Source organism: Pseudomonas iridis, assembly GCF_017980685.1.
GTDB classification, from domain to species: domain Bacteria; phylum Pseudomonadota; class Gammaproteobacteria; order Pseudomonadales; family Pseudomonadaceae; genus Aquipseudomonas; species Aquipseudomonas iridis.
The window spans coordinates 55,700-113,370 of record NZ_JACXXO010000018.1; the positions used below are offsets into that span (position 1 = coordinate 55,700).

The following is a 57,671-nucleotide window of genomic DNA, read 5'->3' on the forward strand; positions in this document are numbered from 1 at the left end:
ACAGATCGACCGCGAAATCGTCAGCGCCTCGCAACAAGCCACCGAGCAGGTCAAGTTGTTCGCCCGGGGCTCGATGGAACATTGGCGCACTCGCGTCTATCAGCAAACTGAAGAAAATTTCATCCCGTGGTTCAGCAGCTACTGGACCCAGGAATGGCTGTCGATGAAGGTCAGTTGGTACACGATCAGCGCCGGTGGCGAGCAGGATGCTTCGGCCAAGCGCCTGGCGACGTATCTGCTTGATCAGTATCAGAAAAGGGTACTTGCGCCGGTCGCGGTGGAGGTTGATCCGGATGCGATCCTGGGCCAGGCCACGGCGTTCTATGCAGAGCTGATGGCTCGGCAGATGCCGCTCATCGCCCAGCGTCACCGCGTGCCCGTTGCCCAGCTCAACGGCCGTTTGCAGAAAATCCCGGCCATTGCCCTCGGACCACCGCCGGCGCGGGATGCCTCGCTGTACAAAGTCATCAGCACCGAACCGTTGAACACCCTGCCGGCGTACGCGGCGCTGATCGACAAGATTCACACCGACGGCGGCGCCAAAGGCATCGCGTCGACCGACGCCGGCATGGCACCTGTCGCCAAGCGGGCGAGCCAGCGAATGGAGGCGGAAATGGCCCCGCGTGGTGCTGCCAGTGCAGTCGCGGCAGCGGCGGGCAAACTGGCCGGGGCGATGATTTCCGTCGGCGTGATGGGCATCCGCGCGATTCTCCAGGCCAACGACCGGCCCGACAGTGAGGCGCTGATACGCCGCAGCCTGGGCAACACTTTCGATAAGGCCTGGCTGAAACTGGTGCAGAACCCGACCACTGGCGTGATGGCCGGCACGCTGCACATGGCCGGGCAGGTCGAGCGCAATCTCGGTGGGCTTGATGAGCCGTCGGTCGGGTTTGGGGCGAATCGTGTCGAATGGCGTCCGCCGGAATCGACTACCCAGCAGATCGAACCCAGCGTACCAGGAGAATGATCATGGCTTACATCGACATTTTTGTAGCGCCGGTCCCGACCGCCAATCGCGAGCAGTACAAAAAGCACGCTGAAATCGCAGCAGTGATCTTCAAGGAATACGGCGCCCTGAGCGTGGCCGAATGCTGGGGTGATGATGTGCCGGACGGCAAGCTCACCTCGTTCCCGATGGCGGTAAAACTCAAGGACGATGAAACCGTCGCGTCCGGCTGGCTGATCTGGCCCGACAAGGCCACTCGCGATACCGGCATGGCGAAAATGATGGAAGACCCGCGCATGCAACCGGACGTCAACCCGATGCCGTTTGATGGACAGCGGATGATCTTCGGCGGCTTCCAGTACCTGATCGAACCTGAATAAATCCACTGTAGGAGTGAGCCTGCTCGCGATTGCAATGTGTCAGTGATCACAAATGTCACCTGACCCACCGCTATCGCTGGCAAGCCAGCTCCCACAGGTTTTTCGGGTGTTCACGAAAATACAGAATCCATCAAAATCTCTGTGGGAGCTGGCTTGCCAGCGATGGCGTCGGCACATCCAACAGCTACAGTGACAGATATGCCGCCATCGCGAGCAGGCTCACTCCTACAGGGGATGTATTTACTCTGCAGAGGGGGTGATTCGGCAGCCTTTTCGGTTGCGGATCTGCTCGTCCGTGGGTCGTTCGTGGACGAATTCAAAACGTGGCTCACCTTCGCTGTAATGCACCAGCCAGCCCCATTCCAGCTCGGCTTCATCCTGCCCGGGATGTGGTGGTCGTGCCCACCACGGTTCTTTGCTGAGGACCTCGCGCATGGCGGCCTCCGGTTGATGGCAATCCTTGAACTATAGACCGGTGTCGCGAGTCGTCAGATCAGGCTGTGTAGAATCAAGCCGATCACGAAAAACGAAGGAGCCCGGCCATGACCGATGACGCGTACAGGGATGTACCCTCCAAACGCCTGTTTTTTGCGCTGGACTGCCCGCCGGCACAGCGCAAGGCAATAGCCCAGTGGCGCGCGGAGTTGGGCCTGAGAACCGGCAAACCAGTGCCGGCGGACAACTTTCATCTGACGCTGCTGTTTCTCGGCGCAGTGCCGCTGGCGCAGCTCGGCGGAGTCTGTGAGGCGGCAGGCAAAGTGGGCACGCCGGGGGAGACGTTGCAGATTTCACTGGATCGCCTGCAGGTCTGGCACCGTGCCGGGGTGTTGGCATTGGCGCCGGATCAGGCTCCGCAAGCGTTGCTGCGATTAGCCTATGGGCTTGAACAGGCGATGCTGCCATTCGGTTTTGAAGAGACGGCCCATGAGTTTCGTCCGCACCTGACACTGGCCCGTGACTACCGGGCGCCGGAGCCGGAATCGGCCACGCCGCCAGAGTTTTTCCTGCGTGCCGAGCGCTTTGCGTTGTTTGAATCGCACAAGGGCCGCTACCGGATGCTGCAGGATTGGCCACTGACCTGAGCGACAAAAAAAGGCGCCCGAGGGCGCCTGAAATTCACCTGAGCCGAGGGAGCCAGGTGAGGCCGTTCATATGCAAGGTGCAGCGGTGGTAAGGCGCTGCGCGAACGGAAAAGCAATAATTCTCAAACCACACAATTCCACTGTAGGAGCTGCCGAAGGCTGCGATCTTTTGCTTTTAAAGATCAAAAGATCGCAGCCTTCGGCAGCTCCTACACTGGGTAGTGGTTACTTGCCGAGTTTCACCCGCGTCCAGCCGCGAGTCATGATCCGCTGGGTCGCAATCGGCTGATCCGGCACCGCATACAGCGTCGCCATCACCGCTTGCGAGGGGTACGAGCCGGGGTCGTTGCGGATCGCTTCGTCGACCAATGGCGTCGCCGCCGAGTTGGCGTTGCTGTAGCCGTTGCTGTTGGTGATCTCGGCGATGATGTCCGGACGCATCAAAAAGTCCATGAACAGATACGCGTTGTCGACGTTCGCCGCATCACGCGGGATGGCGACCATGTCGTAGAAACTGCCGGCGCCTTCCTTGGGAATGCTGTAGTCGATCTTCACCTTATTGCCCGATTCCGCCGCGCGGGCCTTGGCCTGCAGGACGTCACCGGAGTAACCGACCGCCACGCAGATGTTGCCGTTGGCCAGGTCCGAGATGTACTTCGAGGAATGGAAATACGCCACGTTGGGGCGGATTTTCATGAACAGCGCTTCGGCTTCCATGATGTGCGCCTTGTCCTTGTCGTTCACCGGGTAACCCAGGTAGTGCAGGGCGGCCGGGATCATTTCGGTCGGCGAGTCGAGGAAACTGATGCCGCAGGCCTTCAGCTTTTCAGCATTTTCTGGCTTGAACAGCAAGTCCCAGGAGTTGGTCGGAGCGTTGGCGCCGAGTACTTCCTTGACCTTGGCCGGGTTGAAACCGATGCCGATCGAGCCCCACATGTACGGGAACGCGTGAGCGTTGTCCGGATCACTGGCGGCGGCATTTTTCAGCAGCACCGGGTTGAGATTCTTCCAGTTCGGCAGCTTCGATTTGTCCAGCGGCTGATAGACGCCAGCCTTGATCTGCTTGGCCAGGAAACTGTTGGACGGCACGACGATGTCGTAGCCGGATTTGCCCGCCAGCAAGCGCGCTTCAAGGGTCTCGTTGCTGTCGAAGACGTCGTAGGTCACGCGGATGCCGGTCTCGTCTTCGAACTTTTTGACGGTGTCTGGCGCGATGTAATCGGACCAGTTGTAAACACGCAGCACTTTGTCGTTGGCCTGGGCGCCCATGACGATTGCGCCCATTAAGGACAGTGTCAGCAGAGTCCTGCCAAACATTTTCATCGGTACAACTCCATTCTTTTTATTCAAAAAACACAACACAAAAACCGAACAACTAACTCGACTCTTGTAGGAGCTGCGGCACGCTGCGATCTTTTGATCTTGCTTTTGATCTTAAAAGCGCAAAGTCAAAAGATCGCAGCGTGCCGCAGCTCCTACAGGATTATGCGGTGGCGGCGCGTGGCGGTTGCTGCCACGACTCGTTCGCCGTCTGATCCATCGCTTCCTGAATCGCACGCTTGCGGTTGGCCTCAGCCTTGCGGCCGAAGTACCAGACCAGGAAAGTCACCAGCGACACCGCCAGCAGAATCAGACTCGCCACTGCGTTGATCTCCGGCTTCACGCCCAGACGCACCGCCGAGAACACTTCCATCGGCAAGGTGGTGGAGCCGGGGCCGGAGACGAAGCTTGCCAACACCAGGTCATCCAGCGACAAGGCGAACGACATCATCCCGCCCGCCGCCAGCGACGGCGCGATCATCGGAATGGTGATCAGGAAAAACACCTTGAACGGTTTTGCTCCCAGATCCATCGCCGCTTCTTCAATCGACAGGTCCAGTTCACGCAGGCGGGCGGAGACTACCACCGCCACATAGGCTGCACAGAACGTGGTGTGGGCGATCCAGATCGTGACAATGCCACGCTCCTGCGGCCAGCCGATCAGTTGCGCCATCGCCACGAACAGTAGCAACAACGACAGGCCGGTGATCACTTCAGGCATCACCAACGGTGCGGTGACCAGGCCGCCAAACAGCGTGCGGCCCTTGAAACGCGTCACCCGAGTCAGCACGAACGCAGCCAGAGTACCGAGTGCCACAGCAGCAATCGCGGTGTAGCAGGCGATTTCCAGCGAGCGCACCACCGACCCCATTAGCTGCGTGTTGTCGAGCAAACCGGTGTACCACTTGATCGACCAGCCGCCCCACACCGTCACCAGTTTCGAGGCGTTGAACGAGTAGATCACCAGGATCAGCATCGGCAGATAGATAAACGTCAGGCCGAAGATCAACATGAACTTTGCAAAACCGAAGCGTTTCATCCCCGTGCCTCCATCTCTTTGGCCTGGCTGCGGTTGAACAGCAGAATCGGCACAATCAGGATCAACAGCATCACCACCGCCAGAGCAGACGCCACCGGCCAGTCGCGGTTATTGAAAAATTCTTGCCACAGCACGCGACCGATCATCAGCGTCTCCGGGCCACCCAACAGTTCGGGAATCACGAACTCGCCCACCACCGGAATGAACACCAGCATGCAGCCTGCGATGATGCCGTTCTTGGCCAGCGGTACGGTGATTTTCCAGAAGTTGTTGAAGTTGCTCGAACCCAGGTCCGACGCGGCTTCCAGCAGACTGCCGTCGTGCTTCACCAGGTTGGCGTACAGCGGCAACACCATGAACGGCAGGTAGGCGTAAACCACGCCGATATACACCGCGGTGTTGGTGTTGAGGATTTCGATCGAGTGATCGGTCAGGCCAGTCCACATCAGGAAACTGTTGAGCAAACCGTTGTTGCTGAGAATGCCCATCCACGCGTAAACGCGGATCAGGATCGCGGTCCAGGTCGGCATCATGATCAACAGCAGCAGGACGTTTTGCGTTTCCTTGCCGGTCTTGGTGATCGCGTAGGCCATCGGGAAGCCGATCACCAGGCACATCAGCGTGCTCAGCGCCGCGACCTTCAACGACCCGAGGTAGGCCGACAGATACAGCTCGTCTTCGCCGAGCAGGGTGTAGTTGCCGATGTTCAGCAGCAGCTGGAATTTCTGTTCGGCGTAGGTGTAAATCTCCGAGTACGGCGGGATCGACAGCGCAGCTTCCGAGAAGCTGATCTTCATCACCAGGAAAAACGGCAGCATGAAGAACAGGAACAGCCAGATGAACGGAATACCGATCACCAGTTTTCGGCCACTGGGCACCAGGCGCAGGAATTGCTGATTGAAAGTTCTCATGAGCGCAGTACCACGCCGCTGTCGTCTTCCCACCAGACGTAAACCTTGTCGTCCCAGGTCGGTCGCGCGCCACGGCGTTCAGCGTTGGCCATGAACGACTGGACGATTTTGCCGCCCGGCAATTGCACGTAGAACACCGAGTGACCGCCAAGGTAGGCGATGTCATGCACCTTGCCTTCGGACCAGTTGTAGCGGAACTCGGGCTGGGTCGTGCTGACGAGCATTTTTTCCGGCCGGATGGCGTAGGTGACCGACTTGTCCTGCACCGAGGTGCTGACGCCGTGACCGACGTAGATCTTCTGCTGCAAGTCCGGGCTGTGGATGATTGCGTGGCCTTCGAGGTCTTCAACCACCGTGCCGTCGAAGGCGTTCACGTTGCCGATGAACTCGCAGACCATACGGCTGACGGGTGCTTCATAGATGTCGATCGGGCTGCCGATCTGCGCGATCCAGCCCAGGTGCATGATCGCGATCCGCTCGGCCATGGTCATGGCTTCTTCCTGGTCGTGAGTCACCATCACGCAGGTCACGCCGACGCGCTCGATGATCTCAACCAGCTCCAGCTGCATTTGCGAACGCAGCTTTTTATCCAGCGCACCCATCGGTTCGTCGAGCAGCAACAGCTTTGGCCGTTTCGCCAGCGAGCGGGCCAGGGCGACACGTTGGCGCTGACCACCGGACAACTGATGCGGTTTGCGTTTGGCGTATTGGGTCATGTGCACCAGGCGCAGCATTTCTTCAACGCGGGCGTCGATTTCACTGGCTGGCAAACGGTCTTGCTTGAGGCCGAAGGCAATGTTCTGCGCGACGGTCATGTGCGGGAACAGCGCGTAGGACTGGAACATCATGTTGATCGGCCGCTCGTACGGCGGCATGTCGGTGATGTCCACACCGTCGAGCAGAATCCGCCCTTCAGTCGGGCGCTCGAAGCCGGCAAGCATGCGCAGCAGGGTCGATTTCCCCGAGCCGGAGCCGCCGAGCAGGGCAAAGATTTCGCCCTGATGGATCTCCAGGGATACATCGTCCACTGCGATGGTTTCGTCGAACTTCTTGGTGACACGATCGATTTTCACCAACACCTTTTTCGGTTGCTGATGACCTTCAAGTGCCTTCCTGTAAGTGCTGGAGGCGTTTGCCATGTGAAACTCCCAACAGGTTTCAGTGCCTGGCCAATGTGGCCTGGCTTAAGTGGATTGCAAGCCTGTAAGCACATTCCCGTTCGGATCACCGCAAAACCCTGTGGGAGCTGGCTTGCCAGCGATGAGGCCGTCACCTTCAACATAAAGGGTGACTGACCCATCGCCATCGCTGGCAAGCCAGCTCCCACAGGGTTTTGCATTGATCCAACGGGTACTGCTCATACCGATCCGGCTTGTTCGGCGCCGCCGTCCTGGCTGCCTGGGTCGTACTTGTTGTTATTACGGGTGTTGTTTTTCACGAATGACGGGTGCGCGCAGGCACGCCCGACTTGCGTGGGGGCAGTAAATCGTTACGTATTCTTTGGTTGTGTCAGCGCTGGTTACGCCGCGCCGCCCGTTGCCGGCAAGCCTCACCGAAGGCCTGAAAAATCTTCAGGTAGTTCGGGTTGTCCAGCACCTGCCACTCCGGGTGCCATTGCACGCCGAGGGCAAAGGTCGGGCTGTGCTCCACCGAGATCGCCTCGATCAGACCATCCGGCGCCACCGCTTCGGCACGCAGGCCGGGCGCGAGGCGGTTGATGCCCTGACTGTGAATGGAGTTGACCTGGAACTCGCCGGGCAACTCCAGCGCTTCGAACACGCCGCCGCCAAGCACCGTGACCGCATGAGCCGGTGCGTATTGCACGGCCACATCCGGGCTGTCCGCTTCGCGGTGATCGAGCATGCCCGGCAGCTCATGCACCTTCTGATGCAGGCTGCCGCCAAATGCCACGTTCATCTCCTGGAAACCGCGGCAAATGCCCAGCACCGGAACGCCCGCCGCAATGGCTGCACGCAATAAAGGAAGGGTCGTGGCATCCCGCGCCGGATCGTGATCCGTACCGGGTTCGCTGGCCGGGCCTTGATAGTGGAAAGGTTCCACGTTGGAAGGCGAGCCGGTCAGCAACAGACCGTCGAGTTGACCGAGCAGGTCCTCGATTTCAGTCAGGTTGCCAAGGGAAGGAATGACCACCGGCAGCCCCTGGGCGCCAACGCTGACAGCACGTACGTACTTGTCGCCGCTGATGTGATAGGGGTGCAGGCCAATCTGTTTGACGCACGCAGTAACGCCTATCAATGGCTTGAATGCCATTTTTATTCACCTCGAAGTTTGACACTTGAACGAGCTTTTCCGGAGCTTAGAGTCGTTGATTTTAATTAACAACTCCCGTGTAAAAAATTCTAAACGCCGTTCATCAAATCTTCATGATTGGCAGGCGTCTGGCGCCTGTTTTGGCACGCAGGTGTCAAGAAAAGCCCTAAAAATAAAGGCTGAGCGGCACGGTGTTCGCTATTGACTTCACTTTGCCGTTCGGGTTGACTGGCTCGGCGAAACAGCAGTGAACATAATAATTAACAGCTAAATAGGTGCATCATGTCGGTCCCTCTGCGTACCGTTCAACTCAACGAAGCAAACGCATTCCTTAAGAAATATCCTGAGGTTTTGTACGTCGACCTTCTGATTGCGGATATGAACGGTGTGGTGCGCGGCAAGCGCATCGAACGCACCAGTCTTCATAAGGTTTACGAGAAAGGCATCAACCTGCCGGCCTCGCTCTTTGCCCTCGACATCAACGGCTCCACGGTGGAAAGCACCGGCCTGGGCCTGGACATCGGCGACGCCGACCGCATCTGCTATCCGATCCCGGGCACCCTCAGCATCGAGCCGTGGCAGAAGCGCCCAACCGCACAACTGTTAATGACCATGCACGAGCTCGAAGGCCAGCCGTTCTTCGCTGACCCGCGTGAAGTGCTGGCCAACGTGGTGCGCAAATTCGACGACCTCGGCCTGACCATTTGCGCAGCGTTCGAACTCGAGTTCTACCTGATCGACCAGGACAACGTGAACGGCCGTCCGCAGTCGCCACGCTCGCCGGTTTCCGGCAAGCGCCCGGTGTCGACTCAGGTCTACCTGATCGACGACCTCGACGAATACGTCGACTGCCTGCAAGACATCCTCGAAGGCGCGAAAGAGCAGGGCATTCCTGCTGACGCCATCGTCAAGGAAAGCGCCCCGGCGCAGTTCGAAGTCAACCTGCATCACGTCTCCGATCCGATCAAGGCCTGCGACTACGCCGTCCTGCTCAAGCGTCTGGTGAAAAACATCGCCTACGACCACGAGATGGACACCACCTTCATGGCCAAACCGTATCCGGGCCAGGCGGGTAACGGTCTGCACGTACACATTTCGATCCTGGACAAAGAAGGCAACAACATCTTCGCCAGCGAGGATCCCGAGCAGAACGCCGCGCTGCGACATGCGATCGGCGGTGTGCTGGAGACCCTGCCTGCGCAAATGGCCTTCCTCTGCCCGAACGTCAACTCGTACCGTCGTTTCGGCGCACAGTTTTATGTGCCGAACTCGCCGAGCTGGGGCATCGATAACCGCACCGTTGCAGTACGTGTGCCGACCGGTTCTGCTGACGCCGTACGCATCGAGCATCGTGTCGCCGGTGCCGATGCCAACCCGTACCTGCTGATGGCCTCGGTGCTGGCCGGTATCCACCACGGCCTGACCAATCAGATCGAACCGGGTGCGCCCGTCGAGGGCAACAGCTACGAGCAGAACGAACAGAGCCTGCCGAACAACCTGCGCGACGCATTGCGTGAGCTGGACGACAGCGAAGTCATGGCCCGCTACATCGACCCGCTGTACATCGACGTGTTTGTCGCGTGCAAGGAGAGCGAGCTGGCCGAGTTCGAAAACTCGATTTCTGACCTTGAGTACAACTGGTATCTGCATACGGTCTGAAAAACCCCTCACCCTAACCCTCTCCCAAAGGGAGAGGGGACTGATTCGGGGATGCTCGGGCAATTCGCCGACCTGATCGATTTTTGCCGAATCCATATTCGACTCGATCGTTCAAGTCGGTGCATCTCCCAAGACACTTCGGTCGGTCCCCTCTACCTCCGGGAGAGGGCTAGGGTGAGGGCAGCCATCTCAAACCGAACACGCCAGCCAGACCACCCCCAAATCCCCCTCGTCGAGCCATAACAATGACCACAACCCGCAACGACTGGGAACAACGCTTCCAGTCCCTGACCATTGAATCCCGCGCGTTCATCAACGGTGAATACCGCCCGGCGATCAGCGGCGACACCTTTGAATGCCTGAGCCCCGTTGACGGCCGTTTTCTGGCCTCCGTCGCCAGCACCGATGAAGCCGACGCCAACCTCGCCGTGGAAGTCGCGCGCCAGTCTTTCGAATCCGGCGTGTGGGCTAACAAGGCCCCGGCCGAGCGCAAGCGCATCCTGATCCGCTTCGCCGATCTGATCCTGCAAAACCAGGAAGAACTGGCGCTGCTGGAAACCCTCGACATGGGCAAACCGATCAGCGACTCGATGAGCATCGACATCCCGGCGACCGCCAACGCGATCCGCTGGAGCGCCGAAGCCGTCGACAAGATCTACGACGAAGTCGCGGCCACACCGCACGACCAACTCGGCCTGATCACTCGCGAGCCTTGCGGCGTGGTGGCGGCCATCGTGCCCTGGAACTTCCCGCTGATCATGGCCAGCTGGAAATTCGCCCCGGCCCTGGCGGCGGGTAACTCGTTCATCCTCAAGCCTTCGGAAAAGTCGCCGCTGACCGCGATCCGCATCGCTCAGCTCGCACTGGATGCCGGCATTCCGAAAGGCGTGTTCAACGTCTTGCCAGGCTTCGGCCACACCGTCGGCAAGGCTCTGGCGTTGCACATGGACGTCGACGTGCTGGCCTTCACCGGCTCCACAGCGATTGCCAAGCAACTGATGATTTACGCCGGCCAGAGCAACATGAAACGCGTCTGGCTCGAAGCCGGCGGCAAAAGCCCGAACGTGGTGTTTGCCGACGCGCCGGACTTGCGCGCCGCGGCACAAGCAGCGGCCGGCGCCATCGCCTTCAACCAGGGCGAAGTGTGCACCGCCGGTTCGCGTCTGCTGGTCGAGCGTTCGATCCGTGAGCAATTCATTCCGCTGCTAGTGGAAGCACTGCAAGCGTGGAAACCCGGTCACGCCCTCGACCCGGCGACCACCGTCGGCGCCGTGGTCGATCAGCGCCAACTCGACAACGTGCTGCGTTACATCAGCATCGGTCGCGAGCAGGGCGCCGAGCTGATTGCCGGCGGCCAACGCACCCTTGAAGAAACCGGTGGCCTTTACGTGCAGCCTGCGATCTTCGACGGCGTGACCAACGCCATGACCATCGCTCAGGAAGAAATCTTCGGCCCGGTGCTGTCGCTGATCACCTTCGATACCGTTGAAGAAGCGCTGCAGATCGCCAACGACAGCATCTTCGGCCTCGCCGCCGGGGTCTGGACCAGCAACCTGAGCAAGGCGCACACCTTTGCTCGTGGCCTGCGTGCCGGCAGCGTCTGGGTCAACCAGTACGACGGCGGCGACATGACCGCGCCGTTCGGTGGCTTCAAACAGTCGGGCAATGGTCGCGATAAATCGCTGCATGCATTCGACAAGTACACCGAGCTGAAAGCGACCTGGATCAAGCTCTAATTCTTTTACAGCGGCGGTTGCTGGCGTGAGCCGGCGACCCTCGGAGAACCGTATGAAACAACAACACGTAAACAGCTACTACGCCGCCACTCGCAACGAAGTCATCGACTTTCCGACCCTCGAAGAAGCTGTGGATTGCGACGTCTGCATCATCGGCGCCGGTTATACGGGCCTGTCCTCGGCACTGTTCCTCGCCGAAGCTGGCTATAAAGTCACGGTGCTGGAAGCGGCGAAAGTCGGTTACGGCGCGAGCGGGCGTAACGGCGGGCAACTGGTTAACTCCTACAGCCGCGACGTCGACGTGATCGAAGAACGTTACGGCGACAAGACCGCCGAAATCCTGGGCAGCATGATCTTCGAAGGCGCCGACATCATTCGTTCGCGCATCAAGCAATACGACATCAAATGCGACTACCGTCCGGGCGGTATCTTCGCGGCGATGAACAAGAAACAACTGAATGGTCTGGCCGAGCAGAAGAAAAACTGGGAACGCTACGGCAACCGTAATCTGAAGATGCTCGACGCTGCGGACATTCGTCGCGAAGTCGGCTCCGACGCCTATGTCGGGGGTCTGCTGGACTTGCAGGGCGGCCACGTGCACCCACTTAACCTGGCCCTCGGGGAAGCTGCTGCCATCGTGACTTTGGGCGGCAAGATCTACGAGCAATCGGCCGCGGTGGAAATCACCTACGGCGAGCCAAATGTCGTGCGCACCGCCAAAGGTCTGGTCCGCGCCAAGTACCTGTTGATCGCTGGCAACGCCTACCTGCCGCAAGGCCTCGACAACCGCGTCACCGCGAAAAGCATGCCCTGCGGCTCGCAAATCGTTGTCACCGAACCGTTGACCGAGAAACAGGCACGCAGCCTGATCACCAACAACTACTGCGTCGAAGACTGCAACTATCTGTTGGATTACTACCGCCTCACTGCCGACAACCGTTTGCTGTACGGCGGCGGCGTGGTCTACGGCGCGCGTGAACCGGACGACATCGAACAACTGATCCGCCCGAAGATTCTCAAGACCTTCCCGCAGCTCAAAGACGTGAAAATCGACTACCGCTGGACCGGCAACTTCCTGCTGACCATGTCACGCATGCCGCAATTCGGCCGTATCGAGAAAAACGCCTACTACATGCAGGGCTACAGCGGCCACGGCGTCACTTGCTCGCACCTGGCCGGCAAACTGATCTCGGAAATGATCCGCGGCGATGCCGAACGCTTCAATGCGTTCGCGTCCTTGCCACACATGCCAATGCTCGGCGGCCGCACCTTCTCCGCCCCGCTGACGGCCCTGGGCGCCGTCTACTACTCGCTGCGCGATCGTTTCGGCATCTAAGCTAGCAATGTTCAAAATGTGGGAGCTGGCCTGCCAGCGATGACGGCCTGACAACCTCCACAAAGCCAACTGACACAAAAGAGATCCAACTGTGGGAGCGAGCCTGCTCGCGAAGAGGCCATATCAGCCAACATCGCCGTCGTCTGACACACCGCTTTCGCGAGCAGGCTCGCTCCCACAGTCACTGTATTACCAAGGCAAGAAAGACTTTTCCCCCACCACCCATCGAACCTGCTGAGCAACACCACCAAACGTGATTTAATAGCCGCCTTTCACGGTTCCGGGACACGGGAGCAACGTGACCCGCGCCCCGGCGCGTCACCCGCCACCCACCCCCATCGCCCTTAAGTCGTTCTTACATAAGGCAGTCATGGATACGGGTTCTCGACTCAAACTAGTACGCGAAAGCTACAAACTCTCCCAGCGCGAGCTGGCCCGGCGTAGCGGCGTGACCAATGCCACCATCTCCCTGATCGAACAGAATCGCGTCAGTCCCTCCGTCAGCTCATTGAAAAAGCTGCTCGAAGGCATCCCGATGTCCCTGGCCGACTTCTTCACCTTCGACCAGCCGCCACGCGAACATCAATACGTCTTCCGCGCCAACGAACAGCCCGACCTCGGCCGCCACGGCTTGCGCCTGCTGCTGATCGGCGCCTCCGTGCCAAGCCGGCAGATGCGCTTGCTGCGCGAGCAATACGCGCCAGGCGCGAGCTCCGGGGAAGAGCCGATTGTTCACTCGGAAGGTGAGGAGTGCGGGCTGGTTACGCGCGGGACGGTTGAGTTGACCGTGGATGGGTCGGTGAGTGTGTTGAATGCCGGGGATGGGTATTACTTTCCGACGACGTTGCCGCATAAGTTTAGAAATATCGGGGCGGATGAGGCTGAGATTATTAGTGCGAATACGCCGGCGAATTTTTGAGATGTTTTCTCCAAGTACGAACTTTCCGGTTATGGGTGGCTTGGCTTGTCCGTAAAAAGTGGCGAGACGGCTAGGCCTATTTTATTAAATAGGCCTAGCCATTTTTAAGTTTTAATTATTTCTTTTTGCTTTGCTGTAACTCTGCACCAGGATCGCTGCAGTCTTGGTTTTGGCAATGCTGTGGAGTAGCGTTTTCCGTAACAATAAAAATCCCACTTGCAGCTCCACTTGCTGCACATCTGTCGCACCATACTTCGTGTTTTATATCATATCCGTTGATATTCCCTGCCTTCATCTCATTTCTCCTTAAGGTTGTATGGCTTATCCGAACGCTATCAAATCGCTAACGCTATTTCCATTCCCAATCGCGGATAGATGGGGCTATTTAAAAAATATTGGGGTGAAATGACAGCCATTTTCCGAACCTGTTTCTTCTACGTTGCAGCCTCAAACCCCCGCTGTTCAATTACCCGAAAAACATCACTGACATCCTGCACCATGATTCTGGCGATATTGGTCACGGTGTTGATGTCGTGTTCGGCGTAGTCGGGGAGGCTGGTGCAGGCGATGAGGTCGAGGTATTTGAGGACGGCGTTGAGGCGTTCGGCGAGGCAGGCGTGGAGTTCGCGCAGTGGGGCGTCGGCGTCTATGAGGAGGACAGGGTGGTCGGTGGCGGGGTGTGACATGTGGGCGTAGTGGTGGAGCGGTTTTTTGATCGTCATAAGATTGCTCTTCAAATAATTAAGAAGTGCCACCTTTCTGCTGCGAAACAAATGGGTGGCAGCTGTATGCGGGTTCGCAGACCGGAGAAGAGTCAAACCGGCAGACCCGAAGGTCTCCCACACACAGCCGCCATATAACGAAACGGCGGCGAATTTTGCCACAGTTGTCATCTAGCGGTGTGTGTCACTTCTGAGGGCTGCGAAACCCATCGCCAACTGCGGTCAGCGACAGCCCCACTCTAGGCAGCAATTCCCGCACCCACAACCAGCCTGTAGGACGCAAACCCAACCCTGTGGCGAGGGGATCTATCCCCGATTGGCGGCGCAGTTGTCGTAATCCGTGGCCTGCGGCGTGTCTGGAGAAATGAGCTCGCCGGTTTGGGGCCGCTTCGCAACCCATCGGGTATGAATCCCCTCACCACAAGGGGTGTTTTCCTACGCGTTTTTCAGACTTCAATTCGGTCGATCTCAAGTCATGATTTTGTCTGGTGCACGGGCCGCAAACATTACTTCACCTTCCAATTCCCCCCACCACTTTCACAATCAATCTTCGCCTGCCCCAAATCCTCCGCACCGTAGTAATACGTAGTCACCTGCGCACCATCCGGGATGTTCAACGCCTTGGCGTTTTTGTCCTTGCTGGTGGAGTGCGGGTTGGCGAGGGATTCCTGAGTGAGGGTGGCGATGCAAGTGGCCTGGTAGTGGTCGTCGCACTGCTGGACCTTTTTCTTGATGGCGTTGACCATGTCTTTGCTTTCGTTGCTGCACGACCAGTCGATGGCGTTGACGGGCGTGCCTTCGTACTCATAGCAACTGTGGCCGGATACGGCAGGCACGGCGGAGCTGGAAGAACGGGTTTCGACGTCGCAGCCTTCGGCCATGACGCAGGTGGGGATGACGCAGAAAGTGGCGAGCAGAAGCAGGAATCGAATGTTCATCGGGCTTTCCTCTTCAATGGCGCCGGTTCCGAGCATTCTGTTGGCGCTATAGGGTTTCGAGAGGGCGTCGATGACAGAGGTTCAATCAGGTTTTTGATTTGCACGGTTCGCGTAGACTGCGAAACAATCGGAAACATTCGACGCGCCCAAGGAGTGGAAATTGCCAATGATTGAAATCAGCAATCGCAACGACTCTCCCGCCCCGCACCAACGGAGATGCTCATGACTCAAACACTCGAACGCGCTATAGCCATCGCCGCAACGGCACACGCCGGGCAGGTGGACAAGGGCGGGGCGCCGTACATTCTGCATCCGTTGAAAGTGATGCTGCGCATGACCTCGCTGGAGGAGCGCATCGTCGCGGTGCTGCACGATGTGGTCGAGGATTGCGATATCAGCCTTGATGACCTGCGCAAGGAGGGTTTCAGCGAAGAGGTGCTGACGGCGATCCAATCGGTGACCAAGGTTCCGGGCGAATCCTATGAGGATTTCGTCGAACGCGCCGCGCAAAACCCGATCGGCCGGGTCGTGAAATTGGCGGATCTGGAAGAGAACAGCGACCTGTCGCGGATCGCCTCGCCGAGTTGGGAGGATCTGGAGCGGATCGAGAAGTATCGGCGCGCGATTGGCCGGTTGCGCTCATAAAACCACGCAATCCCCATGTAGGAGCTGCCGAAGGCTGCGATCTTTTGATCTTTTTAAGAGCAAGATCAAAAGATCGCAGCCTTCGGCAGCTCCTACAGGGGATCGAGTTGAATTGCCAGGAAGGCGAATATGAAATCCATTTTCTGTCTGTTGATCGCCGCCGGTTTTGGCGCGGTTTTGCAGTCCCTCGGCGTGCCTCACGGTTTGCTGTTGGGCTCGATTCTTGTCACGGCACTGGTCGTGACGAAATCAGGTTTCGCCCCCGCGACGCCTTATGGGCTGGGTTATATCCAGGTTACGTTGGGCATCGCCACCGGGCTGATGTTCGAGGCGTGGGACAGTGCGACGGCGTCGACGATGTTGCCGAGCCTTGGCGTGTTGCTGCTGTGTTTGATCGTGCAGATTACGTTGGCCGCGCTGTGGCTGACGCGCGGGGCAGGGTGGAATCGCACTGATGCATTGTTGGCGGTATACCCGGGCGCATTGGCAGCGGTTTTCGATCTGCTGGAGTCGGAAAAGGCCTCAAGCAAAGTCATCATCGTGCACCTGATGCGGCTGTTACTGATCACCGTGCTGGTGAGTTTTTTGATTCCGGGACAGGCATCGGTCGCGGTGGTTGAAAGCGCTCCGTTGACGACCGGGATGGCACTGACCGTGTTCGCGGTATTCGGCTTGAGCGTCGTGCTCGGCCGATTGCTGCTGGTGATCGGCGTGCCGGCGCCGTTCATGCTCACGGCGATCATCATCACCGCAGTCTTTGTAAAAGCAGGCTGGTTTCACGGTTTTCACATGCCCGACTGGAGTTTGAATCTGGCGGCGCTGATTCTCGGCGTGCGCATCGGCTCGAGGTTTCAGGGTTTGGGCTTCGAGGAATTGGGCCTGCATGGTCGCACGGCACTGGTTTCGGTCGGGTTGATGATCGTGGTCGCGGCGGGATTTGCGGAAGCGGCGGCGCGATTTTTGGACAGTGATCCGCTGTCGCTGTGGCTTGCGTACATGCCGGGGGCGATCGAGACGATTGCGATTGTCGCGTTCGCGGGCGGGCTGAATGTGGTGTTTATCCTCACTCACCACTTGGCGCGGATGGTGCTGCTGCATTTTGCGCCGGTGTTGTTGGTGCAGGTTCGGCGGGTGCGGGAAACTTCCTGATTTGGACTGTGTCAGCTCAATCGATCCCCCTCACCCCAGCCCTCTCCCGGAGGGAGAGGGAGCCGACCGTGGTGTTTTGCGCGATGCATCGACCTGAACGACCTTATTGATTATGGATTCACAGCAAGGAATTTCACGTCGGCGTACTACTTGAATATCCCCCAATCAGTTCCCTCTCCCTCCGGGAGAGGGCTAGGGTGAGGGGCTCTTGATCCTGCGTCTTGAACTACACTCCCTGATTACCCCGCATCACAGCCAACCCCAGGCCCCGCCGGAGGTAATCATGAATCGCCTAACGCCCATCGCGCTGATGATCGCTGCCCTCTATGCCACTCACGCCAGCGCCGAATCCATCGTTCCGCTCAAAGGCCAGTCTTCTCAACGAACCCAGATCGACATCAACGACTGCCACTCCATCGCTTCGTCTTCGCCGACTTCAACACCCCAAGCGGGTGGTCGTCTGAAGGGGGCCGCTGTCGGTGCTGCCGCCGGAGCAGTAGGTTCTGAAGTCCGCGGCCGTCAACACGACGAGGTTTACGACCGCGTCGACGATGATCGCAAGCAGGATTACCGACAGAACCGTGCCCAGCAAACCGCCGCGGCCGGTGCGGTAGTCGGTGGCTCTCGACAGCGGCAAGAACGTCGCGCGCAGAGCAAAACCAATGCAGCGGCCAGTTCCAGTGCTTACACCGAGTGTTTGCAAGGACGCGGCTATCAGGTCACGCCTTGACGGCGGGTTCTGTGCCCTTGGAGCAGGTGCATCATCAATACGCCGTAAAGCGTAACCAGAATAAACAGGGCCATGCGCACGGCAAACGCGGTGTAGACGTCTTTGCCTGCGGCGCTGTCCTGCACTGATTGGCCGAGCAGGATGATCATTGTTATCAGGGTGTTGAGCCAGAACCCCGGGCTGAGTTGCGTCGGGCTGAGGCGATAGAGTTTGCGCGCCAGCCATAGTCCGATCAGCAGCATCCACAGAAAGAACATCCACAGGTGCACGAAAAGGCTTAATCCGCACCACACCAGCACCGCCAAAACGCCGGCGAGCAGGGTCGAGCCGAGCAGTTCGCGCCCCGCCTGATGCGTGTTGGTCGTGGAGCTTTGTTGGCCGAGGCTGACGGCTTTGAGGATGATCGGCATGTAGCTGGCCGGGTCGCTCAGGGCCAGCAAAAACGTTGGCAGCACGATCAACGTGGCGCGCAGGGCCACACGCGGGACTTCGTCGCCGGGCATGGCGGGCGGCTTGGGTGGGAGGGGGCTGTTTGCCGGTTCCGGGAATAATGCGTGGCTGACACCGACCACCGCGACTGCCAGCAACAGGCCTTTGACCAACGCACCAATCACCGCCATCGCCAGATCGAATTCGGCGAACCCGGCGGCGGAGATCATGGTCATGCCGATCACCAGAAAGGTCACGATCAACGGGTTGCCGCCGCGCAAGCCAAAGCGGAACACCAGAAACAGCCCGAGGCCGATCAACAACACGCCACTCACCGGGTAGTAACGCAGCAGCGGCATCAGCAGCAGCCCGATGCTGGTGGTGAGCGCCGCGACCAACGCCAGCACCAGCGCACCTTTGAGCGGCAATGGCTGCGGCTGACTGGCCAGTAACAACACCGCCAGCACCGGCGAAATAAATGCCAGCGGCAGCGCCAGCGCATAACTGACGGCGGTGCACAGCGCGGTGCCGAACGCCAGGCGCAACGCCCGTTGCGCCGGGACGCTGCGCTCAGTAGGCATACGACAGCCAGCTCATCAGCCCGACAAACAGCCGCCCCAGCGGATTGAGCAGGTTGCCTTCAGTGGGGAAGGCCATGACTTCAGCCTGACCACCGGCACGGATCGCGCGGTTGTCCACCAGGCGTTTTTTCGCCTCCTCAGTGAACTCGATAATCACCGGAAAACGCTGCGCCGGACGCAGCCAGTCGCGGCTGTTCTGGATGCTCGGCAAGGTGCCGGGCGCGGGTGTCTGGCCGACGCTGACGCCATAGCCGACGCTGCGCACTCGGCCATCGAGGACTTCGCCGGGCAGCGCGTCGAGGACGATGGCCACCGGTGTTCCGGGTTGCACGCGGCCGAGGTTGTTTTCGGTCAGATCGGCGCTGATCCACACATCATGAATGGCGATCAAGGTCATCACCGGGCTGCCGACAGCGGCGAACTGGCCGACATCGGTGCGCAGGTCGGTGATCAATCCGGCCGAGCGCGCGCCAATGCGAGTGTTGGCCAGATCCAGTTCGGCTTTGGCCAGTGCCGAGGCCGCGCTGCGCAGTTGCGCGTTGGTGTCGGTGTTGCCACCTTCCTGCTCCTGCGCGCGCTGCACTTCGGCGCGGGCGGCGGCGACCTGGGCGACCGCCTGTTCGCGGTTGGCGCGCGACACTTCGAGCAAGCGTACGGAGATGGTGCCCGGATCCTGTTTGTACAAACCTTCGAGGCGTTGATTGTCTTGCCGCGTCTTGAGTTCGTTGGCTTGCGCGGCGCGCAGCGAGGCCTGCGCCGACGCGATGCCGGCGGTGCTGGCGCCGACCTGACGGCGGGTCGATTCCAGATCGGCTTTCGCCCGATCCACGGCGATTTGCAGCGGCTGCGGATCGAGTTCGAAGAGGACGTCGCCAGCCTTGACGTCTTGGTTGTTGCGCACGTTGACCCGGATCACCCGGCCGGCGACTTCCGCTGCGACCGGAATCACGAATGCGCCGACCCGCGCCTGCTGGGTGTAGGGCGTGTATCGATCGGCGAGCAGATACCAGGCCAGGCTCAGCACAATCAACAGCAGCACCCAGCGGATGCCTTTTTTGGCCGGATCGGTCGGGGCTGGCGTGGGCGCCGGAGGGGGAGGTGCGACGTCAGTCATGGCGGCGGTCCTGCGACGGGAGTGGATACAGCGGTTGGGCGGGCGGCGCGGTGAGCAAGTCGCCCCAATTAGTGCGTTGTTGCATCTGTTCGCGGGTCGGTTCGTCGATCTGCGGCGAAGTGGCTTGCCAACCGCCGCCAACGGCTTTGTAGAGGGCGATCAGGTTGCTCACGGCATTGCTGCGACTGACCAGATAGTTGTCCTGCAATTCCAGCAGCGCGCGTTGCGCGTCGAGCACGCGCTGGAAGTCCGAATAGCCTTCGCGATATTGCGTGTTGGCCAGCACCAGTGAGCGCCGCGCGGCGCCTTCGGCCTCCCGCAGAATCCGTTCGCGTTCCAGCGCTTTGCTCAAGCCACTGGCGGCGTCGTCGGCCTCGCGTGCGGCTTGGCGAACCTTGTCGCGATAGGCTTCGATCAGTTGCTGCAAGCGTGCGTCCTGCACCCGTATGTTGTTGCGGATACGCCCGTAATCGAAGATGTTCCACCGCAGGCTCGGCCCGCCGATCAGGTCGAGGCTGCGCGGCGTCGCGCTGAGGGAGTCGGTGGACCAGACGATGCTGCCGAGCAAGGTCAGCGATGGATACAGATCGGTTTCAGCGACACCGACCAGCGCCGATTGCGCGGCGACATTCAGTTCCGCCGCGCGCACATCCGGACGGCGCAGCAGCAGGTTGGCCGGTACGTCTTGCAGCACGGCGCGATCCACCAACGGAATCAGCCCCGGTTGCTCGGCCAGCAACGCCGCGCCACCGGGCGGCTGACCAACCAGCACTGCCAGCGCATTGCGTGTGCGCAGCAGCTGATCTTCAAATGCCGGGATACTGCTCAGCGTGCCAAGGTATTGGGTTTTCGCCTGTTGCAGATCGAGTTCAGCGCTCTGGCCGCTGTTGAAAAGTTTTTCGGTGATCTCGAAATTACGCTTCTGCTGGACAGCGTTTTCCCGCGCGACGCGCAGCCGCGCTTCAGTGGTGCGCAGGGAAAAGTAGGTGTCGGCGACTTGTGCGCGCAGCAATACGAGGGCGTCTTCATAGTTGGCTTGCGCGGCGAAATATTGCGCATCGGATGACTCGATGGCGCGACTGAAGCGGCCCCAGAAATCCAGTTCCCAGCCCACATCAAACGCGGCGCTGTGCTGCCAGAAGTGCAGATCCTGCGGATTGTTGCCGCCGGACTGATGACGGTCGACATACAGGCTGTCGACGCCGAGCTGTTGCAATTGCGGGTAGCGGCCGCTTTCGGCGATACCCAGTTGTGCGCGGGCTTCGAGGACTCGCAGGCCTGCGATTTTCAGACTGCTGTTGCGCGCATCGGCTTCGCTGATCAGGCGATCCAGCACCGGGTCACCGAAGACTTGCCACCATTGGCGCAGATCGGGATGGGCGGCGCGTTCACTGGCCTGTTCCAAGGCCGTGCTGTTCCATTGTTTGCTCCATGCTTCGGCGGGCGGCTGGAAATCCGGCCCCAGGCGCACGCAACCGCCCAAACTCAAGACACCGAGCAATAACAGATGGCCGGATCGCGTCAGCAGTGCTGTTGTTGCAGGCATTGCTTGTTTCCCGGGCCGTAAATATCAGTGGAGCATAGACGGCCAATTGCAAGTTGTTCGGGCGAATCTGCTGCTACGCTTTTGAGGCATCGCAACTCCACCCAGACAGGTAAGAAACCATGGACACTGCCCAAGATCCGCAGACCCCGGCGGCACCCGCAACCTGGCGCTTCAAGGTCGGTGTGGGGATCATTTGCCTGATGCTCGGTTCGTGGTTGATGGTGCCGCTGGCGGCCGCGCTTGATGTGCCTGGCTCGAAGGTCGCGGCACTCACTGGCGTGTTGTTTATCAGCAACAAAGTGTTGTTGCTGGTGGTGATCGCGGTGATGGGCAAGGCCGGATTTGCCGAGCTCAAGCACACGATCGGGCGTTATGTCTCGGGGATCATTCCAGCCCCGGTGGACGAAGTTGGTCCGACGCGCCATCGCATCGGCGTGGTGATGTTTTGCCTGCCGTTGCTGTCGTCCTTTCTGGAACCGTATTTCGATAACTTCTGGCCAGGGTTACGGCCCAACCTGTGGCAACTGCAATTGCTTGGGGATTTGATGTTTGTTGGCAGTTTCTTTGTGCTGGGGGGGAATTTCTGGGACAAGGCTCATGCGCTGTTCGTGCGCAAGGCGCGGGTGGTCAGCGTTTGAGAGGGCGGGGAATCATGTCGTAGGGGGGGCTTAGGTGCAGTTAATACTTCTCTTTGCCTGAGGTGTGAATGAGTGTTGTGCGAAAAATCTGATCGCGACAAAGGGTCTTTTCTCCGAGAGGCAGGGGGAACTATTTCTTCTCTCTTCAGTCCGCAGCCAGCCTCACCTGCACCCTGAGTATCTGCCCGGCGTGGCGTACCTGAACTGTATTTTTCGGCAGGGGAGATATCAGCATGCCTCCTCGCGAGAGGGGGTGAGCGCAGCTGTTCAGCCTCCTCATGAATGTTTTGTTACATTTTGAAATAATTTTAAATCTGAATAATTCGCGCATTTTTCACCATGGAGTACTCGGCAATGCTGAAGACCTTGTAGGAATCCGGATTTTTATCTGTAGGTCTTTTCCTACGGGGCTTTAAGGGAACCGCCTCGGTGAGTCAGCGTACGAAATCTCCTAAAGCTCATTCCTTTTCAGAGAAAAAACAAAGCTTTTCTGAAGCTTACTGGCGTTTGTCAATGCCAGAATCAGGCTGTAATACTGCCGTCTTGATGGTAGCCTTCGCTCCTAAGATGAAATTTTCATCATCTTTTGTTTCAACCCTTTGCACAGATTTCGGATTGTCGGCGATGGATTGCTAAGCGTGATACCTGCCTCTCTCCTTATATGACCTTTTGTTCATTATCCAGGCGCATTTTGCCGTCCGTGTGCATTGCCATGCCTTGGACTTTACGAATGTCGCGCGAGCGACAGAGCCTACGGTTAACGTCGTGTTTGTAGAAGAAGATGATTCTGTGACTCTTAAGACTTTGTCCGTTTTCGGTACCCGCCCCGAAGCCATCAAAATGGCACCTTTAGCGCTTCAACTCGCAAAGGATGATCGATTTGACTCTAGAGTTTGCGTGACTGCACAGCATCGCGAAATGCTGGATCAGGTACTTGATCTGTTCGAACTGTAACCCGATTACGATTTGAACATCATGAAGCCGGGTCAAGACCTGACTGATGTGACCGCCGCTATCATCCAAGGGCTCAAGCCGGTTTTGGAGGATTTCAAGCCAGATGTCATTTTGGTTCATGGGGATACCGCGACGACATTCGCTGCGAGTCTTGCCGCGTACTACCAGCAAATTCCGATCGCGCATGTCGAAGCAGGTTTGCGCACTAATAATCTTTATTCGCCGTGGCCTGAAGAAGGCAACCGTCGACTGACAGGTAGCCTCGCTGCGCTGCATTTCGCGCCGACGCCAACTTCGCGACAAAATCTGATTAATGAAGGCATCAATAACGGCACCGTCCATGTAACGGGTAACACCGTTGTCGATGCTTTGCTGGAGGTGGTGCAGAAGCTTGATGCACCTGAGTCCATGCTGCTGAATCAGCTCAAAGACAAGTTTGCTTTCCTGCCGGACGGCAGCAGGATGGTATTGGTGACCGGTCATCGCCGCGAGAATTTTGGCGGGGGTTTCGAGCGCATCTGTCTCGCGCTGATGGAAACTGCCAAGAAGTTTCCGCTCGTGGAGTTTGTATATCCGGTTCATCTGAATCCAAATGTTCGTGAGCCGGTCAACCGTATGCTGGCGGGTATTAGCAATGTGCACTTGATTGAGCCGCAGGACTATCTGCCGTTTGTGTACCTGATGACTCGCTCGCACATAATCCTGACCGATTCCGGTGGAATCCAGGAAGAGGCCCCTGCACTCGGCAAACCTGTGTTGGTAATGCGCGATACCACCGAGCGTCCGGAAGCTGTTGAAGCCGGCACAGTCAAACTGGTTGGGACTGAAGTTGATTCCATCGTCAATCACCTCACAGAATTGCTGAGTGACGAGGCTGTTTATAAAGCAATGAGTTATGCCCATAACCCTTACGGTGACGGCACCGCCTGCGCCAGTATTCGGGAGGCATTATTAAAATGGTTCAATGCGTCGGTTGAGGCAGTAGCATGAGTTTCGAAACAATTTCAGTTATTGGGATGGGCTACATCGGTCTTCCTACCGCTGCTGTTTTCGCTTCACGTCGCAAGAAAGTTATCGGTATCGATGTCAACCAGAAGGCGATCGATACTATCAACCGGGGCGAGATCCACATTGTCGAGCCTGAGCTGGATATGGTTGTTCATGCCGCAGTGACCGAAGGTTATCTGCGTGCTTCGATGACGCCTGAACCTGCGGATGCATTTTTGATCGCGGTGCCTACACCGTTCAAAGATCAGCACGTGCCGGACCTTAGTTACATCGAAGCTGCGAGCAGATCCATTGCTCCGGTGTTAAAGAAGAATGACCTGGTAATTCTTGAGTCCACATCTCCGGTCGGTGCAACTGAGCAAATGGCTGACTGGCTGGCTGAAGCTCGCCCTGATCTGACCTTTCCAGCGACCCATGGCGAGGACTCCGACATTCGTATCGCGCATTGTCCGGAGCGCGTGCTGCCAGGCCACGTCTTGCGCGAACTGGTCGAGAATGACCGAATCATCGGTGGTATGACCCCTAAATGCTCGGACGCCGCCGTGCGTCTCTACAGCGCTTTCGTTGAAGGGGAGTGCATCATCACTGATACGCGTACTGCCGAGATGTGCAAGCTGACCGAGAACAGTTTTCGCGACGTCAACATTGCGTTTGCCAATGAGCTGTCAATGATCTGCGAAAAGCTCGGTATCAATACGTGGGAACTGATTCGTCTGGCCAATCACCATCCTCGCGTCAACATTCTGCAACCAGGTCCAGGCGTTGGCGGTCACTGCATCGCAGTAGACCCGTGGTTCATTGTCAGTCGCACACCAGAGCTGGCGCGCCTGATTCGCTCCGCGCGCGAAGTCAACGACAGCAAACCTCAATGGGTCATTCAACAAGTCAAGTTGGCGCTGGCCGATTTTCTCTTGAAAAATTCAAACTTGTCCGCTCGTCAAGTTCGAGTGGCCTGTTACGGATTAGCGTTCAAGCCGGATATCGATGATCTGCGCGAAAGCCCTTCGCTGCACATTGCTCGTCAGCTGGGTGAGGAACTTGGGGTCGAGTTGTTGCTGGTTGAGCCGAACATCGAAGCGTTGCCTGTAGGTCTTGAGCAGCATCAATTGGTGGATAGCGCCTATGCCAACGACACTGCACATATTCATGTTTTGCTGGTTAAGCACCGTGAATTCAAAAAGATGGACTGCGTGCGTGATAACGCTGTTGTAATTGATGCCGCTGGCGTATTCGCGGCCTGAAAAGAGTATTGACGATGAGCACTGCCCAGCTGGCCGAACAGGCTTCGCATAAGGATGCAACGGCGCCATTGGCCGACATTCATGACCGCGTCATGGAGGCTTACTACGGAAAGCTGGGTGAGCATTTCATGCGTGAAACCCAAACGCGCATCCATTGGATTTGTGCTCAGGTGTCAGGCAAGCAAGTGCTTGATGTCGGATGTTCGCAAGGCATCGTACCGTTGTTACTTGCCCGCGAGGGATGCTCGGTCACTGGTGTCGATACCAGTCCGCAGGCGATAGCCGAGGCGTTGGATTATCTGCAAGCCGAGCCAGCGCATGTCCAGCAGAAGATCACTTACGTCAACGCGGACTTTCTTTCGCTGGATGCCAGTATCGCCGAGCCGGACACTATCGTGATCAGCGAAGTGCTGGAGCACTTGGTGCGTCCGGAAATATTTGTTGAAAAAGCGACGTCACTGCTCAAACCTGGTGGCCGACTGATTATTACCGTGCCGTTCGGCGTGAATGATTTCATCGATCACAAACACACCTTTTACTTGCTCGCCCCATTCCGAATGCTGAGCAAGCATTTGCATGTCACCGAAGTCAAGGTACTGGGCAAATGGTTGGGCATGGTTGCGCAAAAAGGTGAAGAGGGCGGCCTGCCATCCGACTTGAATCTGGGTGTCGAACAGATTCAGGGACTCGAGAAAGCTTTCGAAGCAGTAGAGCGAAACCTGAATTCCAGCCTTTCAAACGCTAAACAGCGTCTGGAAGAGGCGAACAATAAATACCGCGCTGCTACCGAACAGATTGCCTTGCTCAAACCCGAAGCGCAAAAAGTCTCTGCGCTCCAAAAAGCCTTGACGGGACACGAGAATGCATTGGTCGAATTGGCTCAGGTCAAGGAAAACCTTGACGAAGCCAATACCAAATACCGGAACGCGACGGAGCAGGCTCATTCGCTCAAGTCAGAAGTCAAAAGGCTTGAATCGCTGAACGCGGCGCTGCAACTAGAGAAGCAGCAGGCCGAAGAGCAAAGACTTCGTAGTGAAGCGCTTTGCGCGGACCTGGAGCAAAGCAAGCAGCAGGCCGAAGAGCAAAGACTTCGTAGTGAAGCGCTTTGCGCGAACCTGGAGCAAAACAAGCAAGCGCTGCTGGCACGCGTTGAAGAGCTCATGGTCGACTCCCAGTCGCGTGAGCAAGCTTTGCATTTGCACGAGCAACACTCACGCGAACTCGCCAACGAGTTAGCCGAGTGTCGCTCGCTGGTTGCCCATCTTGAGCGCGATGTGCAGGCAAGGATTGAACAGGCGTTGCTGGATGGCCGCCAATTTGAAGACGAGTGTTCTTTGCGGCAGGCACTGGAGGTTCAAATCAATGAACTCCAGCAACAGGCCAAACAAGAGCGTGATTTACTCGCCGAACAATTGTTTCACGAGAAAGCGAGCCATCAGTCTTTCGAACAATTGCTGAGCACAACTCAGGTGCAATGGCAGGAGATTCGTACAGAGCTCGAGCGAGAGTTGAGCGCCTCTAAAGGCTGGTTGGAAGAGGTCAATCAGAAATACAAAGAAGCCACAGGCAAGCAGATTCCGCATTTGCAGCAAAACCTTGATTCTTTGCTGGAAAAGACGGCCGCCCAGCAGAAAAAAATCGAGGAACTCAACGACAATCTTGAGCGTGCCAATACTCAGCGCCACCTTGCAGAGCAGCGTTTGATCAAGACCCGATCCAGCATGACTTACCAGCTGGGTTATCAGATCAAGTCCAACGCCAGTTCTCTGGGCGGCCTGGTGCGCCTGCCCACGGCCCTGTTCAACCTATATCGCAAGGCTGCAAAGCAGCGCAAGCAGGCGACTCAGAAGAGCATTGGTTTTGACAAGGAAGTGCCAGCGACGATTGCACCTGTCCTGACGTCAGGCGAGCCGCGCACGTTGCCAGCAGTTGTGGAGGCATCTGAGCAAATCCGCAGCAACTTGATCAATCAGGCCGACCAACCAAGAACGAACTTGAAAGTCGCCTGCGTGATGGACGAGTTCACTTATGGTTCATACCGCTATGAATGCAACTTGCTGCAGCTCACTCCGGAAAACTGGCAGTTCGAAATCGAAAGCTTCCAGCCTGAGCTGCTGTTTATCGAGTCGGCCTGGCGTGGCAAGGATGAGTTGTGGGGCAGTAAAGTCGGCCATAACTCGCAGGAGTTGCAGGGCATCCTCGCCTGGTGCGCCGACCGCCAGATTCCAACCGTGTTCTGGAACAAAGAAGATCCGGTTCACTTCGAAACATTCCTGACCACTGCCAAACAGTTTGATTTCGTATTCACGACCGATATCGATTGCATTCATCGCTACAAGGGTGCATTGGGGCATGAACGCGTGTACTTACTGCCATTTGCTTGCCAGCCGGCCGCGCATAACCCGATCGAACTGTACGAGCGAAAGGATGCCTTCTGCTTCGCGGGCGCTTATTACGCTCGTTACCCTGAACGCACCCGCGATCTGGGGAACTTCGTCCGCGAGTTACCTAAATTCCGGCCTCTGGAAATATTCGATCGAAATTTCGAAAAGAACGATCCTAACTACCAGTTCCCCGTCGAATATCGACCTTACATTGTCGGTACGCTGAGTTTTGATCAGATCGATACCGCTTACAAAGGCTATCGCTATGCGATCAACTTGAATTCGATCAAGCAATCGCAATCGATGTTTGCCCGTCGTGTATTTGAGTTGCTGGGTTGCAACACCATCACCGTGAGCAATTTTTCCCGGGGTGTACGGTTGTTATTCGGTGATCTTGTCGTGACCACCGACGACGGTCAGGAGATGGTTCGTCGCCTCGAGGCGCTGGCCGGTGACGAGATAAACAGCAGTAAGTTGCGCTTGGCCGCTCTACGAAAAGTCATGCAGGAGCATACCTATGCTCAGCGCCTTGACTATGTAATGAGCAAAGTCATGGGCAAAGCACCTACCGATGTCCTGCCGCAAGTCCATGTGGTAGCCAGCGCTGCGAACAGAACGGAACTTCAGGCGTTGGTTGCACATGTGCAACGTCAGACTTACACCCATCTGCGAATGAGCATCGTAGTGGGCGATGCGCTTAGCGCCACTGACGAAATAGATGATCCGCGTGTGTCGCTGATCACTGCACAAGAGGCTGGTAAAAAGCGTCTTGCCGAGATTGCCCTGACCGCGCCATTGTTGGCGGGTATGCTTGCCGTGGACTATTACGGTCCTAACTATTTGCTCGATCTTGTGCTTGCGACCCGTTATAGCCAGGCCAAGGTGACCGGCAAGAGTGCTTTCTATGAAAACGGTGAGCACGGTATCCGCTTAAACAATGACCGCCAGCAGTATCGTCCAGCGGCGAAAATAGCCGCGCGCAGTGCAATCATTAGTACCTGCCTGCAAGCCGATGAGCAGGTGGGCGAATGGGTCGTATCGCTGCCACAGCTTGAGTACGTCCACGATCAGATTATGGGCATCGACGCTTTTAACTACTGCAGAAATGCAGAGGGGCTCGATGATGCTGAACTACGTGACACCGTTGATGACCTTAAGCTGCATACAGGCATAAGCATCGACGAACTTCAGGCGCAGGCCGAAGCGATCGAGCCCATGGTCGATGAGCATAACGCGCCCGAAATCTCAGGTCGTAGCCTTGCTGAGCTTTTCGGGCCTGATCGCAGTAAATTCGTGCACACTCGCGTGGAGTTCGATAACTGGCACTTGAGGTCGGAGCTGGACGACAACAAGCACGAATATATTTATTCGCAGCAGGATTTGAGTGTCCAGCATTTCGTACAGGGCGATCAGCTCAAGCTGTATCTGGACGTCACGCCCGGTTTGAATGTGCAGTTGGTGGTTCTGTTTCTGGACGCACAGAAACAGCGAATCAGCCATGTCATGCAACATGCTAATCGCAATCACACAGCGCAGATTCCACCGGAAGCGGCGTTCCTCCGTCTCGGTGTCCGCGTGTATGCCAATGGTCATGCTGAAATCAGGGCTCTCGTTCTGGGGCATCGGGACTTGCAACCCTCGGACATGTTGACCAAAGCAGAGCACTTGCTGGTAACCAATCATTATCCTGCGTATGACGATCTGTACCGAAACGGCTTCGTTCACACTCGCGTGCGTGCTTATCAGGAACGTGGCCTTGAGGTAGATGTGTTCCGGCTGCGCAAGAATGAGTCGGTCAGTTATCACGAGTTCGAAAACGTCAACGTCGTAACCGGTTCGAAGTCGACGCTGGCCAAAATGTTGGAGAAGGGGCAGTACAAGTCTGTTCTGGTGCACTTCCTTGATGCTGACATGTGGAAAGTCCTCAGCCAGCATGTCCATCAAACGAAGGTGGTCGTATGGGTACACGGTGCTGAAATCCAGCCATGGTGGCGTCGTGAATATAACTACAGCACTGAAGACCAATTGCAATTGGCCAAACTCGACAGTGAGAAACGCCTGGGTTTCTGGCGCGACCTGCTGCAACCGATGCCGGCCAACCTGAAGCTGATTTTTGTATCTCGTTACTTTGCTGAAGAAGTGATGGAGGATCTGGGCTTTCGACTGCCAGAAGACCAGTACGACATCATTCATAATCCGATCAACACCGATGTGTTTTCCTATCAGGAAAAACCGGTTGAGCAGCGAAAGAAAATTCTCTCGATCAGGCCATATGCATCCGGCAAATATGCCAATGACTTGAGCGTCAAAGCGATCCAGTTGCTTGCCGGCAAACCGTACTTTCATGAGCTTGAGTTTCACATGATTGGTGACGGGGTGCTGTTCGAAGAAACGCTTCTGCCTCTGCGTCAGTACCCGAACGTCAAAATCGAGCGCCGTTTCCTCAAGCATCAGGAAATCGCTGCATTGCATAAAGATTATGGAATGTTCCTGTGCCCGACCCGAATGGATGCGCAGGGCGTTTCCCGTGATGAGGCCATGGCCTCAGGTTTGGTTCCTGTCACCAATGCGGTGACGGCGATTCCCGAGTTTGTGGATGACGATTGCGGTGTATTGGCGCCAGGCGATGATGCAGAAGCCATGGCAGAAGGGATTGCAAGAGTCGTTGAGCAACCTCGTTTGTTTGCAGCTATGTCGGCAGCAGCCCGCGCTCGTATCGAACGTCAGACATCGATGATGACGATCTTGAGCCGTGAGTTGGATGTTATTGAAGAGTCAGGACGGTGAAGCGATTGATTCGACAGGAGCGCAAAATGATCGGGCTTGCTCTGTGAGCCCGATCAAGGTGTTGATCATAGGTAGTTGTGTCAGCAGAGACATTTTCAACTATGACAAAGAGCAGCATTTTGAGCTGACGTCTTACTTTGCACGCAGTTCTTTCGCGAGCGCTTTTTCTACAATCCCCACTGTAGATCGATACAGCGCAAATCTGACCTCCAGATTTCAAGCGGCGATTGTAAAGGCCGATTTGGAAAAAACGGCTCAATCGACGTTGTCGGGTACCCAGTTTGATGTGCTTCTCGTTGATCTTATCGACGAAAGATTCAAGCTGTTCAGCGATCCGGATGGAAGTGTTTTTACCGTTTCAAATGAGCTGTGCAAAGCGGGTTTTGATCCGGAAAAAGTACCGGGAGAGTTGATCAAGTCCGGCACCAACGAGCACTTCGCATTGTGGGAGGCGGGCTGGGAAAAATTCGTCGGTCTGATGAAGTCTGCAGGCGCCTTGCCAAAAGTTATCGGCAACAGGACAGCCTGGAGTGCCCAGACTAAAACGGGTAAGGAGTTTGGCTCTGGATTCAGTCTTGCCCGGATCAATGCAGCCAACGCCTATCTGGAACGACTGTATGAGCGCATGAGTCGAGATCTGCAGGCCAGTCAATTCGTGCAGCCGCCTGCGGATACGATTTTTGGAGACGAAGACCATCAGTGGGGACTGAGTCCCTTTCACTATGTCGACGAATATTACAAATTTTTCCTTCAAAGGCTCAAAGTCTCTGTTTTCGCTGAAGCTTGTGGCGTCACTGAGGATCTGGACGATGCAGAAATCTTTCCGGGTCGACTAATTCGTTCTGGTGTTTTTTACAGCAATGTTGATCATTGGCCACAGGTTACCAGGCTTGAGCCACGTCTTTTCAGAGGCACCGGAACATGTACCAAAGTTGACGAAAAACTACATTTTTCGTTCCAGGGTAACCAGGCTTGCCAAGTGCGGTTGCCATTACCGCAACCCGTGATTGCAAACGGCCTCAGCGTTCGACTGGCGTTGTCGGGATGGGCATCCTTCGAATCGCTCTCGATTGGTTATAACGAGGATGGCGAATTTCGAGGCCTGACCTGTTTCAATGCGAAAAATGACGTCTGGATAGATTTCGAATTTGGACATGCCGACCTGATTTTTGATATTCAGAACAACTTTTTAAAGTCGCCAGTTGGTCGGTATCCCAGAAGTGAAAATGTATCTGAAGGGTGTGCCATCTGCTGAAGGCGCGAGCCTTTCGATCGAAAGTGTTTCTATCTGGAAGGAAAAATCGGAAAACCCAGACAGAAACCCGATTGTGTTCAATAGTTCACCAATCGACAGTCTGGCAACCACGTTGTTTGCTGCAATTTTCGAGTCATTGAACCAACGATTTCCCGAGGCCACAACTCAGGCAATGGAATATCTGTCGCTCGGCGCGTGCCCGTTAAAGGGGAATAAGGCTTTGTCATGGTCGTCGACCCAAGAACTTCCAAATGGTCTGGACGATCCTGAACATCTTGCATCCTGGCATTGCTTACACCCCGCAGTCATTCTGATGTTGCACGCGCGCAATAGTGACGATATTTCGGCCCTTATGTCTGCGCGGGAACTTATCAATAGCTGGCTGGATCGCAATTATTTCAAAGTGGCAGAAGAAAGAGCGACTGTTTGGAGCGCTCACGTTGTCGCCGAGCGGACGTTGTCTCTCTTGATGATGTGGGATTTCGGCGTCCGCCTACAATTTGATCGCCGGTTTATGGCCAGGTTGCATGGATGTATTTTCAAACATGCGCAGTTATTGAGTAATGATGTTTTTTATATTGCGGGATCCGCTGAAAAAGCGCCGCAAAGCCTGCTCGCGCAAAATATAGCGTTGTGTGCGGTAAGCGTTGTAATGGATCAATGGAATTTCTCAACAGACTGGCTTTCCAGGTCGCTGGACCGGTGGGCTGTTCTGTCTCGAGATGAGGCGCTGTCTGGTTTGTTTTCAGGTTCACCAAACACGGGGTTTTCAAGGTATACCCAGCAGCTCGGGGCCTTGTTGAAACGGCTTGCGGAGCTCAGTCATCCGATAAAAAGTCCGTAATAGCCAGACAAGTCGTAGTAAAGACATTAATCACAGAGTGGTCGAGTACGAAGTATGAAATGTAAGTTTATGATTTTCGCAGCGATGCTGATGCTGGCAGCATGCGATGGCAAGGACGGCTCCGTTAAACTTAAGCTGGAGGATGGGAATCAGCTGGCTGTCGAGGGGACGCTTCTTCAGGAAAGCAATGTTTCAGGCGCTCAAGGCGAACTTAAGGTTAATAAGTTTGTTGTCGCCGAATCCCCCAAGAAAACCGAAAAGATCATTTCTAAAGAACTAATGAAGCTGGGTTATCGTCGGAAGGTCATTGATGAGTCTGACGTCTCATATAAAGTTCATTATCACAAAAAGAATTGGCCCGTTATCGGTGGGCTGTACACCTTGCAGGCAGATACTAAAGCACCAGGCTCGCGAGTTTCGATCTATTGGAAAGTTAATTAATACTGGCAGTTGCTAACAGGATTTTCCGCTCTGGCGTGATGAGGTAGGCGAATATGGGTAATTTTTCAAGCCTGGAAGCTTTCGAGTAATGGTCAGTCTCCAGAGCCTTATGAAAACCACGTTGGGGTGGTGTTACTCGCTGGGCGGAAAATTTGTCAAAGTAGTGCCTTTCACAACAATAACGGTTCAGGCTGCGCATTTTTTTTCGCAAGTATTATTGTTGTTGACGTTTTTCTTGCCTTTGAAGGTCTTGATTCTTCTGGGTAGCGAAAAAATTCCGCATTACTTTCCACTGTATTTGCAGAATGTGAAGAAGACGCATCTGATCATAGCGTTTAGTGCCTTGGCGCTGATCTGCTACGTTCTCTATGTGATCGCTTGTTTTGTCATCTCATACTATTCAAAACGCGGTGCAGACAAGCTGTTGAAAAACAGTGCGAAGCTCAGCCTATTTGAAAATCAGCGGAAAGTGGCAGCGCAAGCGTACTCAAAATTTACCCGAGGCTTGGCCGCGGGAACCTTTGTAGCGGTAGTCTTTATCATTCTGCTGTTTATCTATCCGTCGTTGGTTTTCGTGGTGTTGCTCTATAGCGTGACGGCGGGGAGCGCGCTGGTTGCGCTATATAATCGCAAGCCCGACGTTCGCAAATTGATTCAGATTCATTATTTGGATGTGTTGAGCACGCTTTCATCTGTCGGCTTTCTGATAGCGTTTTTCTGTATGGTGGCCGATTATCTTTTTTTCAATCCGCCGAAGATTTTTGCGGCATTGATCGCTCTTTTGTTGCTGCGACAAGGCCTGTCCAGAGTTACGACAATGGTTCAGGACGTGATATCCCTTCGGTCGCAATATCGTCAGATAAACGCAATGTTTTTTCATGACAAGCCTTTGATTTCGAGTGACGGTGTCTACACGCCTGAAATCAAGAGCTTGTTAAATGAGGAGAGTAGAAAAATCTGGATGTCCGAAGTAATGACATCCCTTGAAAGTTCTTTTAAAACTGTCGTTTCCAGTTCGTGGAGCCAGCTAGCACAGCCCAATATTTATTGTTTTGAAACTGTGCTTTCAAATGAAAATGGTCAGCAGAGAAAGTTTCTGTTCAAGTTGTTCGATAGCTCTGCGGTTTTTCTAGCCAAGCGTGAGCGGTTGCTATTACAAAGTATGCCAGGCATTCCCTCTTTGCAATTTGCTGGTGCAGCGACAGTACAGGAATTCAGCTGTCACGTATTCGAGTGTGGGAGCTTTCGCAAAGTATTACCGCACGAACAAGGCGCTGGCTTGATCGCGCTTGCGCAAAAGTTGATGTCGCTGGAACCTGAGGAGGAACTGGTTCAGCAGTTCGGTCGCTCGCACACCTATCTTGAACAGCGATTGACAGATGAGTTGCTGTCCAATTTTTCAATGGTGGTCTCCAAGGACAATGCATCGTTGCTGCAGCAATTTCAGTTGCATTACGCCGGCATCATTTCAGTCATTGAAAAGTTACCAAGGCAATTGGTCTGTACGGATATCAACCCGTGCACACTGTTGTTATCCGAGTCCGCAGATGTGTGTGCAAATCATTGGCCTAACTGGAAGATCGAACCGACCGGCGCCAACTGGCTCAATATCGATCGTCAAAAATTTCTGCGGGCAATCAACGAGGCGAAGGCTTTGCGTCCGTCTCTGGCCGATGTTCCCAGCACGGCAATCATGGTTTGTGCATTGACTTACGCCTTTGAACGCCTGTGCTCTCGGGGCAGCTATGACGATGCCCTGGCGCTTCTACATGATCTTCTTGAAAACTTTCAATCGCTTGAAACCGCTACCGCCCAGTAAAGGAATTCGCCCGTGTCGCGCATTGCAATGATCGTCTGGAACGAGTTTCGTAACGACGCCCGTGTACTGAAAGAAGCTCAAACACTTCAGCGTGCCGGAAATAAAGTCACGGTGTTCGCTTTGCACACACCAGGCGTCACGCTGGAACACGAGATTCTCGATGACGGGATTGAGGTCTCGCGGGTGGCTCGAAGTCCGTTGTGGAAATTGCGCAAGTCCAAGGCTCATTTATCGGCTGCAATCGGTTCGGCAGGCAATCCGGCGCGGATCGGCCGCTTGAGTCCAGCCAAACAGGTGCTGCGTATCGTAGCGCGTTTGTGGACGCACGCTGTGTTGTTCACCCGGATGTCGATGCACCGTGCCGATGTGGTTCATGCACATGATGTGAATACCTTGCCAACGGCTTGGCTCGCGGCCAAGGTCAGTGGTGCCAAGGTGATCTACGATGCTCACGAAATCAGTACCAGCCGTGAGGGTTACAACAGCTTTCGGCGGCTGGTCGCTGTGGTCGAAAAGTTTCTGATGCCGCGGGTTCAGGGCACGATTACGACGACAGATGCGCGTGCGAAATTTTTCGCCCGTGCTTATGCGATACCGCGTCCGGTGGTTTTGCAGAATCGGCCCCGGATTACGTCTTCAAAGTCTTCTCAACGTATTCGCGATCAATTGCAGCTCGCTGAGCCTTGGCCAATCATTGTTTATCAAGGTGGATTGCAGCAGGGACGAGGGCTGGAGCGTTTGGTCAGGGTCGCGGCGCTGGTGCCGAATGCCTACTTCGTGCTGATCGGTGGCGGTCGTTTGACTCAGTCACTGATTGCACTCAGCCAGACACTTGCGCTGACAGAGCGTGTGCATTTCATCCCGACGGTCGCGTTGGCAGACCTGCCGGACTTTACCGCGTCCGCGGATATCGGTGTGCAGCCGATCGAGAATACGTGCCTGAACCATTTCACGACGGACTCCAACAAACTGTTTGAGTACCTGATTGCCGGGCTGCCTGTGGTCGCGTCCGATCTGCCGGAAATTCGTCGAATCATTCGTAGGCATGACAATGGTTTGCTCGTGCGCGAAGGTGATGATCAGGCACTGGCGAGCGCACTTGAGCGGCTGGTGGTTGATCCTGTACTAAGATCGTCGCTGGCGGCCAACTCGGCGAAAGCATCCACCCTTGCGAACTGGGAGGAGCAGGAGGCGTTGCTGATCGATCTTTATCAGCGCGTCCTGGGCAGCAAGTTCAGTGACACGGCGCGATCATGACCGTACGCATACTGGTCCTCAGCTTTTACTATCCACCGGATCTGGCGGCAGGCTCGTTCCGTATCGATGCGTTGGTCAAGGCTCTGCTGGCCAAGGCAGGTTCCGGTGTGCAGGTAGACGTTGTCACCACCCAACCCAATCGATATCGCGCTTACGGTGCCGCCGCTGCAGAGCTCCAGGAATCTCAAGGTTTATCGGTTCGTCGCATCGCACTGCCGGCTCATGAAAGCGGTTTGCTGGATCAGGCCCGTGCCTTCGTCTCGTATGCGCTTGGGGTGCGCCAGGCTACTAAGGGCAAGGACTACGATTTGATCGTCGCGTCGTCCTCGCGACTGATGACTGCGGCATTGGGGGCTTATCTCGGATTCTCTATCAAGACGCCGCTCTATCTGGATATACGGGATATTTTTGTCGATACCTTGCCGGAGCTTTTTCCCAGTCGTCTCGGGCAATTGGCAGCCTGGATATTTTCCAGGGTTGAGCGATTGACGATTAGCCAGGCTTCTCGGGTCAATCTGATTTCGCCTGGTTTTCTGAGTTATTTCTCAACACATTACCCATCGCGCGAGTTCTCGACGTTTACGAATGGCGTCGATGAGATGTTTTTCAAACAGTTACCCGGAAAAGTAACAGGGGCGCACGGCGGACAGTCAATCCGCGTGGTCTACGCGGGCAATATCGGTACCGGGCAAGGGTTGCACTTTATCCTGCCCGAGATGGCCAAAAGGCTGGAAGGTGTTGCGCACTTCACGATTATTGGTGCGGGCGGCGCATTGGAAAAATTGCAGTCGGCGCTGAAGCTTCGCGATGTCACCAACGTCGAGTTCATTGCGCCGGTTGAGCGCAAGGCGTTGCTCCAGTTCTATCAGGATGCCGATGTGCTGTTTTTGCATCTGAACTCCTTCAAATCTTTTCGGCGAGTCATTCCCTCGAAGCTATTTGAGTATGCCGCCACGGGCAAACCGATTCTCGCGGGACTGGCGGGTTACCCAGCGCGATTTACCCACACCAAGATATCCAATGCATCGGTGTTTGAGCCCTGCGATATCGAAGGCGCTATTGAGGCATTGTTCAACTTGAGTCTTGCGCCTGTGACGCGTAACGCTTTCATGAACGATTACTCTCGAGTGTCGATACAGAAGCGTATGGCGGCTGACGTTCTGGATACGCTGAAAAGACATCCTGTCTAGCCTTGAAGGACTACGAATGGCGGTAGCGCTAGCCGTGGTGGGAAACTTTAGAGGCTCTGAACAGAGCGGTGCTTGAAGTAATTGATATCTGCTGTTTGTGTTTGACCGAGGTATTCGCTAGCCTCAGTGTAAACCTGCAACTACAAGCATAAACAGGCAGAACCATGCACGATCATTCCGTCACCGAACTGCCGTCCCTGCGCCGACAGAAAATCCTTTTGATCCTGGAACGCGACGGCAAGGTCATGGCCTCCGAGCTGAGCCAGCATTTTGCGGTGTCTGAAGATACGATCCGCCGCGACCTCGCCGAACTCGACAACGCCGGGCTGGTGCAGCGAGTACACGGCGGGGCGTTGCCGCGGCCCAAAGACACCGGCAAGGATTACTTCACCCGTATCAGCGAAACCGATGAAGTGAAGACCCGCCTGGCGCAGCTCGCTGCCGGACGGGTCAAGGACGGCCAGATCGTGCTGTTCGATTCCGGCACCACCACGTTGCAGATCGCGCGCTCATTGCCTGCGGACATCCGGATTACCGCGGTTACCACCTCGCCAATGACCGCGATCACACTCGCCGAGTACCAAGGCATCAAGGTGATTCTTGCTGGCGGGCAACTCAATCTGGCGACGATGTCAGTCAGCGGCCACGAAACCGTGCGGCTGCTGCAAAGTATCAAGGCTGACGTGCTGTTTACCGGGGTTTGCGCGATTCACCCGGAGGTGGGGCTGAGCTCGCTGTATTTCGATGAGGTGCCAGTGAAGCAGGCATTGTTCGAGAGCGCCGCCCAAGTGATTGCAGTAACCACGGCGGACAAGCTGGGGGCGGTCGAGCCGTTTGTGGTGACGCCGTGCGATCGCGTACATACGCTGATTACCGAGCAGCATCTGGCATCGGGCAGTGTCGAGGATTATCGGCGGTTGGGGATTGAGGTAGAGCAGTTGCCGGATTGAGATTTTGTGTTGAGGCTAATGGCCTCATCGCTGGCAAGCCAGCTCCCACAGTGTCCGCGTCGTACACAGAGTCCATGTACACCAATAAAAACCTGTGGGAGCTGGCTTGCCAGCGATGGGGCCAGGGCCGTCAACGCAATTTTTCAAGCATCTGGTAATACCACATCCCCGCCGCCAGCAGCGGATTGCCGAGCAAATCCCCCATCGGCACGCGAATGTGCTGACACGCCGCGAACGTATCGTACTGCGCCATCTGCCCGGTAATCGCCCGGCTCATGATTTCGCCCATGATGTGCGTCGTGGCGATGCCATGGCCCGAGTAACCCTGGCAGTACCAGACGTTGTCCGAGAGTTTGCCCAGTTGCGGGATACGGTTGATGACGATGCCCATCGCGCAACTCCACTGATAGTCGATCTGCACGCCTTTGAGCGCCGGGAAAGTCTGCTCGATACACGGGCGCAGTTCGGCGGCGATGTCGCGTGAATCCTTGCCGCTGTAGTTGGCGCCGCCGCCAAACAGCAGACGGCCGTCGGCGGTGAGACGGTAGTAGTCGAGGACGAAACGGCAGTCGTACACCGCGAGGTCTTCTGGGTTGATCTGCTTGGCCAGATCGCCCAGCGGCGCGGTGGTGACGATGCCGCCCATGGCCGGGAAAATCTTGCCCTTTAGCTGGCCAGGTTCGAGCTTGTGATAAACGTCGCCGGCCAGCATCACCTGGTTGGCGTCGATCTGGCCGTGGGCAGTTCTCACGCCTGGGGTGTCACCGTGAATGATCTCCAGCACTTCGCTGTTTTCGAAGATCAGCGCACCGAGACTTTCCGCCGCCCGCGCTTCACCGATGCACAGGTTGAGCGGGTGCAGGTGCATGTTGCGGGTGTTCTTGATCGCACCGTGGTAGAGGTCGCTTTGCAGCAGATCGCGCACCTGACTGCGGTCGAGCAGGCTGACCTCGTCACCCAGACCGCGACGCACCGCTTCTTCGTAATCCTTGCGCAGATCGGTCATGTGGCTCGGCTTGTACGCGGCGTGCAGGTGGCCGTGCTTGAGGTCGCACTCAATGGCGTATTTTTCCACGCGCTGTTTGATGATTTCGTGGCCGCGCCAGCGCAGATGCCAGATGAAATCGTCGACCTCGTCACCGAGTGTCGGGCGCATCTGTTTGCGCATCGCGCCGTCGCCGGAGAGGCTGCCGGTGACCTGCCCGCCATTGCGCCCGGTGGCGCCCCAGCCGATCTTGTTGCTTTCGACGATGGCGACCTTCAAGCCTTTTTCGGCGAGTTCGACAGCGGTGGCGACGCCGGTGAAGCCGCCGCCGATGATCACCACATCAACCTTGTGCCTGCCCTGCAGGGTCGGGTAGTCGGTCTCTTGGTTGAGGGTGGCGGTGTAGTAGGAATTGCAACGTTCAGTCATGTCAGTGTCCACACAATATTCGGGAAGCTAATCGGGATCCCTGTGGGCGCTGGCTTGCCAGCTCCCACAGGTTAGCGGGGTGTAATCAGGCCTCGGTCAGATACCAGCGCCAATCCTGCTCACCCACTTCAGCCATGAATTGCCGATACTCGGCACGCTTCACCGCCAGATACACCCCGAGAAATTCCTGGCCCAAGGCATCGCGTGCCCACACCGAATTTTCCAGTGCCTGCAACGACGTCAGCCAATCGGTTGGCAGCAATTGCTTGGCTTGCGCATAACCGTTGCCCTCAACTGGCGCGCCCGGATCAAGGTTCTCCCGAATGCCTCGATGTATGCCGGCAAGAATCGCCGCCGCCGCCAGATACGGGTTGGCGTCGGCGCCGCAGATGCGGTGCTCGATGTGCCGGGTGTTGGCCGGGCCGCCCGGTACGCGCAGGCTGACGGTGCGGTTGTCGACGCCCCAGGTCGGCGCAAGTGGCGCGTAGCTGTTGGCCTGAAAGCGTCGGTAGGAGTTGGCGTTCGGGCAGAACAGCAGCAGCGAATCGAGCAGCGAGGCGAGCATGCCGCCAATCGCCGTGCGCAGCAGCGGTGTGCCGGCCGGGTCTTCGGAGGCGAACAGGTTGCGCCCCTCGCCATCAGCGAGGCTGACATGCATGTGCATGCCGGTGCCGGCCAGATCATCGAACGGCTTGGCCATGAATGTCGCCTGCATGCCGTGCTTGTGCGCCACGGCTTTGACCAGACGCTTGTAGCGCACCGCCTGATCCATCGCCTCCAGCGCATCGCCGTGTTCGAGGGTGATTTCCACCTGACCCGGTGCGTATTCCGAGATTGCCGTACGCGCCGGAATGCCGTGCAGTTTGCAGGCGCTGTAAAGGTCGGCGAGGAACGGTTCGATCTGCTCCAGCTCGCGCAAACCGTAGACTTGGGTATGTCGCGGTCGACCACCATCAGCATCGAGTGCCGGTTGCGGACGACCGTTGTGATCGCGTTTGGCGTCGAGCAGATAAAACTCCAGTTCGCAGGCCATCACCGGGTTGTAGCCCTCGGCCTTGAGGCCGTCGATGACCTTGATCAGCAGGTGTCGCGGGTCGGCAATGCTGGCGGGCATGCCCTCGGTCGGATGCATGCTGACCTGCACTGCAGCGGTCGGAATCTTGCGCCACGGCAGGCGCACCAGACTGCCTTCCAGCGGATAGGCGCGGCAGTCGATATCGCCGACATCCCAGACCAGGCCGGAGTTCTCGACGTCCTCACCCTGCACGGTCAGACCGAGGATGGTGCTGGGCAGCGGGCGACCGCTTTCATACACGGCGAGCAATTCTTCGCGGTGCAGCAGCTTGCCGCGCGGCACGCCGTTGGCGTCGAGGATGAACAGCTCGATCATGTCGATGTCGGGGTTTTGTTCAAGGAACAGGCGTGCGTCTTCAATGGCTGCGAATTTCATGGCAAACACTCACGTTGGCGCCGCACAGGCGCGCAGGTTCAGGCCGGACGCGGCGCGAGAATAGGCGCGGGCGTCCTGGCAGGGAATATCAGGGAGCAGGGGGCTGTCGCGGCTTTAAACAGGCGCGATCAGAGCGTCCGGGCGATATCCGGCGGGCGTGCGGAGTGACGCAGCTTGGAACGGCGCAGGGCCATGGGGAGATTGACGATACGATTCATACGCCGCCCCTGTGAGAGAGGGCGCGCTGAGTAGAGACGGTCAACGATTCTGGTTGTTGTTGTGACGTGCTCATAACGCATGTTTCCGTTGGCGGAAAACGTCGGCGGCGGGACTGACCCGTCGACCGGTGTGTCCGGATAGTAAGGGGGAATCCGCGGGCGTGTAAACGACTGTTTCCGGGATGCGCTGTGACCGGTTACTCAGCGCAGCAGACGAACGCCCGGTCTCACGGAGACGCAAACGATCAACATGACATTGCTCCCGCGCTTGGAAACGGGGTGATCAGCTCAGGACATACTCGACCGGCTTCAGCGGCGGCGGAAGATCCGCCACGCCGAGTTCGGCGAGAATGTCGCGCTCGATCGAGCGCACCAGCGCGTCGGTCGGCAGATCATTCTCATCGCGGCCAAACGGGTCTTCCAGTTCATCGGCAATCGCGTCCAGACCAAAAAAGGTGTAGCTGACAATCGCGGTAAACAAGGGCGTCAGCCAGCCCAGCGGTTCGGCCATGGCGAACGGCAGCAGGATGCAGAACAGGTAGATCGTGCGGTGCAACAGCAGCGTGTAGGGAAACGGCAGTGGCGTAGTTTTGATCCGCTCGCACACGGCTTGCGCTTGCGTCAGGCTGGTCAGGTGATTGGCCAGCAGCATGTAGCGCCACTCGCTCAGCTCACCGTTTTGATGCAGGTCGGAACACTGCTGGCCGACCTGTTGCAGGATCCGCGCGCTGTAATCCGGCACCCCCGCATCGTGTTTTGGGGTGATCCACTGACGGCTGGCGTCGGCTTCACTCTCCTTGCGCAATCGCGCATTGAGCGCATGGGCAAACCCGCACAGGTTGAGCAGCAGCGGTTTGCGTTCTGCCGATTCGCGGATGACATGGGTTTCGCGGATGACCGACCGAATGTGCACGATCACCTCACCCCAGGCCTTGCGTGCCTCGTACCAGCGGTCGTAACAGGCGTTGTTGCGAAAGCTCATGAAGATCGACAGCGACAAGCCGAGCAAAGTGAACGGCGTGGCGCTGACCTTGGTGAAACTGCTCGGATGAAGGATTTCGACCAGCACGATAGCCGAGGCCAGCAGCGTGACCATCAAGGTGCGCAACGCGATGCGCTTGGCAATCGAGCCCTTGAGGGTGAAGAGAATGGCGAACTGGCTGACCTTGGGTCTGATGATCATGCAGAGCGGTCCTGATAACGCAGGAAAGCGGCGGATCAGCCGCCGGTCATGTTCATGAAGCGTACGACCTGGACGTCGTCGTTGATTTCGAAGTTATGCCGATACGGTTTGATTTTCATCGCTTCGATGATGGCGTTCTCCAGACGTTGCGGATGCCCCGGATGAGCGCGCAGCACTGCTTTCAAATCCACCGAATGTTCGTTACCCAGACACAGTAGCAGACGACCTTCGACGGTGAGCCGCACCCGATTGCAGGTGCCGCAGAAGTTGTGGCTGTGCGGCGAGATAAACCCCAGGCGAATCTGCGGGGCCTCGGCCAGACGCCAATAGCGCGACGGGCCTTGAGTCGATTCCGTAGAGTCGATCAGCGTGTAGCGCTCGGCGATTTTCTCGCGGACCTGCACGCTGGAAAAAAACGACTCCGCGCGGCTGTGGTCGCTGATGATCCCCAGTGGCATTTCCTCGATGAAAGAAATATCGAGCTGACGGTCAATGGCAAAACTCACCAGATCATTGATTTCGTGATCGTTGCGGCCCTGCATCACCACGCAGTTGAGCTTGGTGCGGGTGAAACCGGCCTGGCGCGCGGCATCGATGCCGTCGATCACTTGCGCCAGATCGCCGGTGCGGGTCATCTGCTTGAAGCGCTCGGGATCGAGGCTGTCGAGGCTGATGTTCAGGCGTTTGACCCCGGCGTCGAACAGCGGCGCGGCGAGTTTGCCCAGTTGCGAGCCGTTGGTGGTCAGGCACAGCTCACGCAGGCCGGGCAGCGCGGCGATCTGTTCGCACAACTGCACCACGCCGCGCCGGATCAGCGGCTCGCCGCCGGTGAGGCGAATCTTGCGGGTACCGAGCGCGACGAAGCTCTGCGCCAGTTGAAAGATTTCTTCCAGCGTCAGCACTTGCTGGCGTGGCAGAAACTGCATGTCTTCAGCCATGCAATAGACACAGCGGAAGTCGCAACGGTCGGTCACCGACATGCGCAGATAGTCGACACGGCGGTTGTGAGCATCGATCAGGACGCGCTCTGTCATGACAGCCTCGCAGTATTGAAACCGCTGATGAACGGGTTTGGACGGGCAGGGTAGGCGTAACTGCCATGGGCGTCCAATCAGTGAAAGTTAACGGCTGATTGATCGCGTTGATGATCAAGTGTGGGAGCTGTGTTGGTCGAAAATCCGTGAATACCGCAAGACCCTGTGGGAGCTGGCTTGCCAGCGATGAGGGCTGCACAGTCGACATTGATGTTGGCTGACCCACCGCCATCGCTGGCAAGCCAGCTCCCACAGGTTTTGTCGTACTCCCCAAACAGATCCACATCACCGAACATTGCAGGCGTGAGCCTGAGGGTTATTGCGCACCAAACATCGCGGTCCAGTAAATCCCCGCATCGCTTTTCGGATCGGTCGCATAAGCGGCACCCAGCTCCTTGTATTGCGGGTTCATCAGGTTGGCGCAGTGGCCGGGGCTGGCGAGCCAGCCGTCGACGACTTTGCCCACGGTGTCTTGGCCGGCGGCGATGTTTTCGCCAACCAGTTGCCCGCTGTAGCCCGACAGCTCAGCGCGATCGCCGGGGGTGCGGCCGTCGCGGTCTTTGTGGTCGAGGTAGTTTTTGTTGGCCATGTCGCGGCTGTGATCCTGAGCGACAGTGCCCAAGGTCGCATTCCACGCCAGCGGTGCGGCGGCGGCAAAGGCCTGGCCGCCACACTGGCGTGGCTGGCTGCGTGCGGTGCTGAGTTGTTCGAGCAATTTTTGCCCTTCACTCTGCGCGTCGCCAAGTTTGGCTGACAGCAGCGGCCGCGCCAGCACAATGCGCCAGTCGCGATCGGCGCGGCTGACGCCGACATCGACAAACTGCGGATCCAGCACCACCTGACAGAAGCTCTCCTGAATCGCCTTCATCGCCGACGCCGCATCCCGTGGGCCGTTGAGGGTGATCGCCTGTACGTTGACCATCGGGTAACTGGCGCTGGCCATGGCTTGCTGCAGATTGACGGCGCCGCTGGCCGGCAACCGCAGGCGTGGATCAGCCGACAGGGGCGGCAACTCACTGGACGCCTGCGTGCCACAACGTTGCGGCTGGCTGCGATAGCTGTTGATCGACTCGATCAGTTGCAACTCGTCGGTGGCCATGGCCGAGGCGGTAAACATCAGGCCTGCGGACAGCGCGGCAAATCGCAAAACGGACGGCATGAAGCGCATGGAATTCTCCCTTGAGCTGAATGCGCCCATGATGCGCGAAACGCCCCCGGTGGGTGCAATGTCTTTTTCTCCCGTCGACAGTTTTTTCTACGGAACGCTGCGGTTGATTTAGCCGTCTACACTCAGCCAAGACCCCGGGATCCGGGCGTCTCCCCGACGTAACACCTTGCCCGCACCGGGCCCTGCCGGAAGAATTCACATGGGATTGAAATGGTTGGCTGGCTGCTTCGCATTCACTCTGTTGGCCAGCGCTGCCTGGGCCACCGATCAAGCGCCGATCAAAGCCAAGGCTGAAGAGAAAGCCCAGGTGCTGGAAGAAAAAGCCGCCGATAAAGTCAGCGCGGCACCGGCGCCGAAATCCGAGGCGATCACCCCGAAGGAAGTGCAGGCGGTCGACCCTGCCGGCGCCGCGCCGCTGGATGATCCGATCACTTGTCTGGCGCGCAGCATCTACTGGGAAGCCAAAGGCAAGGACACGCCGGAAATGGAAGCCGTGGCCAGTGTGGTGATGAATCGCCTCGGCCATGAAGGTTTTCCAGACACGGTGTGTGCCGTGGTCAAGCAAGGTTCCGAAACCAGGAGCTGCCAGTTTTCCTGGTGGTGTGACGGGCGTCCGGATCAGGTCAAGGAAGACGCCGAATACGCGCTCGCCAAAGAAGTTGCCGGCAAGGCGCTGAACCGTCAGCTCAAGGATCGCACCAACGGCGCGCTGTATTTCCACGACCGCAATGTCCACCCGAGTTGGGCCAGGGAATACCGGAAAACCGCCGAGACGAAAAGATTCCTCTTTTATAAACCCGCTGGCGGCGATGCGCGCTAGGCGCAGACTTCCCGCACACAATCGCGCAACCAGCGATGCGCCGGATCGGCATCCATGCGCGGATGCCAGAGCATCGACACGCTGATCTGCGGCATCTTCAATGGCAGGTCGAAACTGTGCAGACCCGTGCGCAGTTTGCTGGTGTGACGTTCCGGGACGGTGGCAATCAGGTCGGATTCACGAACCAGCGTCAGTGCCGCTGAAAACCCGCCGAACGACGTGACGATGTCCCGTGTCAGTCCGCACGCGAGTAGCGCTTCGTCTACCGGGCCGCTGCTGCGCCCGCGCCGTGACACCAGAATATGCTGGCCTGAGGCGAAGCGTTTGGCGCTGACCTTGCCTGCGCTCAAGGGATGGCCCTCACGTACCACGCCGATCCAGTGATCGTGAAACAGGATGCGGCTGTGCAGCGTCGGGTCGGTGCCGTCGTCGACTACACCGGTTTCCAGATCCACCCGGCCTTCGCGCAGCAGCGTGCTGTCCTTGTCGGCTTTCTGAACAAAACGCAGACGCACGTTGGGCGCCTCGACGGCAATGCGGGCGAGCAGGGCGGCGGCGAAGGTTTCAACAAACCCGTCGGTATTGCGCAAGGTGAAGGTGCGTTGTAGCTGCGCAGGATCAAGCACTTGCGCAGGGCGTAAAACCGCCTCGGCTTCCTGCACCAGGTGGCTGACCCTTTCGCGCAATTCCAGCGCGCGCGGGGTTGGCACCAGGCCTCGACCGGCGCGTACCAGCAACGGATCTGCGGTGGTTTCGCGCAGACGGGCCAAGGCGCGACTCATGGCAGAAGGGCTCAACCGCAGGCATTTGGCGGCGCGAGCGACGCTGCCTTCACGCAGCAGCACGTCGAGGGTGATCAGCAGGTTCAGATCCGGCGTGGTCATGACATGGCGTTCCATGCAGGTATTGAGTGCAAAGCATGCGTCTTGCGCCTTGTATTGTCGAGGCTCAGGCTATGGCGCATGTCCTTTGTACAGTGAACACACCATGCCCAGACAACCCCTCAATACCCAAGCCCGCTGGGCGCTGATCAGTCTGGCGCTATCGATGTTGATGCCTTCGCTGGACACCAGCATCGCCAACGCCGGGTTGCCGACACTGGCGGCGGCGTTTGATGCGACTTTCCAACAGGTGCAGTGGATTGTTCTGGCGTACCTGCTGGCAATCACCACGTTGATTGTCAGCGTCGGACGTCTGGGCGATGGCTTTGGTCGGCGGCGATTGCTGTTGATCGGGATAGGCATTTTCACCAGCGCTTCATTGTTTTGCGCGCTGGCCCCTGGGCTTGGCTGGCTGATCGGCGCGCGGGCGGTGCAAGGCATTGGCGCAGCGATCATGTTTGCATTGACGGTCGCGCTGGTGGCCGATGCGGTGCCCAAAACGCGGGCGGGCAGTGCGATGGGGTTGCTGGCGACGATGTCGGCCACCGGCACCACTCTCGGTCCGTCGCTGGGTGGGTTGTTGATGGCGCATGTCGGCTGGCAATCGATATTTTTACTCAACGTGCCATTGGGACTGCTCAACGCATGGCTGGTGTACCGCTATCTGCCGGCAGATCGGGCCGCAGGGCCGCGAGTTGCGTTTGATTACCTTGGCAGCGGGGTGCTGGTGTTGACGCTGGCGACCTATGCGCTGGCGATGACGCTTGAAGGTTTCACGCTGGGGTTGCTGTTGATCAGCCTGTGCGGCGCGGGATTGTTCATCGTGGTCGAGATGAAAGCCAGGGCACCGCTGATTCGCCTGTCGCTGTTCGCCGATCTGCACCTGAGCGGCAGTCTGGCGCTGACGTTGCTGGTGACGACCGTGATGATGACCACGCTGGTGGTCGGGCCGTTTTACCTGAGTCGCGGTTTGAGTCTCAGCCACACCGTGGTCGGGCTGGTGTTGTCGGTTGGGCCGTTGCTGGCTGCGCTCGGTGGTGTGCCGGCCGGACGGCTGGTCGATCGTTTCGGCGCATAGCGGGTGGTGCCGGGCGCCTTGCTTGGGATGGTTTGCGGTTGCGGGTTATTGGCGCTGCTGCCGATGAGTTTCGGATTGCCTGCTTACGTGTTGCCGATGACGGTGATCGCCGGCAGTTACGCGCTGTTTCAGGCGGCCAACAATACCGGGCTGATGGCGGCGGTCAGTCAGGACCAGCGCGGCGTGGTATCGGCGCTGCTCGGGCTGGCCCGTAATCTGGGATTGATCACCGGCGCGGCGGCGATGGGCGTAGTGTTTGCCGCGGCCACCGGTAACCCGACGCAAGCGCCCGCCGCCGTCATCGGCAGTGGCATGCACATCACTTTCGGTGTGGGCACGGCATTGATGGTCATGGCCCTGATCATCAGTCGAATGCAGATCAGCGGGCTGGCTCCCATAGGAGGTCTGCGTGGCTCAGATAATTTCTAAGCACCACAAATCCCTGTAGGAGCTGCGGCACGCTGCGATCTTTTGATCTTAAAAAAGCAGAGTCAAAAGATCGTCCGATCGCGGCCCGAGCCTTCGGCAGCTCCTACACGGGGATTGCGGTGATTCGTTAGCTGGCGTGGGTACTGATGATGCTCGCCACCTGCTGCGGCTGGCAGTTGAGATACGGCGACTTCTTCAACCAGCGCTGATCCGGGTACCACGAGAACATGAACTGGCCGTTCTTCAGTTTGTCGATCACCTGTTTCGCAATCTGTGGGCGGACGGCCGGGCAACCCTGGCTGCGACCGATGCGGCCCTGACGCTTGCTCCACAACGGATTCACGTAATCGGCGGCGTGAATGACGATAGCGCGATCACGCGCCAGATCATTGAAGCCGGGTTCCAGACCATCCATGCGCAGCGAGTAACCATGAGTGCCGCTGTAGCTTTCCTGAGTGCGGAACAAGCCGAGACTGGACTGATAGCTGCCTTCGACATTGGAAAACTGGGTGGCGAAGTTTTCCCCGGAGTTGGAACCGTGGGCGACCAGATCGCGCAGCACCAGTTTTTTCCGGTTGAGGTCAAAGATCCACAGTCGGCGTTCGGTGGACGGTTGCGAATAGTCGATGATCGCCAGGTGGCGGGACGGCTTGGCTCCGCTGTTGACCGCACATTGCATGGCGCTCAAGGCACCTTTCAGCGCCTGGGGATTGAGTTCTGGCGCGGCGTGCGCGAGGCTGGTGAAGAGAACCGGCGATGGTTTGCCGGCGGCAAAAGCTGGACTGCTCACGGCGACAAGGGTCGCGGTGGTCAGTAGAAGTCGGCGCAAATACGTCAACATTTATAAAGTGTCCTCAACTTGCTACTTATTTGGCACTTTGGCTCCTGACGTCCAGTCGTAACCTGCAAGCCCGAAGTTCGAGCCTGACTGTTCAGCGCACCTGATGTAAGGTGGCCATCATCAAGGTGGCCATGGATTGGAGTAAAGCAGTTGTTCAAAAAGTACGCATCCTACTTGAGCATTTGTTTGCTCGCAGCGCCGTTTGTCGCTTGTGCCGATGAATCACTGCCGCCATTGCAGACGCTGCCGACACCTCCTGCCGAAATGCCGGTCGAGTTGCAAAGTCCATTGCATGCCGTATTGATCGGTCTGCCACAGACCTGCCCGGCGCTCGCAAAGCAGCTCAGCGGCCCGTCGTTGCAACAGCTGCAAGCCTTCTATCAGCAGCAGGACTGGATGCCGGTATGGACCAGCGAGTCGGGACGATTGCAGGCTTTGCAAACGCAGTTGCCGCTGTTGGCCGACGATGGCCTCAGCCCGCAACGCTATCCGGTCGCGTTGGCCGCGCCGCAGGATGGCGAGTTGTGCGCCGATATCGATATCAGCCGCTATTACCTGCAAGCCCTTCAGGATCTGCATTACGGCCGTCTGCTGCAATCACACTTCGAGCCGTTGTGGCATGCCGATGACACACCGCGTGACCGTCAGGCTGAACTGCTGGCGATTGCAGTGCCGGGGATGCATGACATTCCGGCGGCGTTCGACCTGGCCCGTCCGCACTTGGCGCAATATCAGAAACTGCGCCAGCTCTACGCCGCACAACGCCTCACAGCCTTGCCGAAATGGCAGTCGGTGGGCAGCGGGCCGCTGTTGCGCCCCTCCATGGAAGACAAGCGCGTGCCGGAACTGGCCCAGCGCTTGTACAGCGAAGGCTATCTGAGCCACGCGGTCGGCACCACCGACACTGTTTACGAAGGTGCGTTGGTGGACGCGGTGAAAAGCTTCCAGGTCAATCATTCGTTGCAGGCTGACGGTGTGGTCGGGCCGGGGACGATTGCCGAACTCAACATCAGCCCGCTGACCCGCCGTGAACAACTGCGGGTCAACCTTGAACGTTTCCGTTGGCTGGCCCAGGACATGGAGCCCGATGTTTTGCTGGTTAACGTCGCAGCAGCGGAACTGACTTTGTATCGGGGCGGCGAACCGGTGTGGCAGACGCGCACCCAAGTCGGCCGGGCCGAGCGCCAGACGCCGCTGCTCAAATCCCGCGTCACGCGCCTGACGCTGAACCCGACCTGGACCGTGCCGCCAACCATCTGGAAGGAAGACAAACTGCCGGAGATCCGCAAGGACCAGACCTTCCTCAGTCGGCATAATCTGCAAGTGCTGGATGCCAACGGTCAGCCGTTGGCGGCCGCAGACATCGACTGGGACCACCCCGGCAACATCCTTTTGCGTCAGGACGCGGGGCCACGCAATCCGTTGGGACAGATGGTCATTCGCTTCCCCAATCCGTTTTCGGTGTACCTGCATGACACGCCGAGCAAGGCGCTGTTCGACAAAGGGCCGCGGGCGTTCAGCTCAGGCTGCGTCAGGGTCGAGCACCCGATGCAATTGCGCGATCTGCTGCTCAGCCCTGCGGAAAGGGCACGCACCGAGACCTTGCTCGCCACCGGCGCCACCCATGAGTTTCGCTTGTCGGCGCCGGTGCCGATCCTGATGACCTACTGGACGGCGCAGGTCGACAGCGCCGGTCACGTGCGTTATTCGCCAGACATCTACAGCCGTGACAGTGCCTTGTTGGTGGGCCTGGACCGCGCGCATTGAGCTTCAGCGGTCGCGGCGATTCCACAACACCCGCGCCAGCCACGCATCGATGCTCAACTTGCCGGCGCCGGCGAACACCAGTGGCACCAAGGCTGCCAGGTAAATCGCCGGCAGCTTGAAGTTGCCGAAGCCCTTGTTGGTGATCGCGTAACCCTGGGCCAGTTCGCTCAATGACGACCAGTCGGCAGGCCAGTGCGCGGCAGCGGTGGCGACGACGGTCACCACGATCAGCGAAATGGCCGAGACTCGCGTGCCGAAACCGATAAGGATCGCCAAGGCGCAGATCAGCTCGGCCCACATCGACAGTTCCCAGTTCAGCGTCGACGGCAGGTGATCGAAGGGAAACGGGAATCTGTCCTGAATGTCTTCAAACCAGTTCTGCCCGTTGAACTTCTCGAGCCCCGACTCGAAAAATTCCCAGGCGATAAACACGCGCAGGGTCAGCGGCGCCAGCCAGGCACCGGCGCGGTCAAGGTTCAGGTGCAAGCCTTTGACGGCGCTCGAAAGGGTGGTGGTCATGGGGAATCTCCGGTGGATCGGGTGAGTGGGATCGACCGGGTGATTTGAGCGTTCGAGTGTATCGTTGGTGTGTCGCCACTGTGCGGATTTGTGCATTGGATGTGTCTGCCGCCTGGCGGTACACAGTGCGATACAGTCCACCGCATTCCCCTGTAGGAGCTGCCGAAGGCTGCGATCTTTTGATTTTGTCTTTAAAAAACCAAATCAAAAGATCGCAGCCTTCGGCAGCTCCTACATTGGGATAGTGTCTGGTCTTGGAACATGTGCGGAACGTGTAGACGCCATCGCTGGCAAGCCAGCTCCCACAGAGTCTAGCGGCGAACACAAGTTTTCCATCCGACACAAAACCTGTGGGAGCTGGCTTGCCAGCGATGAACGATGATGCGGTCTACGGCTTGGCCACCCGCCACAAATACCACGCCGCCACCGTCCGATACGGACTCCAGCCCAAACCAATCTCAACCATCTGCTTACGCGTCGGCTGCACCTCCAACCCCTTCAACCGCCGATACCCCTCGCGCACGCCAAAATCATCCGCCGGCAAGATGTCCATCCGCTCAAGGCTGTAAATCAACAGCATCTCCACCGTCCAGCGCCCGACCCCGCGCAGGCTGACCAGTCGCTCGATCAGCGCTTCATCATCCATCGCCAACGCCGTGGCGTAATCCGGCACCACGTCATCCAGCGTCGCTTGGGCGATTCCTTGAATTGTCGCAATCTTGCCCGCCGAAAACCCACAGCTGCGCAGTTGATCAAACCCGGTTGCGAGGATTTGCTCCGGTCGCGGAAACGATTGTCCGGGAAACAACCCGACCAACCGACCGACAATCGCATCTCCAGCCTTGGCATGCAGTTGCTGATAGGCAATCGCCCGCACCAGCGATTCGTACGGGTCGCGCGCCGGATGCGGTTGATGCAGGCAAGGGCCGACAGCGGAGATGAGTCGCTGCCAGTCGGTATCGAGCGCGGCGAGGAACTCGCTTTGCGCTCGATAAGTGTCGTGCGGGGCCATCGAAATCCTTCTTGTCGGTTGATCCGGGCAATCAGAAAGCCAGTTGTTGCGTGAGCTGTACGGCGGCGTTTTCCAGCCTCAACAGAAACGCCTTGCGCGGCTGCCCTCCACCATAGCCGGTCAGCGAGCCGTCCGCGCCGATCACCCGATGGCACGGCACCACAATCGACAGACGATTTTGCCCGTTGGCCAGGCCCACTGCACGACTGGCGCCGGGTTTGCCCAGGCTGGTGGCAACGGCGCCGTAGGTGCTGGTGTGCCCGTAGGGGATTTGCTGCAGGGCCGACCAGACTTGCCGGGCGAACTCGCTGCCGGGCAGGTGCAAGGCGACGGTAAACGCGGTCAAGCGGCCGGCGAAATATTGCGCCAGCTCACGTTCGATCTGCTGCAAATGCGCGTTATGCCCCGGTGCGACCACGTAGCCATAGCGGTTCTGCAACTCCTCGACTTCCCGGGTCAATGCCGGCCGGTCGAGGAACTCCAGCAACACCAGACCGCGTTGCTCCGCCATGGCGATCATCGGGCCCAGCGGCGTGGTCAGTCGGGTAAACAACAGCGGTTCACTTTGGGCGGTGCGGCCCGGGGTGATGTGGAATGACTTCTGGAAAGCATCGCGAAACCCACTGAGTGATTCATACCCGGAATCGAACGCTGCGTGGTCGATCGAGGTGCCTTGCTTGATCCCGCCCAGCGCCATGCCCAGGCGCCGGGTACGCAGCCAGGCATGGAACGTCATGCCGAAATGCTGCTTGAACCAGCGCCGCAGCTTCAGCGGCTCAATGCCTTCGGCGAGCAATTGCGCATCGCTCCAGCGCAACTCGGGGTCAGCGTCGACGGCCGCGAGCAAACGCTGTATCCAGTCCGGTGCAATGGCCGCAGCGTCCAGCGGTTTGCAGCGCAGGCAGGCGCGGTAACCGGCGGTCATGCATTCATCGGCATGGGCGAAGAACTCGACGTTTTCCGGTTTCGGTTTGCGTGCGGTGCAACTGGGACGGCAGAAGATCCCGGTGGTTTTTACGGCCGTGAAGAACACGCCTTCATAGGCAGTGTCGCGTTCGAGCATGGCGCGGACCATCTCGGCATGGGGCGGCAGGGCGGCGGTTTGTATGTTCATGGGGTGAGAGTAAAACCAGATTCTCGATGGCTCCACCGAAAAATCGACAATGAATTCCGGCTGACGCTGAACTATTGTAGAGGCTGCCGCAGGCAGCGCTCTTTTGACGTTGATTTTTAAAAAACAAGATCAAAAGATCGCAGCCTGCGGCAGCTCCTACAGGGTTTGTGAGGCACTGAATCCATGCATCCGTTCGTCATTCAACATATTGATCACATAGTGCTGCGCGTTGCCGACTTGCAACGCAGCATCGATTTTTACAGCCAGGTGTTCGGCGCCGAGGTGGTCAAACACAATGAGCCGCTGGGTCTGGTGCATTTGCGCGCCGGCACGTCGATGATTGATCTGGTCGATCTGCAAGGCGAACTCGGGCGCAAGGGCGGCGGAGCGGCGGGTACGGAACGACGCAACGTCGATCACTTCTGCCTGCGCGTCGAGCCATTCGATGAAGCGGCTCTGATCGAGCACTTGCGGGCACACGGCCTTGGCGTGGAAAAAGCCGCCACCCGCTTCGGTGCCGAGGGCAACGGCTTGTCGCTGTACTGTTTCGACCCGGATGGCAATCAGGTCGAACTCAAAGGTCCGTCGCAGACTTAAGCCCGCTTCGCAGGCCCATACAGTCAGGCGGTGCCGTCGCGGTACAGCAACCCCAGGCGCATCAAATCGGGTCGAACTTTTCGCGTCAGAAGGAACTCTGAAATGTCCGAGGGCCGTGGTTTCGTCTGAAAAAAACGATCTGCGCGGTCAGAAATGTCGTTTGACGTGTAAGATTTCACGCGACATTTTTACACCCCGAATGGCCCCAGGCGGCCTCACCAAGAGCGACATACATGCAAGCAAAGGCCCGTGAGGTTTATGTGCCACCGGTGCTGCAAGATTTGCGGGCCGGCACTGCCGAACTGCACATCGCACTGGAAAAACGCCTTCCTTTTTTCTCCGATACTCTCGATTTACCTGCTTTCAAGCGCTTGATAGCGGCCTATTACGGCTTCTATTTCCCGCTGGAAAACGCATTGCAGCGCAGTGGTTCAGTCCCCGACGATTTCGACCTGACGCCACGCCTCAAAACCCATACATTGCGCGGCGATCTGCAAGCGTTGGGGCTAGCGCCCGCTTCGCTGGAAAACCTGCCGATCTGCGATCAGTTGCCCGTGATTGATTCGAGCGCCGCGTGCCTGGGTGTGCTGTACGTGCTCGAAGGCGCAACCCTTGGCGGACAGATCCTGCGTCGAGAAATCTCCGCACGGTTGGGCCTGGAAGCAGACAACGGCGCTGCCTTCCTCGATGTCTACGGCGCTGCCACCGGCCGTCGCTGGCGCGAATTTATCGAATACCTGGGCAATCGCCCGATGCACGCCGATGAGCGCGAAGCCGTTGTGATCGCGGCGCAAACCACATTCAGTTGCTTCGAGCGCTGGCTCGAATGCCAGGAGGTATTGGCATGAACCCGCAAGACAAGAAAGCCTTTGAAGAGCTGCTGGCCAACTGTGCTGACGAGCCGATCCGCTTCCCCGGCGCAATCCAGCCCCACGGTTTACTGCTGACGTTGAGCGAGCCGGCGCTCGAGATCATTCAGGTCAGCGCCAACGTCGAAACCCTGCTGGGCCGTGCGCCAGAGGCGTTGATTGGCCGACCATTGCCGGATCTGCTGGGTGACGCGCACACCGAACAGGTGCGTGAGGTCTTGCAGCAAGCGGCGTTCTTCGACGCGCCGCCGCTGCATTTTCAGCTCAATGGCACCGCGTTCGAAGGCTTGCTGCATCGGCATCAAGGCGTGCTGATTCTTGAGCTTGAGATTCACGTCAACAACTTCCAGCCGCGCAATGTTGCCGGCAGCCAGACAAATCTGGGGCGCATGCTTCAGCGTCTGCAAGCAGCCACGACGCTGCAGGCGCTGTACGACATCAGCGTCAAGGAAATCCAGGCGATGACCGGTTACGACCGGGTGCTGATCTATCGTTTCGAAGAGGAGGGCCACGGCCAGGTCATCGCCGAAGCGTCCGATCCGTCGATGGAAGTCTTCAACGGACTGTTCTTCCCGGCCTCAGATATTCCCGAACAGGCGCGGGAGCTGTACCGGACCAATTGGCTGCGGATCATTCCCAACGCCGACTATCAACCGGTGCCACTTGTACCGAAGTTGCGTCCGGATACGCAGACGCCGCTGGATTTGAGTTTCGCGACGCTGCGCAGCGTGTCACCGATTCACTGCCAGTACATGAAGAACATGGGCGTGCTGTCGTCGATGAGCATTTCCCTGCTCAAGGGTGACAAGCTCTGGGGGCTGATCAGTTGCGGCAACCGTCAGCCACTGCATGTACCGCATGAATTGCGCACCGCTTGCCAGACCATCGGCCAGGTGCTGTCGCTGCAGATCAGCGCGATGGAGGCGCTGGAGGTCAGTCGCCAGCGTGAAGAGAAGGTCGAAGCGCTAGCGCTGCTCAATCAGGCAATGATCGATTCGCCGCAAAATGTCTTCGACGGCCTGGCCAATCAGCCACAGGTTCTGATGGCGCTGGCCAATGCCGGCGGTGTCGCAATCATTGAAGACAAGCAGTTGCATCGTTACGGCAACTGCCCTGAACCGGAAGACATCCGCGCCCTGCACAAATGGTTGCAGGAAAGCGCCGAGCCGGTGTTCGCCAGTCACCATCTGGCCAGCGTTTATCCACCCGCCGCGCAGTTTCCCCAAGTGGCCAGCGGCGTACTTGCCATGAGCCTGCCGAAACCGGTGGACAACGGCGTGCTGTGGTTCCGGCCGGAAGTGAAAGAAAACATCAACTGGAGTGGCGATCCGCGCAAGCCGCTGGATCTGGAAAATTCTGATGCGGGCATGCGCCTGCGCCCGCGCACCTCGTTTGAGATCTGGAAGGTCGAGATGGCCGGGATTTCCGCCAAGTGGAGTCATGGCGACCTGTTTGCGGCCAACGATTTGCGCCGTTCGGCACTGGAAAACGATCTGGCCCGTCAGGTACGGCGCGAGCAGGAAGCCGTGCGTGCCCGTGATGAACTGGTGGCGGTGGTTTCCCACGACTTGCGCAATCCCATGACCGTTATTTCGATGCTCTGCGGCATGATGCAGAAAGCGTTCAGCTCCGACGGCCCGCACACCTCGCGGCGAATCTCCACGGCCATCGACACCATGCAACAGGCGGCCGGGCGTATGAATACGCTGCTCGAAGACTTGCTCGATACCTCCAGGATCGACGCCGGGCGCTACAGCATCACGCCGCAGAAACTCGACGTCAGCCAGATGTTCGAAGAGGCGCAAGCCTTGCTCGCGCCGCTGGCACTGGACAAGGACATCAGCATTTCCTTCGCGGCTGATCCGGATCTGCGCATCCATGCCGACCCGGAGCGGCTGTTTCAGGTGTTGTCGAATCTGGTGGGCAACGCCATCAAATTCACCCCGCGCCTGGGTTCGGTTGGCGTGCACGCGAAATCAGTCGGCAATGAAATCGTCTTCATCGTGCGCGACAGCGGCGAAGGCATTCCCAAGGAACATCTGCCTCACGTGTTCGACCGTTACTGGACGGTGAAAGAAGGTAATCCGACTGGCACCGGCCTGGGTTTGTACATCAGCCAAGGCATCGTCGAAGCGCATGGCGGCCAGATCTTCGCCGACAGTGAGCCGGGGCAGGGCAGCGAGTTCCGTTTCACCGTGCCGCGGCTGGACTGATCCAATAGCCTGCACCCTTGCCCCTGTAGGAGCTGCCGCAGGCTGCGATCTTTTGATATTGATTCTAAAAAAAGTCAAAAGATCGCAGCCTGCGGCAGCTCCTACAGGGGTTAGTCGTTTCAGTGTCAGGGTGATTTTCTTCAATACCGCCGATGAGACGCTGGTTACCTTGAGCACCTTGTTCCTCGTTTTGAAGCAGGTGTGCGATGAGTCTTGTTCTTTCGATGGCGGCGTTTGCTCTGGCAGCGTCCATTACCCCCGGCCCGGTCAACATCGTGGCGCTGAGCTCCGGTGCGCAGTTCGGCTTTCGCGCCAGCCAGCGGCATGTCCTTGGCGCGACGCTGGGGTTTGTGCTGCTACTGGTGCTGATGGGATTGGGCCTGCACGAAATCCTCAAGCTCTGGCCATTCATGACCCGCGTGGTGCAACTGGCCGGGGTGGCGTTTCTGCTGTTCATGGCCTGGAAGCTCGCGACCGATGACGGGCAACTGAATGCCGGCGACTCGGGGCGTGCCCCATCCATGCTCTATGGCGCAGTCATGCAATGGCTCAATCCGAAGGCCTGGCTGGCTTGCGTCGCCGGCATGGGCGCGTTTGTTGCTGATGGTGAGGCACGGTTGGTTTGGCAGTTTGCGGCGGTGTATCTGGTGATCTGTTATGTGTCGGTGGGCTGCTGGGTCTATGCCGGGACGTTTTTGCGTGGGTATCTGGCTAATCCGGCGGGGATGCGCCTGTTCAATCGGCTGATGGCGGGGTTGTTGGTCGTGAGCGCGGTTTATCTGTTGCTACAGTAGTTGCTTGAAGATCTTTTGATTTTGAACGACCCGGTCAGCCGCGATACTG

49 protein-coding genes and 2 pseudogenes (2 of these 51 running past the window's edge) are annotated in these 57,671 nt (G+C 57.7%); 28 read left to right on the plus strand and 23 right to left on the minus strand.

Translation table 11 applies throughout. The features are described 5' to 3' along the window. On the plus strand, window positions 1-967 hold the 3' portion of the coding sequence (locus tag IEQ42_RS23010) for a hypothetical protein (protein WP_210705407.1). It extends 116 nt beyond the left edge of the window; the window shows 967 of its 1,083 coding nt (coding positions 117-1,083); its start codon lies beyond the left edge, outside the window; its stop codon occupies window positions 965-967. A 2-nt stretch (window positions 968-969) separates the two neighbouring features. Beyond that, window positions 970-1,326, plus strand: coding sequence for a DUF1428 domain-containing protein (locus IEQ42_RS23015; RefSeq protein ID WP_115146827.1), 357 nt, complete (start codon window positions 970-972; stop codon window positions 1,324-1,326). 240 nt (window positions 1,327-1,566) lie between these two features. Here the strand turns inward: IEQ42_RS23015 and IEQ42_RS23020 are convergent, their stop codons facing one another. After that, window positions 1,567-1,761 carry a hypothetical protein gene (locus tag IEQ42_RS23020; RefSeq protein ID WP_210705408.1) on the minus strand — a complete coding sequence of 65 codons (195 nt, stop codon included), beginning with the start codon at window positions 1,759-1,761 and terminating at the stop codon, window positions 1,567-1,569. 107 nt (window positions 1,762-1,868) lie between these two features. On the opposite strand from IEQ42_RS23020, the gene thpR reads away from it, so the two are divergent. Beyond that, the gene (thpR, locus tag IEQ42_RS23025; protein WP_210705409.1) at window positions 1,869-2,408 is read left to right on the plus strand and encodes an RNA 2',3'-cyclic phosphodiesterase; all 540 of its coding nucleotides are present in this window, start codon (window positions 1,869-1,871) and stop codon (window positions 2,406-2,408) included. Between the two features lie 225 nt (window positions 2,409-2,633). Here the strand turns inward: thpR and IEQ42_RS23030 are convergent, their stop codons facing one another. The 5 genes from IEQ42_RS23030 to IEQ42_RS23050 all read right to left on the minus strand — a co-directional run bounded on the left by IEQ42_RS23030 (window position 2,634) and on the right by IEQ42_RS23050 (window position 7,949). Next, a complete protein-coding gene (locus tag IEQ42_RS23030) occupies window positions 2,634-3,731 on the minus strand; it encodes a polyamine ABC transporter substrate-binding protein (protein WP_042558749.1) in 1,098 nt (365 codons plus the stop codon). 160 nt (window positions 3,732-3,891) lie between these two features. Beyond that, the gene (locus tag IEQ42_RS23035; RefSeq protein ID WP_042558750.1) at window positions 3,892-4,767 is read right to left on the minus strand and encodes an ABC transporter permease subunit; all 876 of its coding nucleotides are present in this window, start codon (window positions 4,765-4,767) and stop codon (window positions 3,892-3,894) included. After that, window positions 4,764-5,645 carry an ABC transporter permease subunit gene (locus tag IEQ42_RS23040; protein ID WP_395593791.1) on the minus strand — a complete coding sequence of 294 codons (882 nt, stop codon included), beginning with the start codon at window positions 5,643-5,645 and terminating at the stop codon, window positions 4,764-4,766. Before IEQ42_RS23040 ends, IEQ42_RS23035 begins: the two co-directional genes overlap by 4 nt. A 29-nt stretch (window positions 5,646-5,674) precedes the next feature. Further along, entirely contained in the window at window positions 5,675-6,817 is a 1,143-nt protein-coding gene (potA, locus tag IEQ42_RS23045) for a polyamine ABC transporter ATP-binding protein (RefSeq protein ID WP_042558752.1), read from the minus strand. A 370-nt stretch (window positions 6,818-7,187) separates the two neighbouring features. Continuing rightward, window positions 7,188-7,949, minus strand: coding sequence for a gamma-glutamyl-gamma-aminobutyrate hydrolase family protein (locus IEQ42_RS23050; protein WP_210705410.1), 762 nt, complete (start codon window positions 7,947-7,949; stop codon window positions 7,188-7,190). Between the two features lie 282 nt (window positions 7,950-8,231). Here IEQ42_RS23050 and IEQ42_RS23055 point away from each other — a divergent pair, with 282 nt between their 5' ends. The 4 genes from IEQ42_RS23055 (at window position 8,232) to IEQ42_RS23070 (ending at window position 13,599) form a co-directional block, all read left to right on the plus strand. Beyond that, entirely contained in the window at window positions 8,232-9,608 is a 1,377-nt protein-coding gene (locus tag IEQ42_RS23055; protein WP_042558754.1) for a glutamine synthetase family protein, read from the plus strand. A 245-nt stretch (window positions 9,609-9,853) separates the two neighbouring features. Further along, window positions 9,854-11,344 carry an aldehyde dehydrogenase gene (locus IEQ42_RS23060; protein ID WP_150596652.1) on the plus strand — a complete coding sequence of 497 codons (1,491 nt, stop codon included), beginning with the start codon at window positions 9,854-9,856 and terminating at the stop codon, window positions 11,342-11,344. A gap of 52 nt (window positions 11,345-11,396) precedes the next feature. Further along, window positions 11,397-12,680, plus strand: coding sequence for an NAD(P)/FAD-dependent oxidoreductase (locus tag IEQ42_RS23065; RefSeq protein WP_210705411.1), 1,284 nt, complete (start codon window positions 11,397-11,399; stop codon window positions 12,678-12,680). A 370-nt stretch (window positions 12,681-13,050) separates the two neighbouring features. Further along, entirely contained in the window at window positions 13,051-13,599 is a 549-nt protein-coding gene (locus IEQ42_RS23070; protein WP_042558757.1) for a cupin domain-containing protein, read from the plus strand. 115 nt (window positions 13,600-13,714) lie between these two features. Here the strand turns inward: IEQ42_RS23070 and IEQ42_RS23075 are convergent, their stop codons facing one another. From IEQ42_RS23075 to IEQ42_RS23085, 3 genes are all read right to left on the minus strand, one after another. After that, window positions 13,715-13,894 (minus strand): hypothetical protein, encoded by a 180-nt coding sequence (locus IEQ42_RS23075; protein ID WP_210705412.1) that lies wholly within the window; start codon window positions 13,892-13,894, stop codon window positions 13,715-13,717. A 139-nt stretch (window positions 13,895-14,033) separates the two neighbouring features. After that, a complete protein-coding gene (locus tag IEQ42_RS23080) occupies window positions 14,034-14,321 on the minus strand; it encodes a fructose-bisphosphate aldolase (RefSeq protein ID WP_210705413.1) in 288 nt (95 codons plus the stop codon). Between the two features lie 506 nt (window positions 14,322-14,827). Continuing rightward, complete coding sequence (locus IEQ42_RS23085; protein ID WP_210705414.1) at window positions 14,828-15,259, minus strand: hypothetical protein; 432 nt, start codon at window positions 15,257-15,259, stop codon at window positions 14,828-14,830. A 222-nt stretch (window positions 15,260-15,481) separates the two neighbouring features. Here IEQ42_RS23085 and IEQ42_RS23090 point away from each other — a divergent pair, with 222 nt between their 5' ends. The 3 genes from IEQ42_RS23090 to IEQ42_RS23100 all read left to right on the plus strand — a co-directional run bounded on the left by IEQ42_RS23090 (window position 15,482) and on the right by IEQ42_RS23100 (window position 17,783). Then, window positions 15,482-15,904 (plus strand): HD domain-containing protein, encoded by a 423-nt coding sequence (locus IEQ42_RS23090; RefSeq protein WP_210705415.1) that lies wholly within the window; start codon window positions 15,482-15,484, stop codon window positions 15,902-15,904. A gap of 129 nt (window positions 15,905-16,033) precedes the next feature. Further along, window positions 16,034-17,053 carry an AbrB family transcriptional regulator gene (locus IEQ42_RS23095; RefSeq protein ID WP_210705416.1) on the plus strand — a complete coding sequence of 340 codons (1,020 nt, stop codon included), beginning with the start codon at window positions 16,034-16,036 and terminating at the stop codon, window positions 17,051-17,053. A 283-nt stretch (window positions 17,054-17,336) separates the two neighbouring features. Then, window positions 17,337-17,783 (plus strand): YMGG-like glycine zipper-containing protein, encoded by a 447-nt coding sequence (locus IEQ42_RS23100; protein WP_210705417.1) that lies wholly within the window; start codon window positions 17,337-17,339, stop codon window positions 17,781-17,783. Here IEQ42_RS23100 and IEQ42_RS23105 read toward each other — a convergent pair. The 3 genes from IEQ42_RS23105 to IEQ42_RS23115 are packed head-to-tail and all read right to left on the minus strand — an operon-like array spanning window position 17,768 to window position 21,453. After that, on the minus strand, window positions 17,768-18,793 hold the full coding sequence (locus tag IEQ42_RS23105; RefSeq protein ID WP_210705418.1) for a DUF2955 domain-containing protein: 1,026 nt from the start codon (window positions 18,791-18,793) through the stop codon (window positions 17,768-17,770). The two genes, IEQ42_RS23100 and IEQ42_RS23105, sit on opposite strands and share 16 nt — an antisense overlap. Further along, a complete protein-coding gene (locus IEQ42_RS23110) occupies window positions 18,783-19,907 on the minus strand; it encodes an HlyD family secretion protein (RefSeq protein WP_210705419.1) in 1,125 nt (374 codons plus the stop codon). Before IEQ42_RS23110 ends, IEQ42_RS23105 begins: the two co-directional genes overlap by 11 nt. Continuing rightward, a complete protein-coding gene (locus IEQ42_RS23115) occupies window positions 19,900-21,453 on the minus strand; it encodes an efflux transporter outer membrane subunit (RefSeq protein WP_228732026.1) in 1,554 nt (517 codons plus the stop codon). The genes IEQ42_RS23110 and IEQ42_RS23115 overlap by 8 nt, the downstream gene beginning before the upstream one ends. 119 nt (window positions 21,454-21,572) lie before the next feature. Here IEQ42_RS23115 and IEQ42_RS23120 point away from each other — a divergent pair, with 119 nt between their 5' ends. The 11 genes and pseudogenes from IEQ42_RS23120 to IEQ42_RS23170 all read left to right on the plus strand — a co-directional run bounded on the left by IEQ42_RS23120 (window position 21,573) and on the right by IEQ42_RS23170 (window position 38,221). Further along, window positions 21,573-22,091: a transporter suffix domain-containing protein gene (locus tag IEQ42_RS23120; RefSeq protein ID WP_210705420.1), complete on the plus strand. Its 519-nt coding sequence runs from the start codon at window positions 21,573-21,575 to the stop codon at window positions 22,089-22,091. Window positions 22,092-22,880: 789 nt separating this feature from the next. Then, window positions 22,881-24,035 (plus strand): annotated as a pseudogene (wecB, locus tag IEQ42_RS23125) (non-hydrolyzing UDP-N-acetylglucosamine 2-epimerase). Then, window positions 24,032-25,294, plus strand: a complete 1,263-nt coding sequence (gene wecC / locus IEQ42_RS23130) for a UDP-N-acetyl-D-mannosamine dehydrogenase (protein WP_210705422.1) — start codon at window positions 24,032-24,034, stop codon at window positions 25,292-25,294. The pseudogene wecB and the gene wecC overlap by 4 nt, the downstream one beginning before the upstream one ends. A gap of 14 nt (window positions 25,295-25,308) precedes the next feature. Beyond that, on the plus strand, window positions 25,309-30,465 hold the full coding sequence (locus tag IEQ42_RS23135) for a glycosyltransferase family protein (RefSeq protein ID WP_210705423.1): 5,157 nt from the start codon (window positions 25,309-25,311) through the stop codon (window positions 30,463-30,465). Next, window positions 30,440-31,720 carry a DUF6270 domain-containing protein gene (locus IEQ42_RS23140; protein WP_228732029.1) on the plus strand — a complete coding sequence of 427 codons (1,281 nt, stop codon included), beginning with the start codon at window positions 30,440-30,442 and terminating at the stop codon, window positions 31,718-31,720. The genes IEQ42_RS23135 and IEQ42_RS23140 overlap by 26 nt, the downstream gene beginning before the upstream one ends. Then, the gene (locus tag IEQ42_RS23145; RefSeq protein ID WP_210705425.1) at window positions 31,692-32,564 is read left to right on the plus strand and encodes a hypothetical protein; all 873 of its coding nucleotides are present in this window, start codon (window positions 31,692-31,694) and stop codon (window positions 32,562-32,564) included. Before IEQ42_RS23140 ends, IEQ42_RS23145 begins: the two co-directional genes overlap by 29 nt. A gap of 54 nt (window positions 32,565-32,618) precedes the next feature. After that, entirely contained in the window at window positions 32,619-33,005 is a 387-nt protein-coding gene (locus IEQ42_RS23150; protein WP_210705426.1) for a hypothetical protein, read from the plus strand. A gap of 109 nt (window positions 33,006-33,114) precedes the next feature. After that, a complete protein-coding gene (locus IEQ42_RS23155) occupies window positions 33,115-34,824 on the plus strand; it encodes a hypothetical protein (RefSeq protein ID WP_210705427.1) in 1,710 nt (569 codons plus the stop codon). 12 nt (window positions 34,825-34,836) lie between these two features. After that, the gene (locus IEQ42_RS23160; RefSeq protein WP_210705428.1) at window positions 34,837-36,081 is read left to right on the plus strand and encodes a glycosyltransferase family 4 protein; all 1,245 of its coding nucleotides are present in this window, start codon (window positions 34,837-34,839) and stop codon (window positions 36,079-36,081) included. After that, entirely contained in the window at window positions 36,078-37,271 is a 1,194-nt protein-coding gene (locus IEQ42_RS23165; protein ID WP_210705429.1) for a glycosyltransferase family 4 protein, read from the plus strand. Before IEQ42_RS23160 ends, IEQ42_RS23165 begins: the two co-directional genes overlap by 4 nt. A gap of 164 nt (window positions 37,272-37,435) precedes the next feature. Continuing rightward, window positions 37,436-38,221, plus strand: a complete 786-nt coding sequence (locus tag IEQ42_RS23170) for a DeoR/GlpR family DNA-binding transcription regulator (RefSeq protein ID WP_210705430.1) — start codon at window positions 37,436-37,438, stop codon at window positions 38,219-38,221. A 130-nt stretch (window positions 38,222-38,351) separates the two neighbouring features. Here IEQ42_RS23170 and IEQ42_RS23175 read toward each other — a convergent pair whose 3' ends face one another. The 5 genes from IEQ42_RS23175 to IEQ42_RS23195 all read right to left on the minus strand — a co-directional run bounded on the left by IEQ42_RS23175 (window position 38,352) and on the right by IEQ42_RS23195 (window position 44,688). After that, window positions 38,352-39,635 (minus strand): NAD(P)/FAD-dependent oxidoreductase, encoded by a 1,284-nt coding sequence (locus IEQ42_RS23175; RefSeq protein ID WP_210705431.1) that lies wholly within the window; start codon window positions 39,633-39,635, stop codon window positions 38,352-38,354. Window positions 39,636-39,720: 85 nt separating this feature from the next. After that, window positions 39,721-41,085: a glutamine synthetase family protein gene (locus tag IEQ42_RS23180; RefSeq protein WP_210705432.1), complete on the minus strand. Its 1,365-nt coding sequence runs from the start codon at window positions 41,083-41,085 to the stop codon at window positions 39,721-39,723. A 501-nt stretch (window positions 41,086-41,586) separates the two neighbouring features. Next, entirely contained in the window at window positions 41,587-42,486 is a 900-nt protein-coding gene (locus IEQ42_RS23185; RefSeq protein ID WP_210705433.1) for a bestrophin family protein, read from the minus strand. A 35-nt stretch (window positions 42,487-42,521) separates the two neighbouring features. Beyond that, window positions 42,522-43,520: a GTP 3',8-cyclase MoaA gene (moaA, locus tag IEQ42_RS23190; RefSeq protein ID WP_047300730.1), complete on the minus strand. Its 999-nt coding sequence runs from the start codon at window positions 43,518-43,520 to the stop codon at window positions 42,522-42,524. A gap of 316 nt (window positions 43,521-43,836) precedes the next feature. Further along, the gene (locus IEQ42_RS23195; RefSeq protein WP_210705435.1) at window positions 43,837-44,688 is read right to left on the minus strand and encodes a CAP domain-containing protein; all 852 of its coding nucleotides are present in this window, start codon (window positions 44,686-44,688) and stop codon (window positions 43,837-43,839) included. A gap of 199 nt (window positions 44,689-44,887) precedes the next feature. Here IEQ42_RS23195 and IEQ42_RS23200 point away from each other — a divergent pair, with 199 nt between their 5' ends. Further along, entirely contained in the window at window positions 44,888-45,508 is a 621-nt protein-coding gene (locus IEQ42_RS23200; protein ID WP_210705436.1) for a cell wall hydrolase, read from the plus strand. Here IEQ42_RS23200 and IEQ42_RS23205 read toward each other — a convergent pair. Then, entirely contained in the window at window positions 45,505-46,392 is an 888-nt protein-coding gene (locus tag IEQ42_RS23205; protein ID WP_210705437.1) for a LysR family transcriptional regulator, read from the minus strand. The genes IEQ42_RS23200 and IEQ42_RS23205 overlap by 4 nt on opposite strands. Window positions 46,393-46,495: 103 nt before the next feature. Between IEQ42_RS23205 and IEQ42_RS23210 the strand changes: the two are divergent. Further along, window positions 46,496-47,896 (plus strand): annotated as a pseudogene (locus IEQ42_RS23210) (MFS transporter). 127 nt (window positions 47,897-48,023) lie between these two features. Here IEQ42_RS23210 and IEQ42_RS23215 read toward each other — a convergent pair. Continuing rightward, window positions 48,024-48,737, minus strand: coding sequence for a murein L,D-transpeptidase catalytic domain family protein (locus IEQ42_RS23215; RefSeq protein WP_042558778.1), 714 nt, complete (start codon window positions 48,735-48,737; stop codon window positions 48,024-48,026). Between the two features lie 150 nt (window positions 48,738-48,887). On the opposite strand from IEQ42_RS23215, the gene IEQ42_RS23220 reads away from it, so the two are divergent. Further along, window positions 48,888-50,504, plus strand: coding sequence for a L,D-transpeptidase family protein (locus tag IEQ42_RS23220; RefSeq protein ID WP_210705438.1), 1,617 nt, complete (start codon window positions 48,888-48,890; stop codon window positions 50,502-50,504). 3 nt (window positions 50,505-50,507) lie between these two features. On the opposite strand, the gene IEQ42_RS23225 is transcribed toward IEQ42_RS23220, so the two are convergent. The 3 genes from IEQ42_RS23225 to IEQ42_RS23235 all read right to left on the minus strand — a co-directional run bounded on the left by IEQ42_RS23225 (window position 50,508) and on the right by IEQ42_RS23235 (window position 53,149). Next, a complete protein-coding gene (locus IEQ42_RS23225) occupies window positions 50,508-51,023 on the minus strand; it encodes an HvfX family Cu-binding RiPP maturation protein (RefSeq protein WP_210705439.1) in 516 nt (171 codons plus the stop codon). A gap of 388 nt (window positions 51,024-51,411) precedes the next feature. Continuing rightward, window positions 51,412-52,035, minus strand: a complete 624-nt coding sequence (locus IEQ42_RS23230; protein ID WP_210705440.1) for a DNA-3-methyladenine glycosylase family protein — start codon at window positions 52,033-52,035, stop codon at window positions 51,412-51,414. Window positions 52,036-52,066: 31 nt separating this feature from the next. Further along, the gene (locus IEQ42_RS23235; protein WP_210705441.1) at window positions 52,067-53,149 is read right to left on the minus strand and encodes a bifunctional transcriptional activator/DNA repair enzyme AdaA; all 1,083 of its coding nucleotides are present in this window, start codon (window positions 53,147-53,149) and stop codon (window positions 52,067-52,069) included. Window positions 53,150-53,332: 183 nt separating this feature from the next. Here IEQ42_RS23235 and IEQ42_RS23240 point away from each other — a divergent pair, with 183 nt between their 5' ends. From IEQ42_RS23240 to IEQ42_RS23255, 4 genes are all read left to right on the plus strand, one after another. After that, window positions 53,333-53,746 carry a VOC family protein gene (locus tag IEQ42_RS23240; protein ID WP_210705442.1) on the plus strand — a complete coding sequence of 138 codons (414 nt, stop codon included), beginning with the start codon at window positions 53,333-53,335 and terminating at the stop codon, window positions 53,744-53,746. A 233-nt stretch (window positions 53,747-53,979) separates the two neighbouring features. Continuing rightward, the gene (locus IEQ42_RS23245) at window positions 53,980-54,594 is read left to right on the plus strand and encodes a biliverdin-producing heme oxygenase (RefSeq protein ID WP_210705444.1); all 615 of its coding nucleotides are present in this window, start codon (window positions 53,980-53,982) and stop codon (window positions 54,592-54,594) included. Next, a complete protein-coding gene (locus IEQ42_RS23250) occupies window positions 54,591-56,828 on the plus strand; it encodes an ATP-binding protein (protein ID WP_210705447.1) in 2,238 nt (745 codons plus the stop codon). Before IEQ42_RS23245 ends, IEQ42_RS23250 begins: the two co-directional genes overlap by 4 nt. Window positions 56,829-57,034: 206 nt before the next feature. Then, entirely contained in the window at window positions 57,035-57,622 is a 588-nt protein-coding gene (locus IEQ42_RS23255; RefSeq protein ID WP_210705449.1) for a LysE family translocator, read from the plus strand. Between the two features lie 34 nt (window positions 57,623-57,656). On the opposite strand, the gene IEQ42_RS23260 is transcribed toward IEQ42_RS23255, so the two are convergent. After that, on the minus strand, window positions 57,657-57,671 hold the 3' portion of the coding sequence (locus IEQ42_RS23260) for an AraC family transcriptional regulator (protein WP_210705453.1). 819 nt of this gene lie beyond the right edge of the window; the window shows 15 of its 834 coding nt (coding positions 820-834); the start codon falls outside the window, past its right edge — the gene reads right to left on this strand; its stop codon occupies window positions 57,657-57,659.

Coding starts and splice junctions, on each gene's coding strand:
- IEQ42_RS23195 (WP_210705435.1), bottom strand. CDS start 44,688: ATGCGCTTCATGCCGTCCGTTTTGCGATTTGCCGCGCTGTCCGCAGGC.
- IEQ42_RS23055 (WP_042558754.1), top strand. CDS start 8,232: ATGTCGGTCCCTCTGCGTACCGTTCAACTCAACGAAGCAAACGCATTC.
- IEQ42_RS23235 (WP_210705441.1), bottom strand. CDS start 53,149: ATGAACATACAAACCGCCGCCCTGCCGCCCCATGCCGAGATGGTCCGC.
- potA (WP_042558752.1), bottom strand. CDS start 6,817: ATGGCAAACGCCTCCAGCACTTACAGGAAGGCACTTGAAGGTCATCAG.
- IEQ42_RS23120 (WP_210705420.1), top strand. CDS start 21,573: ATGGACACTGCCCAAGATCCGCAGACCCCGGCGGCACCCGCAACCTGG.
- IEQ42_RS23185 (WP_210705433.1), bottom strand. CDS start 42,486: ATGATCATCAGACCCAAGGTCAGCCAGTTCGCCATTCTCTTCACCCTC.
- IEQ42_RS23135 (WP_210705423.1), top strand. CDS start 25,309: ATGAGCACTGCCCAGCTGGCCGAACAGGCTTCGCATAAGGATGCAACG.
- IEQ42_RS23095 (WP_210705416.1), top strand. CDS start 16,034: ATGAAATCCATTTTCTGTCTGTTGATCGCCGCCGGTTTTGGCGCGGTT.
- IEQ42_RS23215 (WP_042558778.1), bottom strand. CDS start 48,737: ATGTTGACGTATTTGCGCCGACTTCTACTGACCACCGCGACCCTTGTC.
- moaA (WP_047300730.1), bottom strand. CDS start 43,520: ATGACAGAGCGCGTCCTGATCGATGCTCACAACCGCCGTGTCGACTAT.
- IEQ42_RS23105 (WP_210705418.1), bottom strand. CDS start 18,793: ATGCCTACTGAGCGCAGCGTCCCGGCGCAACGGGCGTTGCGCCTGGCG.
- IEQ42_RS23140 (WP_228732029.1), top strand. CDS start 30,440: ATGTTATTGAAGAGTCAGGACGGTGAAGCGATTGATTCGACAGGAGCG.
- IEQ42_RS23100 (WP_210705417.1), top strand. CDS start 17,337: ATGAATCGCCTAACGCCCATCGCGCTGATGATCGCTGCCCTCTATGCC.
- IEQ42_RS23030 (WP_042558749.1), bottom strand. CDS start 3,731: ATGAAAATGTTTGGCAGGACTCTGCTGACACTGTCCTTAATGGGCGCA.
- IEQ42_RS23245 (WP_210705444.1), top strand. CDS start 53,980: ATGCAAGCAAAGGCCCGTGAGGTTTATGTGCCACCGGTGCTGCAAGAT.
- IEQ42_RS23225 (WP_210705439.1), bottom strand. CDS start 51,023: ATGACCACCACCCTTTCGAGCGCCGTCAAAGGCTTGCACCTGAACCTT.
- IEQ42_RS23175 (WP_210705431.1), bottom strand. CDS start 39,635: ATGACTGAACGTTGCAATTCCTACTACACCGCCACCCTCAACCAAGAG.
- IEQ42_RS23165 (WP_210705429.1), top strand. CDS start 36,078: ATGACCGTACGCATACTGGTCCTCAGCTTTTACTATCCACCGGATCTG.
- IEQ42_RS23070 (WP_042558757.1), top strand. CDS start 13,051: ATGGATACGGGTTCTCGACTCAAACTAGTACGCGAAAGCTACAAACTC.
- thpR (WP_210705409.1), top strand. CDS start 1,869: ATGACCGATGACGCGTACAGGGATGTACCCTCCAAACGCCTGTTTTTT.
- IEQ42_RS23145 (WP_210705425.1), top strand. CDS start 31,692: ATGTATCTGAAGGGTGTGCCATCTGCTGAAGGCGCGAGCCTTTCGATC.
- wecC (WP_210705422.1), top strand. CDS start 24,032: ATGAGTTTCGAAACAATTTCAGTTATTGGGATGGGCTACATCGGTCTT.
- IEQ42_RS23200 (WP_210705436.1), top strand. CDS start 44,888: ATGGGATTGAAATGGTTGGCTGGCTGCTTCGCATTCACTCTGTTGGCC.
- IEQ42_RS23110 (WP_210705419.1), bottom strand. CDS start 19,907: ATGACTGACGTCGCACCTCCCCCTCCGGCGCCCACGCCAGCCCCGACC.
- IEQ42_RS23035 (WP_042558750.1), bottom strand. CDS start 4,767: ATGAAACGCTTCGGTTTTGCAAAGTTCATGTTGATCTTCGGCCTGACG.
- IEQ42_RS23015 (WP_115146827.1), top strand. CDS start 970: ATGGCTTACATCGACATTTTTGTAGCGCCGGTCCCGACCGCCAATCGC.
- IEQ42_RS23060 (WP_150596652.1), top strand. CDS start 9,854: ATGACCACAACCCGCAACGACTGGGAACAACGCTTCCAGTCCCTGACC.
- IEQ42_RS23065 (WP_210705411.1), top strand. CDS start 11,397: ATGAAACAACAACACGTAAACAGCTACTACGCCGCCACTCGCAACGAA.
- IEQ42_RS23075 (WP_210705412.1), bottom strand. CDS start 13,894: ATGAAGGCAGGGAATATCAACGGATATGATATAAAACACGAAGTATGG.
- IEQ42_RS23180 (WP_210705432.1), bottom strand. CDS start 41,085: ATGAAATTCGCAGCCATTGAAGACGCACGCCTGTTCCTTGAACAAAAC.
- IEQ42_RS23230 (WP_210705440.1), bottom strand. CDS start 52,035: ATGGCCCCGCACGACACTTATCGAGCGCAAAGCGAGTTCCTCGCCGCG.
- IEQ42_RS23240 (WP_210705442.1), top strand. CDS start 53,333: ATGCATCCGTTCGTCATTCAACATATTGATCACATAGTGCTGCGCGTT.
- IEQ42_RS23155 (WP_210705427.1), top strand. CDS start 33,115: ATGAAAACCACGTTGGGGTGGTGTTACTCGCTGGGCGGAAAATTTGTC.
- IEQ42_RS23115 (WP_228732026.1), bottom strand. CDS start 21,453: ATGCCTGCAACAACAGCACTGCTGACGCGATCCGGCCATCTGTTATTG.
- IEQ42_RS23255 (WP_210705449.1), top strand. CDS start 57,035: ATGAGTCTTGTTCTTTCGATGGCGGCGTTTGCTCTGGCAGCGTCCATT.
- IEQ42_RS23050 (WP_210705410.1), bottom strand. CDS start 7,949: ATGGCATTCAAGCCATTGATAGGCGTTACTGCGTGCGTCAAACAGATT.
- IEQ42_RS23205 (WP_210705437.1), bottom strand. CDS start 46,392: ATGACCACGCCGGATCTGAACCTGCTGATCACCCTCGACGTGCTGCTG.
- IEQ42_RS23150 (WP_210705426.1), top strand. CDS start 32,619: ATGAAATGTAAGTTTATGATTTTCGCAGCGATGCTGATGCTGGCAGCA.
- IEQ42_RS23080 (WP_210705413.1), bottom strand. CDS start 14,321: ATGACGATCAAAAAACCGCTCCACCACTACGCCCACATGTCACACCCC.
- IEQ42_RS23090 (WP_210705415.1), top strand. CDS start 15,482: ATGACTCAAACACTCGAACGCGCTATAGCCATCGCCGCAACGGCACAC.
- IEQ42_RS23085 (WP_210705414.1), bottom strand. CDS start 15,259: ATGAACATTCGATTCCTGCTTCTGCTCGCCACTTTCTGCGTCATCCCC.
- IEQ42_RS23170 (WP_210705430.1), top strand. CDS start 37,436: ATGCACGATCATTCCGTCACCGAACTGCCGTCCCTGCGCCGACAGAAA.
- IEQ42_RS23250 (WP_210705447.1), top strand. CDS start 54,591: ATGAACCCGCAAGACAAGAAAGCCTTTGAAGAGCTGCTGGCCAACTGT.
- IEQ42_RS23020 (WP_210705408.1), bottom strand. CDS start 1,761: ATGCGCGAGGTCCTCAGCAAAGAACCGTGGTGGGCACGACCACCACAT.